The following is a 57,671-nucleotide window of genomic DNA, read 5'->3' as shown; positions in this document are numbered from 1 at the left end:
CGGGCATACGACGGCCCGGGCAGGATGACCCGGGTCGCCTCAACGCCGACAGGTTGCTCCGACACCTTGAACCAGAGCAACCTCTCCGCACTCTTGCGAACGCCCGACAGTCTGGATTAACCTGTTTCGGCGTGGCTGCGCAAGAAAGCGGAGATGCCGACCTGTCCCGGATTTCGAGTGCATGAAATTCCACCAGAATCGGGGGCGTTCTGACCGGACGGCCCCTTGCTTTTGAACCCGGTTAAGGGCAGTGTCTTCCACCCCGCTCCCGACCGGAGCCCAATTGTCCAGTTTTTGCCAGGCAGACCTGCCCGGCGTTTCATGAGTACGGAACGAGTGTATGAAAGCGACCCTCGAGCGGACCGACCTCCTCAAGTCCTTGACCCATGTTCACCGGGTGGTCGAGCGCCGGAATACCATCCCCATCCTGTCCAACGTGCTGTTGCGCGCAGATGGCGGTGCGATAAACCTCAAGGCGACGGATCTTGACCTGGAAATCGTCGAATCCGTTCCCGCGATGATCGAAATGCCGGGAGCGACCACGGTCCCGGCGCATATGTTCTACGAGATCGTGCGCAAACTGCCCGATGGCTCCCAGGTCGTTCTGGAAACGACAAGCGACAACGCCACGCTGGAGATCCGGGCGGGACGCTCGAGGTTCACCTTGCAGATCCTGCCGGAGACGGATTTCCCGGACCTGACCGCGGGCGACTTCAGCCATGGCTTCTCGCTGACCGCTGCAGACATCCGCAAGCTGATCGATACGACGCAGTTTGCCATCTCGACGGAAGAGACCCGCTACTATCTGAACGGGATCTACCTGCACACGGTGGACACGCCGGGCGGCCCGCGGTTCCGCGCTGTGGCAACCGACGGTCACCGTCTGGCCCAGGCCGAAGTGCCGGCGCCCTCCGGATCCGCCGGCATGCCGGGCATCATCGTTCCTCGCAAGACCGTCGGCGAAATGCAGAAACTTCTGGAAGACCCGGAAGCCAATGTGCAGATCGAACTGTCAGACACCAAGATCCGCATCACCACCGGCTCCGTGGTTCTGACGTCAAAGCTGATCGACGGCACCTTCCCGGACTACGGCCGGGTGATCCCGCAGGGCAACGACAAGGAAATGCGCGTCGACCGTGACGAGTTCAAGGAAGCCGTAGACCGTGTCTCGACGATTTCCTCCGAACGCGGCCGCGCCGTGAAGCTTGCGCTGAGTGAAGGCCGGCTGGTGCTGACCGTCAACAATCCGGACTCCGGCAGCGCGACGGAAGAACTGGCCGTCGAATTTGACGCCGAGCCGCTGGAAATCGGCTTCAACTCCCGTTACCTGCTCGACATCGCCAATCAGCTCGGCAGCGATACCGCGCTGTTCCGGCTGGCGGATTCCGGATCTCCGACGCTCATTCAGGACAGCACGGTCGAAGACTGCCTGTTCGTCCTGATGCCGATGCGGGTCTGACGACCGGAGCCCTGGAGACGGAAGGCTCAAAAGCGGAAGTGGGTTCATGACAGAGTTCCGGACGGCGCAGCTGACCCGTCTGTCCCTGACCGGCTTCCGCAATTACGCCGCCCTGACGCTGTCGCTCGGTGCCAAACTGGCGGCCCTGGTGGGGCCCAATGGCGCCGGCAAGACCAACATTCTTGAAGCAATCTCGTTTCTGACCGCCGGCCGCGGCCTGCGCCGTGCTGCGCTGGCCGACATTGCCCGCATGGGCGGCGACGGAAGCTGGAGCGTTGCGGCCAGCGTGCTCCTCGACGGCATGGAAACCCGGATCGGCACCGGGCTCGTCGCCGGCACCGCCGGACGCAAGGTGCGCATCGACGGGGCGGAAGTGCGCGGTTCGGAAAGTCTCCTCGACTACATGCGGGTGTTGTGGCTGGTGCCGGCCATGGACGGCCTGTTCACCGGGCCGGGGTCCGACCGGCGCCGCTTTCTCGACAGGCTGACCCTGGCGATCGATCCCTCGCACGGGCGAAGGGTCGGCGACTTCGAAAACGCCTTGCGTCAGCGCAACCGACTTCTGGATCAGGGCGGTTCGGATTCCTTTCTCGGCGCCCTGGAACAGCAGGTTGCCGAACTCGGCACGGCAGTCTCCATCGCCAGGGGAGAAACCGTCGGCCTGCTCGGCCGGATGATCTCGGACCAGGCAGGCGAGGCCCTGCCCTTTCCGCATGCCTCCGTCGCGCTTGAAGGGGCATTCGAGGCCGAAACGATCGGTCTCAGCGCTGCCGACCGCGAGGATGTCTACCGGCGCATGCTGCGCGACGGGCGCCCGCGCGACCGCGCCGCGGGGCGCACATTGAACGGACCGCATCTGAGCGACCTGAAAGTTCTGCACGCAGCCAAGAACATGCCGGCCTCCCAATCCTCCACCGGCGAGCAGAAGGCGCTCCTGATCGGGCTCATTCTGGCGCATGCGGAACTGACGGCGAAACTCTCCGGCATGACGCCCGTGCTGCTGCTGGATGAAGTGGCCGCCCACCTGGATCCGGACCGCCGGGAAGCCCTGTTCGTGAAGCTCGATTCACTCGGTGTTCAGGTGTTCATGACAGGTACGGACGAGGCGCTTTTCGAGGCTTTGCCGCAGGCGGCGGAAATATTCGAAATCCGGGAGGGTGCCGGCAGTTTGATCCGCGCGGGAAAGACCCCTTAAATCCGCCTGATTCTTGTGGTTTTCCACCATAATCCCTTTGCTGGCTTGCCTGAGCAACGCGCGCGGTTGAACCCCCGCCGGAACCCCGTATAACGGGGGTATAAAGATAAACCGATTGGTGATTGATTCGCATGAGCGACACGTCCACGTCCGAGCCCATTCCAACCCCGGAAACCGAAAACGGCGCCGACTACGGCGCGGACAGCATCAAGGTTCTGAAAGGCCTGGATGCCGTGCGCAAACGGCCCGGCATGTATATCGGCGACACAGATGACGGCTCGGGGCTGCATCACATGGTCTATGAGGTGGTGGACAACGCCATCGACGAAGCGCTTGCCGGCCATGCGGACCATGTGACGGTGGCCCTCAATCCGGACGGCTCGGTGACCGTCTCCGACAACGGACGCGGCATTCCCACGGACATCCACACGGAAGAAGGCGTCTCCGCGGCCGAGGTCATCATGACCCAGCTGCACGCCGGCGGTAAGTTCGACCAGAATTCCTACAAGGTGTCCGGCGGCCTGCACGGCGTCGGCGTCTCCGTGGTGAACGCACTCTCCACCCGGCTCGACCTGCGCATCTGGCGCGACAACAAGGAACACTTCATGACCTTCGCCCATGGCGAAGTTCAGGCTCCCCTGAAGGTGGTCGGCCCCGCCGATGGCAAGAAGGGCACGGAAGTCACATTCCTGCCGTCGCCGGAAACCTTCACCAAAATCGAATTCGATTTCGGTACGCTGGAGCACCGATTGCGCGAACTCGCCTTCCTCAACTCGGGCGTCCGCATCATTCTGACCGACAATCGCGGCGTGGAGACCCAGGTCGAGGAACTTTACTACGAGGGTGGCCTCGAAGCCTTCGTGCGCTACCTGGACCGGGCCAAGCATCCCCTGATCGAAACGCCGATCAACATGAAGGCCGAGCGCGACGGCATCACCGTGGAAGCCGCCATGTGGTGGAACGACAGCTACCACGAGCATGTCCTGTGCTTCACCAACAACATTCCGCAGCGCGACGGCGGCACGCATCTCGCCGGCTTCCGGGGCGCCCTGACGCGCCAGATCACCGGTTATGCCGAGGCGACGGGCCTGATGAAACGCGAAAAGGTGTCCCTGACCGGTGACGATTGCCGCGAAGGCCTCACCTGCGTCCTGTCCGTCAAGGTGCCGGATCCGAAGTTCTCCTCGCAGACCAAGGAAAAACTCGTCTCCTCCGAGGTTCGCCCGGTCGTGGAAAACCTCGTCGCGCAGATGCTCAGCGAATGGCTGGAGGAAAACCCGGCCCCCGCCAAGATACTCGTTTCCAAGGTGGTCGAGGCCGCCTCCGCCCGCGAGGCAGCCCGCAAGGCCCGCGAACTCACACGGCGCAAGGGCGCGCTCGATATCGCTTCGCTTCCCGGCAAACTGGCCGACTGCCAGGAACGGGACGCCTCGAAAGCCGAACTCTTCCTGGTGGAGGGCGATTCCGCAGGCGGGTCCGCAAAGCAGGGCCGCCACAGGGAAAACCAGGCGGTTCTTCCGCTGCGCGGCAAGATCCTCAACGTGGAGAGGGCGCGCTTCGACAAGATGCTGTCTTCCAACGAGATCGGCACCCTGATCACCGCGCTCGGCACCGGGATCGGCAAGGAAGAATTCAACATCGAGAAGCTGCGCTACCACAAGATCATCATCATGACCGATGCTGACGTCGATGGCGCCCACATCCGGACACTGCTTCTGACCTTCTTCTTCCGCCAGATGCCGGACCTGATCGAAAACGGCTACATCTATATCGCCCAGCCGCCGCTCTACAAGGTCAAGCGTGGCCAGTCCGAGCAGTATCTGAAAGACCAGTTGGCGCTGGAGAATTATCTGATTGCCCAGGGTCTGGACGAGGCTTCGCTGACCCTTGCCGAAGGTGAAGTGCGCACCGGTCACGACCTGCTTTCCGTGCTGGAGACCGCGCGCAAGATCTCCGATATCTTCGACGGCCTGCATTCACGCTACAATCGCGATGTCGTGGAACAGGCGGCAATCGCCGGCGCGCTCACCCCCGAAATCCTGGAAGACGACGCCAAGGCCAAGGAAGCGGCGGCCTATATCGCCCGCCGTCTGGACATTCTCGCCGACGAATTCGAACGCGGCTGGGCCGGAGAAGCGCAGGACGACGGCAGCCTTGTCTTCAAACGCACCGTTCGCGGCGTGGAGGAGACGGCGACCATCGACGCGGCACTGCTTGGTTCGACCGACGCCCGACGCCTGGCGGCGCATGCGAGCCACCTGAGCGAGATTTACGGCAAGGCAGCGGTTCTGCGCCGCAAGGACAGCTCAAGCGAAATCCGCGGCCCCAGAGCCCTGCTGCAGCAGATCTATGCCTTCGGCCAGAAGGGGATTTCCCTGCAGCGCTACAAGGGTCTCGGCGAGATGAACCCGGAGCAGCTCTGGGAAACCACGCTCGATCCGAATGTCCGCTCCCTGCTGCAGGTGAAAGTGCGCGAGGCAGACGATGCCGACGACATCTTCACCAAGCTGATGGGCGACGAAGTGGAGCCGCGCCGCGAGTTCATCCAGGACAACGCTCTCTCGGTCGCCAACCTCGATATCTGACCGGCTGTAGGGAAGCACATAAAGTTTCGCCGCGCGCATAAAATTTCGCAAGCAGATTAATGCCCTTATGATTTATTGATTTTTTTTCAATAAGTTATAAGAGCTCGCATTTTTGCGTTGAGGGTCAAGACATAAACCGTGCAACGAGCTAAAGCCCTAACCTGGATGCTTAAGAAATAGGGTCGCAAATCAAATTAGACTCATTGCCCATCATAGTGGTCCATACGGTGAGGAGAAATCCAACAATAGTGTCGACATAGCCGCTCTTTAGGCGCCGTTTCATTCCTGGCTAGCACAAAAAAGTGGCAGTGTGATCGTCCACCGCTCAAAGTCGTGACGAATATCGTCAAATCATCTCGGTTCATTACAAAGCCACTCAAAGCCTTTCTATACAGGCTGAGAACGAGGATCTTGGGCGCTTCAGTGTTCAATTGGCTAAAAGAGACCTGTAGCTGCAACTTCTTCAGTTCAAATTGCTCGGACCTTCTAATGACCAAGTCTACACAATTTAGACAATTCTAACCGAAAAGTGGTACTCCTCCAGTCTAATCGTCATACTGGAATTCAGTCCCTTGAATCGCCAAAAGGTCTCATCGGTCAGCTTAGGACAATTCAATAACCCGCTGCTATGTACATTACCCTCCTTGGATTATTTCTGAGGCCCAACAATTGTCATTCTCAGCAAGCAGGCTTCGTCCGACATACTTCAGCGATTGCGTCCGAAAATTCCGCTTGACTTAAAAGCGCTCAACACAACATAAAGGTTGTCATGCCGTTGAAGTTCGGTTCGGTAACGAAAAGGCTCCCGAAGGGCATACACCCACTCTCATGGGACGAAGCGTATGCACTTCTCGCTTACAACGATAGGCGGAAGGAGTTGATGAACGGGCTTTTGGCTGCGTGCCAGTCCCTTAAGTCTGCTGGTGTCAAGCGTGTGTTTGTCGACGGAAGTTTTGCCACAAAAAAGGCCAATCCGGGCGACTGGGATGCTTGTTTCGAATTCAAGGGCATCAATTCCAAAGACCTGGATCCCGTGTTTCGAGACTTCTCAAACGAAAGAGCGGCTCAGAAGAAGAAATTCCTTGGTGAGATGTTCTTTGCAGAGAGTGCGGCGACAATGCTGGGGGAGCCTTACTTGAGCTTTTTTCAGCACACAAAGGACGGAAAGCCGAAAGGCATAGTTGTCATAGATTTGGGAACACTGCCATGATCAAAAACGAGCGTCAGTTTGGAGTTACACAGAACCAGGCTCGCAATTTCGAAGCAGCAATTGCTGAGGCCAAAGGCAAAAAAGTTCCCCAAGACACCGATCCTCTCCTTTGGAAGGCCTATATCGAAGGCATGGAGAGCCAGCTCACCACAATGCAACGTGAGATCGCTGAATACAAACAACTCAAATCAGGAACCGTAAACCAGATCGAAGTAGGATCGCTTGAAGAGTTTCCGCTCGGGATCATCAAAGCTCGCATCGTCCGAGGGTTTACTCACAAGGAGTTAGCCGATCGAATAGGAGTTAAACCGCAGCAAGTTCAGCGCTGGGAAGACTCTGATTATGAGACAATCGGATTCAATAAACTTATCAAGATTGGCAATGCGCTCGGCATAAGCGTACACGAGAGTATTTCGTTCCGGCATGAGGCCAAAAATACGGCTGACAAGTTAAATGAACTTGGAATCGATCTGAAGTTCTTGCGAAAGCGTTTAGCACCTGGCGCAGGAAAGGACCTCCATGACGTACTCAAAGCGGCATCTGGATATCTTAAAAGGATTTGGAACCTAACGGTTTTGGGTGACGGGACAATCGACACCCGCACATTTGATTGCACTGCGGCCAATATCGCTCGATACAAACTTCCCAAAGACGCTAACCCTGTGCGCATCCGTGCGTACACGCAATACGCCTACTATGTTGCCGAACGCGTCGCATCATCCATGTCCAGCGACAGTCAACCGATACCCCGTGATTGGAAAGAAGCGCGAGAGGCTCTATCAGAAGATGGGCGTCTCTCCCTACAGTCAGCACTCCATACAGTGTGGGCAATGGGCATCCCAGTCGTTCCCCTCAGCGACACAATCCGTTTTCACGGGTGTTGCTGGCGCTTTAATGGCCGAAACGTAATCATTCTCAAGCAATCCGTTAGAGCCGAATCTCGATGGCTCTTTGACCTATTGCATGAGTTGTATCATGCAGGAGAAAATGAAAGTCACGGCTTCGACCCAACCGCTATCGATGGTACAGCATCAGAGAGAAGAGATTCGGAAGATGAGCGCGCGGCGAACGAATTTGCGGGTAACATCCTTTTGTGCGGTAGTGCCGACGACCTCTACAAAGAGGCTTTATCAAAGGCCAAAGGACAGTTACCACAACTGAAAAAGGCCGTGCGGCAAGTGGCGAAATCGCATCAAGTAGACGTCGGCGTCCTTGCAAATTATGTGGCCTACGCTTTGAAGTCAGAACAGGATGCCGATTGGTGGGGTGCGGCGGTGAACCTCCAGCCGGAGAGCGCCGACGCGTACAGCACCACTTTGTCGGCGTTCAATGCACACTTTGACGGTTCCAGCCTGCCGGAAGAAGATCTAAAGTTGGTCATGCTGGCCACGACAGAACCCTCTGGTCTGTGCTGATTGGATTAGTCGAAGGTGCACACCTCGACGCTCCTACACATACCGCGTCAAGTCAAAGTTGTTCGCCTATTAAGCATTTGCAACAGGAAGCATTGCAACAGTGTCGGCGAAAGCCTGTGTATCAAGCGCATAGGTCAAAAATGCCAACTTGCGACTACCTACAGTGTAAGTTCGCTCGAATTCTACCATACTTTCAAAGAGCATTCTGGTTAATTTGTCCTCATTGAGATATTCTCTCAAGAATTCAGGTGTAAATTTTTCATCATTCCATAATTTTCTTTCAACTAATTCGCTCGTTTCAATAGTTTGATTAGTATCGCCAACCTCCATAGACGCAATCATCGTTCGGATGACCCCTGTTTGGACCATATTGGACAATTCCTGCAATCGTCGCACGGGGTGACCTTCTATTCTTAGACCAGAAAACATTCCGTTTCCGGACACTATGCACGTAACGATCTCGTTCGACGGGCCGACCTCCCAGCCTAGGCGACGGTAAAGTTCTTTTTCTACATCTGGAGCTTTCAGAAGATTCTTTAGGCGACCAAGCTGTTGTGCGCCCTTAAGCATGTGCTTGTATGAGGTTCTGAGTTCATGAACGTTGCAGGGAAGAGTCGGATGCTTGCACTCAAATAGAAAGAGATAGCCTCCAAAACGGCAGATGACGTCTATCTCAATTCGCTGCCCCTCAAGCACCGTTTCAAACCCCTGTGCTACAAATTCGCACCGAGCCCCCTGTAAATCACTTGCAACAGAGCGCTCAGCAGCGTCTGTGTCGAGCATTTTGATGAGCCTCTGGTTCTCGTTCCGGGCCATGTTCCGGTACCAATTTGTCATCCCGGTGATATGTAACGGGACGAGACAGTACTCGTTGCAGTGTAGAATGGGCTTATATTGCAGATCAAAAAAGTCTGAATGACCAGGAACCCAAGAAAGAAAATCCAATACGGCATCGACGTGTTCTTTTTGAACGCACCATCCAAGTAACTGTTTTAGAGTTTTTATTTTAAAGACTGGGACCAAAGACCTGTAGGCAAGTTCCGCATCACTTTCTAGAAGCGGAGTTAACTGCCGCATTGCCAAACGTGAAATAAACAAGAAAAGTCGATGGACCCTAGAGAAATCTAATAGGGTCAATCCTGGGCGATATTCGAATTCCTTTAGTTCTTTCCACGTCACACGCTCAGTATCAATCAACTCTTGAAGGTATAACGCTTCCTCTATTGTAAACGAATTGTTCTGAAATAAATCATGAATCGGAGGAACATCTGGAATATTAAACGTGAATCGGCTCACTGGCACTTCGATACGTTGCACGACTTGCCCATGGAAGTTTTCAAAAAAGTCATCGGCAATCGCGAACACTGAATGAGCTCCATCTTCGATGGCTTGCACTCGTTCAAGGTGGCCTTTCATACTAGCTAACTCATTCTGAACATAGCCAAGGCGGATGCTCTTCTCGAGAACAGGGTCTTTTGCAGAGATCGAGATTTTTCCACCAGTTACCGTACACCGATAGTTAAAGGCCTCGACAAGCATCTCAGCTTCGAATACTTGACGTATCTTGCAAGCCTTAAGGATCATCTTGTCGATAAGGCCTCTTGCAATTTTCCGCTCCAACATCATGCCGAAGTGTGCGTCTGAAATACCAATCTCTTCGTTGATGCAGTGAATGATGTATGATGCCCCCTCGGCCAACTCCTCCTTACTGTATGAGTTTAGTGCATTCTTATTCTTAGCTTGGTCGACGTCATGCGAAATCATAAAAAGCGCGTCTACCCGCGCAATAACAGACTTCAAAGCTGTATCGGCATTTCGCCTAAGGAACCGTCGGAGGCTCTGATCCAGGTCTTCCACTTCTGGAGCAAACTCAGCCAACAGTTTCATAGAGTTTAAGTAGCGCAAATCGTCAGTATTAAGTGAAAGTTCTGTGGCCACCACTTCCAGAGCGGCAAATACGTCTAAGAGTTGATTTGTCCGAAATTTGTATTTAGAAGCGCGCAGTGTCCCCGATGAAGTTAACGCTTCTCGTGCCATGGACTGATTACAAAAAAAGCCAAGCGTGATCCAATTCACTGCCAATTGCACATTTCCAAGAGTGATCTCTTGTACTGCCAAATCGCCAACCTGGGGTAAGTCCCGCCGCAGGCTTTCGAATAGCCAATTTTTGTCCATCGCAACTAGCGTTGGTAACCATATTTCAGCTTCCAGTAATTCAGGCGCGATGAGTTGAAGGCAACTACGGAGATCCTTTTGTTTCGCCATTTTTTAGCAACCACTCCCCCTAGACATCCAAAGACTTTGATCCCTACCCGTGTCATGTGAGATCGTTGATACCGTGAATGTTTTGCAAGAGACTCATAGTGCTTCTGAAAAATCCACGTGAAGCCGTCAACATACTGAATGGAGAAGATCCAACTCGGACAAAATGGCGAAGCCAGTGGTACCGAGGCCCTCGACCCACAATACAGCGAACACTACTCTTTTTCTGTTGACTCTCGGCGGTCCTGCAACCGCTTGGCGGACCTTTCCGTCTGCTCTTTCTGTCGGGGATGGCTCTGCTGTTGCCCAGCCCGCCGAGCATGGTCGAGAGCAATTGCATGACCCTGCATCATGTCAACATCGAAGCATTTGTTGGGCCAGTCGACAAGAAGCCATATGCCTGATGGATGTATCTTGCTGTGTAACTAACGCGATATCGTCCGCAATAGTGACTTTAACGAGCTTGGGAACCTCATGGGTTAAAGACGTAACACCTTCCCCAAACATTGAGAACAGACCCCTCGTTACCGAATACCCTCGCTCCCAGAGCCCATTCCTTATTAGGTCCGCCAGCTCCAAAACCTGCGTAATCGGTAGGCCCATCCAGCTTTCCCTTGAAACCCTCTGTGAAGCAGTAGGCCTGTGAAAGGGTCAAAGGTTTTCCTAGGTAATACAGAGGCCTAATAGTCTCCGTTGAGGGCCCAACAACTGAAACACTGAGTTCTTGAGTGATAAATCCATTTCCCAATTCCTTCAGTCCAGTATCTATTTCAATTCCCCCGGAACTGCTGGCAAAGGATCCAAATGTTTCTTGCGCTGAAACGTCCTCAAAGGAAAAAACGAACATGATGCCTACCAGCGTTGCATGATATTTGTTCATGGGAAAACCTCAATATGTCAGATTCTTGAGAATACAATCATAGATTATAAATATTATTATTTCATCATTTATGCGAGAAAGTCCAACCCATTTCTACAATTAACATCAGCCTGATCTTAACGTGAAAGGCGCAACAAATAAGTTCAAGGGCTTTCATCCGAATGGTTTCGTCGGCACAAGTGAGAAGTCCCCCTGGATCAATCTCGCCATCACGGGCGTAGCGCTTGTTCAGGTGTAAGAAGAAGATGTTTCGGACGTCGCGCCCTGCCCTTGTGGCTGCGATCGTTTCGCAGACGAGGCGGCGGTCGTCGACCCCGTCCGAGACTGAAGTCTCCTGACGTGCTCCCCTGAAAATTTCGCGTTTTGAGGTTAGTCTGGTCCCAACATGAAGTGCTCTCCGTCTTTGGATCGCCCCGGGCCGGAATTTCCGGGAAGCACGTCAGCATTTAAACTTGCAACATGCCCTCCGGTTGGGGTCAGCGCGCTTACGCGAAACATTCCAGCTATTCCGAGAAAATCGACTTCCTTACAATGGCGTGGACACCCCAGTTTCCGTCCACGACCTGAGTGACGCCAAAATCAACTGCTGCACTCATGAGCGTGATGGCATCGTCTTCGTTCAAACCATATGCCCCCATGAGAAACCGGCGAGTTTTGCGGAACGCGTCCTTCATTGCCAGGTCCAGGGAAGATTGCATGTAAACCTCTCCCTGCCCCTTGGGACCGAATTCCGCGAGGTAGTTGGGATGGCTGAACCCGGTCAGGATCCATTCCTCCGGCGTTTCGATCAACGGATAGGTGAGGTCGGAAAATCGCCCGCCCTTCTTGTGTACGGTCACGGTGATGCGCCCGGTCATGGAGCACTCGATGGCGGTTCCGGAAACCTCGCCATCGCCTTGCGCTGCATGGGGGTCGCCGATCGACAGGAGCGCGCCCGGCACCGACACGGGCAGGTAGACCGATGCCCCCTTGCCCAGGCGCCAATTGTCAATGTTGCCGCCGAAATAGGCCGGCGGCACCGAATCCACCGGGTCTGCCTCGCGCGGCGCGACCGCGATCACACCGAAATGGGGACGCAGGGGAATGCGCAGGTCGTGCATGGCCGGAAGCAGCGGCTGAATTTTTGCCGGATCAACAGGCACGCCCGGGTAATCGTAGGTCTTGTGTTCGACGCCAAAAGGATCTGTCTGGGTTTGCCAGCGGAACGAATAATGCGCCTTTGCGTATCCGAAGCCGTCATCATCGGGAAAAATCTCGAAGATCACGACATTTTCCCGCGGCTTCGGTTCCTGCAGCAGTTCGCCGTATTGATAGCCCCACCATGCAGAGACCGAGCTACCGAAATACCTTCCGTCGTATTCCGGATTGCGACTTGAACGCGGTATCATGTCGTCGATGCGCACTTCAAGAACATCGCCCGGTTCCGCACCGTTGACGAATATCGGCCCGGTGCAGACATGGACGCCAAAGCCTTCACCAGCGCCGCGACCAAAGATCGAGGCATCGATCGGGCCGGCGCCGCGGCGATCAACATGCTTCGTTTCGCCATCCCAGTAAAAAATATCTTCGGCAGCCGAATCTCCCTTGATCATGAGATCCGGCGCATCTGAAGCGTGTTGGGTCAGTGTTTCGATTTCAACGGTATCCCCGGAGGAAATTTCCAGGACAGGCGGCAACGACCGGCTGAAATAACCCCAGTGAACCGTCTTTGCACTTGCGGACAGGTGGTGATGAGTGCCATCGGCCTCACGGCTGTCTTTCAGCTGGGAGACTTCCGAAGCGGCGCCGTCAATCGCGCTGCGCTTTTTCGCCTTTCGGTTGTTGAGGGCTTTGAGCGGCCAGCCGCGCTGTTCTGCGCTGGCCGTTTCCGTAAGGTTCTTTACGTGATGCGTGCGAAAGGCGCCGGGTGGCAACCCAAACCGTTCCTTGAACAGGCGGTTGAAATTAGCGGCATCCGAAAAGCCGCAACTATAGGCAACTTCAGCCACCGGCATCCGCAACTCATCCGGCGCAACAAGCGCCATCCTGGCCCTTTGGAGGCGGCGTTCGCGCAGGTAATGGGTAAAGCTCTCGCCATTCTGCTCAAACAGCTTTTGAAGGTAGCGTTCGGAGATCCCTTCTTGCCGTGCGACGCGACCGGCGGACAGGTCAGGATCGGAGAGGTGGTGTTCGATTGACAGGGCGAGCCGGCTGAACAGGGCGGCCTGAGTTGAGTTGACGCCGGTCTCGGACGGCACGGCGGAGACAATCATGGTCAGATAGAGGTCCGCTATGACCTGTTCCACGGATTGCCACTCCAAAGAGGTCAGGGTGTCAAGCTCATCTGCCGCACTGGCCACGGAGCGGATGAAGACACTGGCCAATCCCCTGGCCGGAAACAGCAGCGGTGTCACGACTGGCGACAAACCGAAACGTTGGGCCTGAAGGGCCGTTTCCGACATGCAGACGACAACGAGGCGCGTGCTTCTCGGCAAGCAGGTTTCCCAGGACTTGTCCGTGGGTAAAATGGCGAGTTCGTTCGGGGCTATCGTCAAGTTGACGTTTTCTGCCGTGATCTCGATCTCTTCATCAAGAGAGATCAGGGCAATCAGCGTACGGTCCCTCTGTGAAATCGGGGTCAGGGTTTGAGCGTCTGCAACCAGATGGCCGATGAGGATGCCGTCTGCTTGCCCCCGAACTGCGGCGACGGCGAACGAAGCGAAGTTTTCGTTTTGCGAATTCGAACGCAAATGCAATCCCGCAAGCAATTCGCTCCAGGCATCTCCTCGCGCATCCTGCGGATAGGATTCACTGATAAACTGCTTGATGTTCATTCCTTGTTCCACGGCGCCGGTCGGCATCGAGAAGGCGCCGACCGTTTGATATTGCACCTGCGAAGAGAGGAATGCCATCCCTGTCCTCAATAACATTTGAAGATGTTCTTCCGGATCGAGCCATGCACTCCCCAGTTGGCGTCAACGACTTGAGTGACGCCGAAATCCGCGGCAACGGACATCAGCGCAATTGCTTCGTCTTCACTCATGTTGTGGGCGGTCATCAGGAACCGGCGCATCTTGCGGAAAGCATCGCGCATTGCCTTGTCGACGCTGGAATGATGGGCAATGGTCGTTTGAGCGTCCTTGCCCAGGGCTTCAAGGTAGTTGGGGTAGGTAAAACCGTAAACGGACCATTGCTCGTCGGTTTCCAGCATCGGGTGATCGAGCCCCTCAAGCACGGTTCCGCCCAGATCATTCTTCTTGTGAAGGATGAATTCGAAATCCCCAGTCAATGAGGTTTCAATCGCGGTCCCGCCAAGTTCGCTGTCGCCCTGAGCGGCATGGGGATCGCCGACCGAGAAGTAAGCGCCATCCACGGCGACCGGATAGTACATTCGCGCGCCACGGCCGATGCGCCAGTCGTCAATGTTGCCACCGCTGTAGGATGGGGGAATGGAACTGACGAAGTCTTCTTCGGACGGGGCAAGACCCATGGTGCCGAAATGAAGGCGCGCTGGCACCCTTATATCCTGAAGGATGTTTTCCCGCTTGGTGACCAGATTGTGATCGACCCTTACACCCGGATAATCAATCGTTGAGTGGATGACGCCGTCCGGATCCGTTTGCGGGGTCCATACGTAGTTGTAGACCGCCTTTGCATAAGGCTCGCCTGCCGTATCGAGTTCAAAGATCGTCACGACTTCGCGGGGTTTGGGCTCTTCGATCAGGTCATGATAGTGAAAGCCCCAGGAAGCGGCGGCATTGGAGCCGAAACAGCGTCCGCAATAGCAGGCGCTCTGGCTCGGACGGGGGCGTACGTCAAGGATCCGAACCTCGAGCACATCTCCAGGTTCCGCGCCTTCCACGGCCACCGGTCCTGTCATCAGGTGAACGCCAATTCCCTCTCCGGCACCGAGTTTGAACGGGCCTTCCGTTGGACCGGATCCACGGCGGGATATCGTTTTCTGTTCCTTCGTCCAATGGAAGATGGCTTCGGCCGCAGGATCGCCCTGAATCATGCGCTCATAATCGTCGTTTGCGTGGTGGGTCAGTGTTTCTATGGTTGCCCGGTCTCCCGATCTGACCGTGATGGCCGGCTGCACCGCTTTGCTGAAATAACCCCAGTGGACGGTTTCAGGCGATACGGGGAGGTTGTGGTGTTTCATCAGTTTCTCCAAAAAATCGGGCCACGACTGGCTGGCGTGCAAAGAAGCGGAAGCGGCCGGCGCTGGCTGGTCTGGTGTCTGGCTGGTTCGGTGTCTGGCTGGTTCGGTTTCTGGCAGCTTGAAGTGAAGAGGTCAGACGAGCTGAGTGGAATCGTCCTTCATGACCTGCAGGAACTGGCGCGTTCGTGGATTACCGGGTCGGGTCAACATTTCCTGCGCCGGGCCTTCTTCAACAATCGATCCGTCCGCCAGGAAGATGGCCCGGTCGGCGACGTCTTTCGCAAAGCTGATCTGGTGCGTCGAAATCAGCATGGTCAGACCGTCCTCAACGGCGAGACGTCGGATGACTTCCAGCACTTCATTGACCAGTTCCGGATCCAGGGCGGAGGTTGGCTCGTCAAGCAGCAGGACCGCGGGGTTGGGCGCGAGTGCACGGGCGATCGCGACCCGTTGCTGCTGGCCGCCGGACATGTGGCGGGGGAGCGCATCGGCCCGGTGAGCAAGCCCCACGCGTTCCAGCAGTTCATCCGCCTGCCGGCCGGCTTCCTTGGCGGAAACGCGTTGAACCCAGCGCAAGGGGCCGGCAATATTCTCCCGTGCGGTCATGTGAGCGAAGAGATTGAAGTTCTGAAAGACCATGCCGACACCGACCGCAGCACGCGCATTGGCGATTGAACGGGGAGACAGGGCACGGCCGTATTCGTCTACACCGAGTTGGCGGCCGATCACGCGGATGGTGCCGCTGTCCCACGGTTCAAGACGGTTGATACAGCGCAGCAACGTGCTTTTTCCGGATCCGCTGGGGCCGAGCAGAGCCACGACTTCGCCGAGGCGAACGGTGAGATCGAGCCCGTCGAGCACAGTGCGGCCATCGTAGCTCTTCTTGAGATTTTCGATTTCCACGGCCGGGCGGCTGGCGGCGATGGCCTGCGCGCGCTTTTGGCGGTTGATCGGGTGGGCGGCTTTTGGCGTTTCAGGGGGAAGCGGCGTCCAGACGGGCGCTTCTTCTTTTTCTTCCACCCCGGCCACGGGTATCGGCCTGCGATACCATGGCAACAGCCGGGCGAAGCGGGCGCCTGGCTCCGGGTGGTCCAGATCCAGCATGATCTCGACGATGATCTGAATGATCGCGATTGCGCCGGCCAGCACGAGATACATCAGGCCCGAGGCAAAGAAGATTGAGAAAAAATCGAATGTTGCCGAGGCAAGCTGGGTACTGCGCAGCGTGAGTTCCTGAACCGAGACCACCGAGGCGAGAGACGAATTCTTCAGCGCGCTGACGGCTTCGTTACCAAGGGCCGGAACCATCGAACGAAAGGCCTGGGGGATGACAACGCGGATCATGGTGACAATCGGTGTCATGCCGAGCGCCTGTCCTGCGCTGGTCTGACCGCGGTCCACGCCGATAATATTGCCCCGGATGATTTCGGCGATGAACGGGGCTTCGTTGAGAGCGAGCGCCAGGCAGGCAGCTTCGACGGCCGTCAACTTGATGCCGATCATCGGCAGCGCATTGTAGCAGAAAATCATCTGCAATATCAGCGGCGTCCCACGGAAGATGACCGCGTAGATGCGTGCGAAAACAGCCAGTGAGCGGAACCGGCTGAGCTGCATTGCGGCAAGCACGATCCCCATCACCGCTCCGCCGGCCAGTCCGAACACGGTGATGAGTACGGTGTAAAGAATGCCGGTCAACAGATATGGCTGGCTGACATAATGTAAAAAGAGATCCATGGAATCCTGCGCTCTTTGCGGAAGGGTGAGGTGATCCGCCCGTTCAGCCGGATCACCAGACTTGATTACTCGGCCAGCACCAGTTTCGGCGCTTCGAGCTGCTCTGCGGGCAGGTTCCATTTCGCCATCAGCTCAAGCTGCAGGCCGGATTTCTGGATTTCTGTCAGCGCGGCCATGATGGCATCGCGGAATTCCAGGTTGTCGCGGGGGACCGCTATGCCAACTGAGTAAGGCAGGGTGACTGCGGTCGCCTTTTCCAGTTGGTCAGGGTAGGCTTTTACAGCGCCGTCGACGGTGTTGACGTCATTGACATAGGTGTCAGCGCGGCCAGACAGGATCGCCTGAATGCAGTTGGCATTGTTGTCGTAAAGTTGGATTTCCGGCGCAGGCTTGCCGAGGGCTTCACATTCTGCGGCCAGTGCCTCAATCAGTGGAACTTCAACATAACCGGTGTTTTCTGCAGCGACCGTTCCGCACATGCTCGTGTTGATGCCGGTAATGCCTTTGGGGTTGCCCTTGGCGACAAGAACGCCATCGAATACCTTCAGATAGGTGATAAAGTCGGCAGCCTTTGCACGGTCGACGGTTGCGTAAATATCTGAAATCACGATGTCGGCCTGACCGGCCTGCAGTGTGGTCAGAAGAGCTGCGAAGGTGACGGACTTGTATGTAAGGTCGAAACCAAGGCAATCACCGAGCGCTTCGCCGAGATCAATGTCGAAACCGATGATTTTGGTCGGATCGTTTGGGTCGAGCGACTCATAACCGGGTGTATGCGGGTTCACCGCGTTGACCAGTGTCTTGCCCTTGAGGAAAGGGTATTTGGCCTGCAGGTCCGCACAGGCTGCCGGCATGGCCGTTTCGGCTTCCGCCTGATTGGTGTCGACGAAAAGAGAGCCGCTGAATGCAGCGACAAAAAGCTGCGCGGCAAAGAGAGTGCCGACTGCTGATCTTCCCAAACTGGATGACTTGGCAAATCCTGGGGTTTTCATTTCCTGCTCCGTATACTGGCTGAAAGACTGCTGTCTAAATTCGACAGTTGGAGCGTAGGTTCAATTTTCGGAAAAGATGTTGTCTGTGGCCGCACTTCTTATTGTAATTTTATTGTCAAATCTCGTAGTTGCACAATAAATATTCAAACTAAGCCCAATATTAAGCCACTCTGATACTATTATAAACTTTCTTTCAGCGCCCGAAGATATGCAGTGAAGAGCCCACTGCTGTCTGTTCTAATTATTCCTGAAGTTTAGCATTCAAGTTGTCTTATGCAGGGTGGTGGTACCCTGGGTTAGTGAAGGTCGATAATGGGCGTCTGTGCAGGACAATCTGAAATGGTCCCGGCAATGAAGAGGGCGATGATCCCCCGTGGCTATCCGGACCTGAGCGCAAGCCGTTGACCCGATCTTGACGCAGTTTCTGTGCGCCAATCATGTCTTGAAATTTTACAGTTTGAATGGGGGGCTGTCGGGCGCGGCCGGGATGCCGTCGTTTATGTCCGGATCAACCTTCCGGCCAAGGCTCCGGCTTTCCAAAATAGTAGCCTTGCGCGGCTTCGATATCGAGCGTGCGGAGCAGATCGGCCTCCTCGGCCGTTTCGACGTGCTTGGCGACAACCTTGATGCCGAGTTCATGCGCCGCCCTGACAAGCCCGGCCAGGATCGCCGCTTTTGCAGGCGACCCGGTCACCTGCCGCGTCAGTCCGGACTCCAGTTTCAGCCACACGACGCGCAGCCCGGTGAGCCGGGACAGAACCGGCCAATGGCCGGCAAAGTCATCGATTGCGGTCTGGCAGCCCAGATCCGTCACGTCGCGGAAGAAGGATTCAACGGTCGACGGTTCACGCAGGAAGTCCCTCTCCGAGATCTCCAGACACAGCTTCGACGCCAGCAGCGGGTTGGCCGACAGGCGCTGGTGCAGGCCTTCGCGGAAATTCGGATCACGTGCGGATTCCGCCGAGATGTTCATCGTCAGGGTCATCCGGGCCGAATGACGATCCGCCGCGTTGAGCACCTTGTCGAGCGTCCAGGCATCGACCTGAGCGATGAAACCGGATCTCTCGGCAGCATTGATCCAGGCACGCGAGGAGAGTTCACCTGCCCGCTCGCCCTGCAACCGCAACAGCACCTCCTGCCCGAAAATCCTGCCCTTTTTCAGATGCATGATCGGCATGGCGCAAAGCGTGAGTTCGCTGGTGCGGAAGCTTCCCGGTTCCGGCAGCGCGGTCAGTTCCGTGGCCTGGGCCTCATCCTCGGCCAATTGCACATTGTGGATCTGGACGGACTGGCCACCGAACCGTTTGCCGCGCAGGCAGGCCCTGTCGGCCAGGCCCAGGAGCACGGAGGCGTCGATATCCCGCAAGGGCGTTCCACCCTCGAGAAATGCAACGCCGATGGAGCCGCCGATGGTAAAAATCCGCTCGTTCACTTCCAGCCGAATCCTGTCGAAGCCTTCGAGAATCTCTTCGGCGACCTGGAGCGCCTCCTCCTTGTGCGCCACCGGCAGCATGCCGGCAAATTCGTCGCCGCCGATCCGTGCCGCCGAGCCGAACTTTCCGAGGGTCAGCGTCAGACAGGCCGCCACACGTAACAGCATGTCGTCGCCGACGTCATGACCGCCGTGATCGTTGACCTTCTTGAACTCGTCCAGATCGATATAGAAAACGGCAAGGCCGGTTTCCGGCTCTGCGTCCAGACGCTTCAGTTCCCGCTTGAGCACCTTGGTAAAGGCTCTGCGGTTCTCCAGGCCCGTGAGCGGGTCCAGATAAGCCAGACGCCTGTTTTCCGCAGCCTCGTGAGGGCAATCGACATTCCGGCGGATGATCGCCATCGTCTTGCCGGCACCGCTGCCGCCGTCTTGTCCGGGCAGTGGAACCAGGCGGATCTCGCACATCTTGCGATCGGTCTCGTAAACCGCCGGTTCACTGCCGGGCGCCTCCGGAATATAGAGTGTTTGTGGCGGTTGGCCCTTGAGGTCTCCCAGAGCCTCGGCCAGAAAACCTGCCTCGTGGTCGCCGCCGATGACGTCAAGCAACAGGATGGCCTTTTCCTCCAGGCTCTCCTGGCCATTGAAAATCACGACGTCGTCGGGGAAATGGTCCAGCAAGGACCTGTTCAGCCCCGCGCTGCCGGAAACGCCCGAAGCGCCGCCACGTTCTGCCGGTGCCTTCTCCGGCACGTCCGATGCGCTTTCCCGATATCCTTTCAGGGATATTCCCCGGATGTCTTCAGGGTAGGTCTCTTCCGGGTGGGCTTCACTCATGTCGAACTGGACAAGCACCGCACGCCGGTCCTTTGAAAGGGACAGGAAGGACGTGCAGATCACGTTCCGGCAGAAGGCGGCGCCGGACTTCACCGACATCCGGCCGCTTGCTTCAGCCGGAACACCGTTGAAGGCGGCGGCCAGAACTGTCTCGCAACGCTTCCAGCTGTCGGCGGACAACAGATCGCTCAAACGGGCGGAAGTGTCCTCGACACCAAGGGCGGCACAGACGGTCTTCAGCCTGCCATTACGGGCAAGAATGCTTCCGTCCTGCGCAACATAGGCGGCAGCATGCGGCAACACCTCCAGTAGGGAGGCATGGAAACCTGCGGGAGTATGAAACTCCGGATGAACGGAATCCTCCCGCCGGTCACCTGTAAACCGTTGGCTGACTTGCACAGACCGCCCTTTCAAAAATGTCCGAAGGCGCGAACTCGATACCGGCGCCACTCACTGTTCCCGATTATTATCACAGTTTATTTGGGAATTGAGAGCGTCACAAAATACCCACAAATCTAAGGAAACCTATACTTAACGAATTCTCTATTTTACTGCCGAAAAATTGAGTAAAATTTTAATCAATTACTTCCGAACTGGCCCTGCGGCTCTGAAAACACGCCACATTTTCATCACGCTCCCGTCTTAAAGGCGCCCGCGCCCGATGTTAGCCAAGAGCCTGAAAATTCCGGCTGCACAGCTGCACAGGGTGTCTTTCCTGCTCGAAGGGACGAAAATGCGTTCAATAATCCGTTCACGCCGCCGCCGCGGCACTGTTCTTTGGGCTCTCGCACTGCTCTGCCTGAACTCCAGCGCCCCGGCTTCGGCAGGCGTCTTTCAGCAATGCGGCAAGGCCTCCTGGTACAAGCTGGGCGGCGTAACGGCGAGCGGCGAACGGGCGGACCCTTCCGGTCTGACCGCGGCGCACCGGACGTTGCCCTTCGGCACATTGGTCAAGGTAACCAATCTGGCCAACGGCAAGGTTGTGACCGTGCGCATCAACGACCGGGGTCCGTACTCGAAGGGACGGGTGATCGATGTGACCCGGGCAGCCGCGAAGGAACTGGGTTTCATCCGCAAGGGCGTGACGCGTGTACAGGTCGCCGGAACAACCCTTCCAAGCAGAAAACATCATGGACAAAACTGCCAATAATTGTTCCTCATCGAGCGACAGGTGAACCATGTCGGTGCGGATCATTTTGTTTCACCAGTGCATATAAAGCTTTGGTTTTCGCCATTTATCGCAAATTTCACTAGTTTCACAGTCAACTCAGTATGAATAACGATCAGTCGCATTACGGTGAATCAAAAAATAAAATATTTTACGGTAATGACATTCCGGAAAGATGCCGGTAGAGTTGCCGCCGTGGTCGATGGGGCCACGTGCACAGTAACTTTATTCGCGCAGTCTTATTGGCTGCGCGTTTTTTTTCGGTTTCCTAAATAACATTCCGGATCTTGCCCGCGGATGCTGGCCGTTCGCGCATCAGGGCGGCATCAAATCAGATCTCCGGAATCAAGCCGGGCAAGAACTTCTGCCGCGCTCCTTGTATACTCCTCCTGTTTTGCCGCTCCCATTCTCGCCCATGTCGCGTAAGCCTGCCCCAGACGCGGGTTGCCTTTCAGCACCGCGGCATTGCGATCGAGAAAATCCCAGTAGAGCGCATTGAAGGGACAGGCCTTCGGGCCGGTCCGCTGACGGACGTCATAGGCGCAGTCGCCGCAATAGTCCGACATCCGGTTGATGTAATTTCCACCGGACATGTAAGGCTTGGAGGCGAGCAGACCGCCGTCGGCGAACTGGCTCATGCCGAGCGTGTTCGGCATTTCCACCCACTCGTAGGCGTCGGCATAGACCGCCAGGTACCACTCATGAACCTCCTGCGGCCGCACGCCTGCCAGCAGAGCAAAATTGCCGGTGACCATCAGCCGCTGGATGTGATGGGCATAAGCCTCGTCCAGTGTCTGCGACACGGCTTCGGCGAGGCAGCGCATCCGCGTTTCGCCCGTCCAGTAGAACCCGGGCAGCGCCCGCTCCGCCGCAAGCGCGTTTTGCGAGGCGTAGGACGGCATCTTCAGCCAATAGATACCGCGCACATATTCCCGCCAGCCGAGGATCTGCCGGATATAGCCTTCCGCCGCATTCAGCGGCGCCCGCCCCTCCCGGAAGGCCGCTTCCACCTTGCGGCAGAGCTGCAACGGGTCAAGCAGGCCGGCATTGAGACAGGTGGACAGAACGGAATGGAAGAGAAATTTCTCACCGCTCAGCATGGCGTCCTGATAGGTACCGAATTCGGCTAGGGCGGTCTCCAGGAAATGATCGAAGGCCTCTTCCGCCTGGTGCCGCGTCACCGGGAACCAGAAAGGCTCCAGCGCGCCGATATGATCGTCGAAGCGCTCCGCGACCAGATCCAGCACCTCGCGGGTGATCCGGTCCGGTGTGAAGCCTTGCGGCGCGGGCATGAACAGGTCCGGTTTTGCCGGCTTGCGGTTGTCGGCATCGTAGTTCCAGCGGCCTCCGGCCGGTTTGTCCGCCTCCATGAGCAGGCCGGTCTTGCGGCGCATGTCCCGGTAGAAATACTCCATCCTGAGCTGCTTGCGGCCGGTGGCCCAGCCGCGGAATTCGGCGAGCGAACAGATGAAACGCGTATCTGTCAGGATATCGACGGGCAGGCGAAGATCGGCCGCCCAGCCCTTCATGTCTTCCAGCACGCGCCATTCGCCCGGCTCGGTGACCAGCAGCCGCTGCGGCGCGAGACGCTGGCAGGCACGGGCGACTTCACCGCTGAAGCTGCCGGTATTTCCGTCCGCGTCGAGCGTCACGTAATCGACCGTCCACCCGTCCGCGCGCAGCTCTTCGGCAAAATGGCGCATGGCGGAAAACAGGAAGGCGATCTTCTTCTTGTGATGGCGCACGTAGGTCGCTTCCGCCATCACCTCGACCATCAGCACACGGTCTACGGCGGCATCCGCCCGTTTCAGGCTGGAAAGCGCAGGCGACAGCTGATCCCCAAGAACGAGGACAAGATTTCGGCAGTGATCGGGTTCGGTCATATGGCGCGCGTTTTTTTCTGTTTGTTTGTTCCTGTACGCACCCCGGCCGCTTTCGTATCATCGCGATCTGAAAATTTCCGCTGAGGCCACCGCCCCGACAGCTTGCCGGGTATTCCGGACCACACACATTTACCGGACCGTGCCGGGCTCAGGTAAGCGGCAGGGACAGAACTTTGCGACCGCGCCCCGAACTCATCCTCGCCGCCGCCCCCTGGGCAGAACCTGGCTCGCGGACCGCGCCCTCGAACCAGCCCATCGGCACCACCACCGGGCATCTGCCGCAGCCAGGGGCGACCGGCCGGATATCATGTCCAAATTCTCACAAAGCCATTGCCTGCAACCGCGCGATCTAGTATCAGGTCGCTCTATCCGCCGCGTGGCCCCGCCGCGCCGCCTACGCACCCGTAGCTCAGCTGGATAGAGCGCTGCCCTCCGAAGGCAGAGGTCACAGGTTCGAATCCTGTCGGGTGCGCCATATTTTTTCGGCGCGGACAAATCACCACGGCTCTTCCAGACCGCTCTTTCCGTAGCTTGTGATCGTGTCTTCTTGGCCCGGGTTCTTGCTCCAGCCTCACACTCCACGATCATGAGCCGCCTTGCGTATATCTCTGAAAAGATCATGCGCCGAAAGCCATGCAATGGGAATTCCGGCAGCCCGGTGCGTTTGATTGCACGCACCTCTCCTTCTCACACCGGTGAAATCTTCGCGCTGAGGAAGTCGGCGAGCATGGAGGTGGTTTTTTGCATGAATTTGGTGGCCGAGATGCTTGGCGGGGTGTCGTCGATCATGGCGAAGGCGAAGGCGTGGGGGAAGGATTCGGCCAGAGGGAGGAGCGTGATGGGCAGGTGTTTCTGGTCGATGGCCATCAGCTCGTTCACAAGGGTGACGCCGAGGCCGGCGGCGACGAGTGCGCAGGCGGAGCAGACCGAGTGGGCCTCGACGCGGATATCGGGGCGCAGGCCCGAGCGGCGGAAGAGGTCCTCGAACTCCTGACGCACGGAGCGGGCGCGGCCGAGCAGGATCAGCGGCAGGCCGCGCAGATCTCGGATGCTGACCGTGCCGTGTGCCTCCAGCGGATGACCGCGCGGCACCACGCAGACCGTGCGCGAGGTGACCAGCGGCGCGGTCTTCAGGCCGGACCGTTGCACCGGATGGCGCAGGAAGCCGATTTCCGCCCGCTCGTCCAGCAGCATGCGCTCGATGGTGTCATAGGGACCACTGTGCAATTCGAGCTTCACCTGATCGTTTTCCGCCAGAAACTCCGCGACGATACGCGGCACGATGGACAGGGTCAGGCTTGAAGGAAAGGCCACCCGGAGCGTAATGGAAGAGGAATTGCCGTTGCGCAATTCCTGCGCCCGGGCGCTCAGGCGGTGGCTGCGATCCAGCAGCCCCTGTATCTGGCCCTGGATCATCCTGTTCTCGCGGGTCGGGATCAGCCGGGTCTTGTCGCGGATAAACAGCGTGAGACCGAGCGTTTCCTCCAGTTGCGCGAGGCGGCGGCTGACCGCCGATTGCGAGACCCCCAGTTCCAGGGCCGCGCCCTGCGTGGTGCCGATGGCCAGTATGGCGCGGTAGGTTTCCAGAAGATCGATGCGCATGGCTTACCTTATGCGTTTTGCGCATAGGATGCGCATGTTTGTTCATAATCTTGCATCGCCCTCGCAAGTTGGTCAAGGTGGCCTCACCAGACGCTGGAGGGAGCATGTTACCGAAACCGAATACAGGGCGCGGCGCGCCATGACGACTTTCGTCATCCGCCGCCTGATGCAGGCCGTCATGGTGCTGTTCGCCACGTCGCTGATCGTGTTCGTCGCGGTCTATGCCATCGGCGATCCGCTGGAGATCCTGCTGCCCTCCGACGCCTCGGAGACGGAAAAGGCCCAGGTCGCGCGCTCGCTCGGGCTCGACCTGCCGCTTCCCGTCCAGTACGGCCGGTTCCTGTGGGCCGCGCTGCACGGGGATTTCGGCAATTCCTTTGTCTATAACCAGCCGGCGATGACCGTCATCTTCGAGCGTCTGCCGGCGACGCTGGAGCTGACGATCACGGCGTTGCTGATGTCGCTGCTGATCGGGTTGCCAATGGGTCTGTGGGCCGGAAACCGCCCCGGAACAATGGTCGACGAAAGCATCATGACCGGGTCCATCCTGGGCTTTTCCCTGCCGAATTTCTGGCAGGGCATGATGCTGATCATGATCTTCGCCGTCTGGCTCGGCTGGCTGCCCTCCACCGGACGCGGCGAGCCGGGGACGATCTTTGGCATCACCACGAGTTTCGCCTCCTGGGACGGCATCCGCCACCTGATCCTGCCGGCGATCAACCTTTCGCTCGGCAACATGGCGGTGATCATCCGGCTGACGCGGACGGGCGTTCAGGAAACGCTGCCGCTCGACTTCGTGAAATACGCCCGCGCCCGCGGCCTCAGCGAACGCCGCATCCTGATGGTTCACGTGATGAAGATCATCCTGATCCCGATCGTCACCGTCATCGGCATCGAGTTCGGCACGCTGGTGGCCTTCGCGGTGGTCACCGAGACCATCTTCGCCTGGCCGGGCGTCGGCAAGCTGATCATCGATTCCATCTCCGCCTTGGACCGGCCCGTCGTCGTCGCCTACATCCTGGTGATGGTGACGCTGTTCATCGCGATCAATCTGGCGGTCGACGTTGCCTACTCCCTTCTCGACCCCCGCATCCGGAGCCGCGCCACATGACCCTTCTCCGGCTCCCGGGCGAAAGCCTGATCGCACGCGCAGGCCGGGGCATCGCCGCCAGCCCGAAGGCCGCGATCGCCCTGGTCATCTGCGTGCTCCTGGTTCTGGCGGCGATCTTCGCGCCCGTGCTCGCGCCGCAAAACCCTTATGACCTGAAGGAAATCGACATTTTCGATGCAAAACTGCCGCCGGGCACGGTCGGCTATAACGGCATGACCTATCTGTTGGGGACGGACACCCAGGGCCGCGACATGCTGTCGGCCATGCTCTACGGCCTGCGCACGTCTCTGGCCGTCGGGCTCACGGCAGGCGTTATCGCCCTGGCGATCGGCACCACGCTCGGTCTTGCCGCCGCCTATTTCGGCAAGTGGCTCGACACGCTGATCATGCGTCTCGTCGACCTGATGCTGGGCTTTCCCAAGATCCTCGTCGCGCTGATGATCATGGTCGCCTTCGGCCAGGGCACCTGGAAGGTGATCCTCGCCCTCGTCTTCGTTCAGTGGGCGTTCTTCGCCCGGACCGTGCGGGCCGCCGCCATGGTGGAGACCGGCAAGGATTATGTGGAGGCGGCCCGCTGCCTCGGGCTTTCCTCGCCGCGCATCCTCTTTCATCACCTGCTGCCGAACTGTCTGCCGCCGCTGATCATCGTCGGCACGATCCAGGTGGCGCATGCCATCGCCGCGGAAGCGACGCTTTCCTTTCTCGGTATCGGCCTGCCGATCACCGAGCCGTCTCTCGGGCTTCTCATTGCAAACGGCTATCACGTCCTTCTGGCCGGACTTTACTGGATGAGCGTCTTTCCCGGCCTGCTGCTGCTGACGCTGATCTTCTCGATCAATGTCGTCGGCGACAGATTGCGGGCCGTCCTGAACCCGAGGCTTGCGGCATGACCCTTCTGGAAGTGAGCGAACTCAAGACCTGGTTCGAAACCCCGGCCGGTACGGTGAAGGCGGTGGACGGCGTGAGCTTCTCTCTCGCCAAGGGCGAGATCATTGGTCTCGTCGGCGAAAGCGGCTCGGGCAAATCGATCACCGGATTTTCGATCCTCGGTCTTGTCGACCCGCCCGGCAAGGTGGTCGGCGGCAGCATCCGCTTCAACGGCGAAGACCTGCGCGCCGCCTCCGAAGAGCGGCTGCGCGCGCTGCGCGGCGACCGGATCGCGATGATTTTCCAGGATCCGATGATGACCCTCAACCCGGTGCTTTCCATCGGCACCCAGATGGTCGAGACCGTCCAGGCTCACCGGCGCATGTCGCGCGCGGATGCCCGGGCGAAGGCGCGCGATGCTCTCGGCCGGGTCGGCATTCCGCGTCCGGAGGAACGGCTCGACGCCTATCCGCATGAATTTTCCGGCGGCATGCGCCAGCGCGTCGCCATCGCCACCGCCCTGCTGCACGAGCCGGACCTGATCATCGCCGACGAGCCGACCACTGCGCTCGACGTGACCATCCAGTCGCAAATCCTCTCCGAGGTTCAGGGGCTGGCCGCCGAAATGGGCATGGGCCTCATCTGGATCAGCCACGATCTGGGCGTCGTCGCCGGCCTCGCAGACCGGATCGCCGTCATGTACGCCGGCCGGATCGTCGAGGAAGGACCGAGGGACGACGTGCTCGACGCGCCGCGCCATCCCTATACCAGCGGGCTGGTCGCCTCGGCGCCCATCGCCAACGAACGCGGCAAACCCCTGCGGCAGATCCGCGGCAGTGCGCCGTCCGCCCTCCACCGGCCCGAAGGATGCGCCTTCCGGCCGCGCTGCGACCATGCGGGCGATCTCTGCCTGAACGACGTTCCGGAAACCTGCGCGACGCCAAGGCGCTGGCGTTGCTTTTATCCGATGGGGAGCTCGTGATGACCGATATTCTCGCCGCCGCCGAGGGCGTCTCCAAACGCTTCCGTCACACGCCCGACTTTGCCGAGCGGCTTGCCATCCGGCTGGGCGCCGCCGCCGAACCGGCGACCGTTCACGCCCTCGACGGGGTCGACCTGCACATTCATCGCGGAGAAGTGGTCGGCCTCGTCGGCGAATCCGGTTGCGGAAAATCGACCCTGGGCCGGGTCATCGCAGGCATGCTGCAGCCGTCGGAGGGTCGTATCACCCGCCAGGGACAGGATATCCGCGCGCTCAGGGGCGCGGACGCCCGCAAGATGCGGCTTGCCACGCAGATCATCTTTCAGGACCCCATGTCGTCGCTGAACCCGCGCAAGCGGGTGTCGGAGATCATCGGCGAGGCACCGCGCGTGCACGGGCTGATACCGCGCAGGGAGGTTCGCGCAGAGGTCGGAAAACTGCTGGCGACGGTCGGGCTGGATCCCACCATGGCAGACCGTTACCCGCATCAGTTTTCCGGTGGCCAGCGCCAGCGCATCGGCATTGCCCGTGCGCTGGCGGTCAATCCCGATTTCCTCATTTGCGATGAAAGCATCGCGGCGCTCGATGTTTCGATCCAGGCTCAGGTCATCAACCTGTTCATGGACCTGCGCCGGCAGTTCAACCTGACGCTGCTGTTCATCAGCCACGATCTTTCGGTGGTGCGCCACATCTCGGACCGCGTCGTCATCATGTATCTCGGCCGGGTGGTGGAAATATCGCCCGCCGACACCGTGTTCGACGCGCCGCGCCATCCCTATACAGCGGCGCTTCTGGAAGAAATTCCGCGGCTCGACCGCCGCGGCCGGCGGTTCACGGCCATCAAGGGTGAAATCCCCTCGCCCGTGAACCCGCCTTCGGGCTGCCACTTCCATCCCCGTTGCCCGCACGCCTTCGACCGTTGCCGCCTCGAACGGCCGGCCTTGAAGCAGGTCGGCGCCGGGCAGGACGTGGCCTGCCACCTCAATGACGGAAACGGACTTATCGACACCCCATCCAGACAGGGAGAGTGAACATGAAATTTCTGAGACGTACAGCCCTTGCGGCGCTTCTGGCGGCAGCGGCCCTGCCCGCCCACGCGGCGGATCTGACCATCGGACGCGCCAGCGAACAGAGTTCGATCGACCCGCAGTTCTCGCGGACCGGCAACAACCAGATGACCGCGACGATGATCTTCGGGCGGCTGGCCGATTTCGACGAGAACCTGCAGATGCAGCCGGGCCTTGCCGAAAGCTGGAAGAACATCGATCCGCTGACATGGGAGATCAATCTCCGGACCGGCGTTACCTTTCATGACGGCTCGCCCTTCACGGCGGACGATGTGATCTTCTCGCTGGAGCGCACGGATGAAGTGCCCAACAGCCCGGCTCCGTTCACCGACATGGTGTCGGCGATCGGCGCGATGGAAAAGCTTGACGACCACACGATCAGGATCACCACCAACGTCCCGGCGCCGACACTGATGGAGGATATCGGCCGCGTCTTCATCGTCTCCAAAGCGGCGACGGACGGCATGACCTCGGACGATTTCAACTCCGGCAAGGCGGCGATCGGTACCGGTCCCTACAAGTTTCTCAGCTGGTCGCCGAACGAGTCGCTCAAGCTGGAAGGCTATGACGGCTATTGGGGCGACAAGCCTGACTTCAAGGATGTCGAAATCCGCTTCATCTCCAACGACGCCGCCCGCGTCTCCGCGCTGCTGTCGGGCGCCGTCGACCTGATCGACGCGGTTCCGCCGGAAGATATCGGCTGGTTCGCCAAGACGGAAGGCATGAATGTCGTCTCCACAGCGAGCGGGCGTGTCATCTATCTGGGCCTGTCCATGCGCGAGGACCAGGCGCCGGGCGTCACGGACCTTGAGGGCAATCCGTTGCCGGAAAACCCGTTCAGGGATGCCCGGGTGCGCAAGGCGATTTCGCTGATGATCGACCGCGAGCTTATCGTCGACCGCATTCTCGGCGGGTCCGGCATTCCGGCGGGCCAGATCGGCGCTCCGGGGCTTGGCGGCCATGCCGACGTTCTCGGGCCTGACGGGCGCGACGTGGAAAAGGCGGCGGAACTGCTGGCGGAGGCCGGATATCCGGACGGCTTCGGCATCACTCTCTCCTCGTCGAACAACCGTTTTCCGGGCGACGCGGATCTGGTTCAGGCGCTCGGACAGATGTTGGCGCGGGGCGGCCTGAAGGTGAACGGCGTCGAGGCGTTGCCCTACAACGTCTATTCCAAGGCTGCGACCAACGGCGACTACGGTGCTTTCGTCTTCTCGCTGGGGGCTTCGACCCCGACCACCGCGCCGCTTCTGTTGAGCCTGCTGCATACCTACGACAAGGACGCCAAGAAGGGATCCTTCAACCGGGTACGGTTCTCCGATCCCGAGTTCGACGCCGCTCTTGACGTTGCCATGCAGGAATTCGATCCGGCCAAGCGCAACGCGTTGCTGGCTGACGCCACTGTCAATGTCTTCGCCGGAGAGCCCGTTGTACCGCTCTACTGGCAGAAGGTGCATTGGGCGATGAAGGCCGGCCTTTCCATCAAGGGCGGGCTGGCTGAAGCCACCCTGCCGCAAGCCGTGGAAAAGGCCGAGTGAGCCAAATGCCGGAAGCAGACGCCGGTCTCGGGCCGGCGGTTCTCCTCGCTGACGATGTCGTCGTGCATCGCAACGTCATGGTGACGATGCGCGACGGCGTCCGGCTGGCGACGGATATCTACCGCCCGGCGTCAAGCGGACGGGCGGCGGAGGCCCCCCGCCCGGTGATCCTGGAGCGCACGCCCTACAACAAGAGCGGCACGCCGAGGACCGAGTTCTCCGTGGCGGACCCCACACCTATGACACGGGAAGCGCTTGCGGCCCGGCTGGTGCGCGAAGGCTATGTGGCGGTCTTTCAGGATTGCCGCGGCCGCCATGGTTCGGAAGGCACGTTCACCAAATATGTGCATGAGGGCGAGGACGGCTATGACACCATGGCGTGGATCACCGCACAGCCCTTCTGCTCCGGCCGGATAGGCACCATGGGCCTCAGCTATGCCGCCCATACCCAGATGGCGCTGGCCTGTCTCAACCCGCCTGGCCTTGCCTGCATGATCCTGGATTCCGGCGGCTTTTCCAACGCGTTCACCTGCGGCATCCGCCAGGGTGGCGCGCTGGAACTGAAGCAGGCGATCTGGGCCTATAACCACGCGATGGAAAGCCCGGCCGCCCTGCGCGACCCGACCATCCGCGACGCCCTTTCCCGGGAGGACCTTGAAGGCTGGATGGGGCGGATGCCATGGACCGCCGGACGTTCGCCGCTTAAGTGGGATCCCGATTACGAGCAGTATCTGCTCGATCAGTGGCAGAATGGAACCTTCGACGGCTTCTGGAAGAAGATCGGCCTGTGGGCCGCCGGCCACTATCACTCCATCCCGAAGATCCCGGTCGTCTTCATGTCGAGCTGGTATGACACCTATGTCCAGACTGCCCTGGAAAATCATGCCGGCCTGAAGGCCGAGCGGCCGACGGCCCTGATCATGGGACCGTGGACCCACGGCAATCGCTCGCGCAGCATATTCGGCGATGTCGATTTCGGCCCCGCCGCCCTCTTCGACGGGCAGATCGATGCCGACTGGCTGACCTATCGTCTGCGCTGGTTCGCACACTGGCTGAAGGAAGAGGCCGGGACGGGTCAGGAGAGACGGGTCCACTATTTCCTCATGGGCGGCGGCTCCGGCCGGAAGACGGCCGAAGGTCATCTCGATCACGGCGGCATGTGGTGCGAGGCACCGGACTGGCCGGTACCGGGAGCGGTGCCGCTCGACCTTCATCTGCACCCGGACATGCGGCTCGACGAACAGCCGCCTGCCGTGGACGAAAGGCTGTCCTACGATTTCGATCCCCGCGATCCGGTACCCACTATCGGTGGCGCGCTCACATCAGGCGAGCCGATCTTTACCGGAGGCGGCTTCGATCAGGTCGAGGCGCCGGAGTTTTTCGGATGCCAGAATCCGGGCCGGCCTCTGAAGGCGCGGCGCGACGTTCTGTGCTTCGAAACAGCCCCCCTGGAAGAGGATCTGATCGTCGTCGGCCCCGTGAGCGTACGCCTTCTGGTCTCCACCGATGCGCCGGATACTGACTTCACCGCCAAGCTGATCGATGTCTACCCGCCTTCACGCGACTATCCGAACGGCTATGCGCTCAACATCACCGACGGTATTTTCCGCGTCCGCTACCGCGATGGCTTCGAACAGCCGAAGCCGGTCGGCGCGACAACCGGGGCATTCAGCATCGAGATCACGCCGTTCGCGACGGCAAACCGTTTCGCCAGGGGACATCGCCTGCGGCTCGATATTTCTTCTTCGAACTTCCCGAAATATGACGTCAATCCCAACACGGGCGAACCGGAAGGCCGGTCCCGGCAGATGCACACCGCGACCAACACCATCCATCTCGGCCCGGAAGGATCCGTCCTGACACTTCATGTGCTTTGAAGCCGCCGGCGCGTCCTTTTCAGCCGGCCGGGCACCAGAGGTCACTCGATGGCAAATCGATCGGTTCCGCCGGTTTCCCTCACGACCTTTTTGGCGCATTCGAACAGAGCCCGCTGGTCCTCCGGCTTGAGCATCAGCCCGAGATTGGTGACGGTCGTCATGACACAGGCGATTTCCTGCTGGGCATCGAAAACCGGAACCGCCTGCCCCGTGATGCCCGGCAGAAGGTGATCGGTCAGCTCGGACCAGCAGGTCTTGCGCACCTCATCCACCTGGTCTCGCGGCGCGCGCTTGCCACGGAAATGCACAGGCTGCAGTTTTCTCGCCATGTCGATCTGGCTCTCCGGAAGAAAGGCCTGGAAGACCAGCCCGCAAGCCGAATTGTCGACCGGCAGGACATCGCCGAGACCGACGGAACTGATTGAAAACAGGGAGCTGCGATACCAGCGCACGACGGTCGGCCCGCGCTCGGTCCAGATCGCAACCCCCGCGCTCGCGGCAAATCCGCTCGCAAGTTCCTTCATGTATCTGGCGGCAATTTCGACCGGATGAATCCTTTTCAAGGCACCTATACCGATGCTGAGTGCGGTCGGACCCAGGTCGTAGAAACCGGTTTGCGGATCCTGCATGGCAAGGCCTTCCTTCACCAGGCTTTGCAGGTAGCGATGGGCGGTGGGACTGCCGGTTCCCGCCTTGCGGGCGATCACCCCGAGAGCCGTGGGTTCGGCTGCATTGGCGAGGATGTTCAGAAAGCGGGTTGCGATCGAGACCGACTGGATGTTGCCCGACCGCTTCGGGGTGTCTTCGCCACCGTCCTTGTCGTTGTCTTCACTCATGAAACCGGTGCCCGCGCATGATCCTGGCAGCCTTTGCCGGTAGATCCCGATCCTGAACAGTCCTGCAAAGCGATCTCCCCCGTTTGCCCGTCAGCCTATTGGGCATTCGCCTCCAGTTCAATCGGGAAACTGACAAAATTCCCGTTCAGATTCAGATCGTTGCCGGGTCATGTTGCTGCAATGCAACTTTTATTCATGAGTTTTTAACTCATGTTGAAATGTGTAATCTATTCTGTATAGTGGAACTCGATTGATCCATACGTCCGGGGCCGGGGGCAAGTTCGGACCACTGACGGCAATGGGTTTCTCTCTCCGAAATCTGTCGCGGCAAGATTTATCCAGCTGGCGCAGAAACATCACTATCAGGGTAAAAAAGATGAAACCGACTCGGATTGCGACGTTGCTTGGCAGTACGGCTGTGTTCACAGTTTCACAGCTCGTATCGGGTATTGCGTGGGCTCAGGACAATGGAACAAACACCGGATCGGGGACGACGCTGCTCGACACGATCTACGTCAGTGGCGAGAACATCACCCGGACCCTGCAGGAAACGGCCAGTTCGGTGGAAATCATCACCGCAGCCGACTTGGAGACACGTCCGGACGAACAGAACATCCAGAGCGCCATCGGGGATGTCCCGAACGTCTATTATCCGGGAACGGTCGGTGTCGCTCCGGTGATCCGGGGACAGGACACCCAGGGACCGAACACCGGCGCCGTCGCCTTTTATTCCGGCACGGTGCCGCGTGCCTCGATCAATATCGACGGACATTACCAGAGCTATTTCGAAACCGTGTTCGGAGCGACGTCCATCTGGGATGTGGACCAGATCGAAGTGTTCCGCGGCCCGCAGACGACCTCGCAAGGCGCCAACAGCATCGCCGGTGCGATCATCGCCAAGACCAAGGATCCAACCTTCACCCCGGAAGGCGCGCTGCAGGCCGAATACGGCAACTACAACACGCACCGGGTGTCCGGAATGCTGAGCGGACCGTTGAGCAGCCAGCTCGCCGCCCGCGTCGCGCTTGACTATTACGGCCGCGACACCTTCATCGACTTCATCAATTCGGGCTTCACCGAGGAGGCTACCGACCTCGATATCATGTCGTTCACCGGACGTGCGAAGCTTCTCTATACACCAGACGCCATTCCCGGCCTGACGGCCAAGCTCACCTATGCGACGTCGCAGAACAACCAGCCGACCTATGAAGCGGCCACCGTTCAACCCTTCGACAAGCTTGAAAACGATCAGGCCAGTGTGCCGAGCTTCTATTCGCGCACACATACCGGAATTGCCGATCTGTCCTACGAGTTCGACAACGGCGTTATCGTCAGCAATCAGGCGCAATATACCGATCTCTATGTGGACCGCAGCCTGGATCCCGTCGGCAATGGCGACGCAAAGATCGACCAGCAGAACTGGTCGAACGAGACACTGGTGAATTTCGGCAGCGCGGACAGCACGATCAGCGGTGTCGCCGGTCTCTATGGCTCTTATACCCACTCGGATGAAAGCCTGCTGCTGCCCTACAACGGGTCGCCGGACTTCGAAGATTCCAAAACCAACCTGGGTGTCTTCACCGAGCTCGACTACCGCATCAATGAGGCCTGGACGCTGACGGGCGGACTGCGCTTCGAGAGCGACCGGATCAAGCGCGAAGGTCAGTCGACGACGGCGGGCGCCGTGCCGGTGAGTTTCGATTATGACGAGACTTTCAACGCGCTTCTGCCAAAGATCGCGCTTGCCTACAACATCACGCCCGACGTGACCGTTGGCGGCCTGGTGAACCGCGGTTTCAACCCCGGCGGGGTCGGCTTCGATTTCTTCAGCGGCACGGCGCGTCCGTTCAAGGAGGAAACGTCCTGGAACTATGAGATCTTCGGCCGCGCCAACCTGCTGGACGACGCGCTGCTTGTCTCGGCTAACGTGTTCTACACGGACTACCAGGACTCCCAGCGGTATTTCCAGACCACCCTTCCGGGCAGCAGCGTGACCCAGTTGCTGACGCTGAACGCGGAGGAGGCGCATGCCTACGGTCTTGAACTTGCGATGAGCTACCAGATCCTGGACAACCTGCGCGTCAACGCGAACGCCGGCGTGATGCAGAGCGAAATCACGCAATTCGATACGCTTCCCAACGTGGAAGGCAACGAATTCAGCAAGGCCCCGGGATATACGATCGGTGCCGGAGTGGACTGGACCGTCATGGAAAGGCTGACGCTCTCGGCGAATGTCGAACATTTCGATGGCTATTATTCCGACGATCTCAACACACCGGCGCTTCAGGTGGATCCCTATACGATCGCCAATGCCCGTGCGACTTTCCAGGTCCACGACCACTTCCAGATCTATGGCTACGTGAACAACATTTTCGACGAGCGTGTTCCGACCTACATGGAAAACCGGCCAGGTGTTGCCAACTTCGCGATCATGACGGAACCGCGCATGTTCGGCATCGGTGCGAAGGCTACTTTCTAGAACAGGCGGAACCTGAAACACAAAAGCGCCTGCATACCAAGGGTATGCAGGCGCTTTTTATTGAGGGCCCTCAGCCTGGGCCGGAACAGGTGACCAGGAAATCAGAATTCGATCGCCCGGTCGCCGTCGGCGTCCCTGATTCGGGTCGGCAGGCCGATCCGGTTGAGGATGGCGAGGAAGGGATGCGGCGGCAGTTCTTCCACGTTGGCCATCTTCTTCACGTCCCATTCGCCGGTGGCGATCAGCATTGCTGCCGCAACCGGCGGCACGCCGGCCGTATAGGAGATGCCCTGGCTGCCGACTTCCTCATAAGCTTCCTTGTGATCGGCAACGTTGTAGATGAACACCTCGTGTTCCTTGCCGTCCTTGATGCCCTTGACGAAGTCGCCGATGCAGGTCTTGCCAGTGTATTCGGGCGCCAGCGACGACGGATCCGGCAGGCAGGCCTTGACCACTTTCAGCGGCACCACTTCCAGCCCTTCCGCGGTGGTGACCGGCTTTTCCGACAGCAGGCCGATGTTCTTCAGGACGGTGAAGACGTTGATATAGTGTTCGCCGAACCCCATCCAGAAGCGCACATCCGCGCCGTCCATGTTCTTCGACAGGGAATGCACCTCGTCATGGCCGCAGAGATAGGCCTTGCTCTTGCCGACGACCGGCAGGTCATATTCCTTGCCGATCTCGAACATGCTGTTCTCCTGCCATTTTCCCTTCTGCCAGGAGTAGACCGTGCCGGTGAATTCGCGGAAGTTGATCTCCGGATCGAAATTGGTGGCGAAATACTGCTGGTGGCTGCCCGCATTGATGTCGACAATGTCGACCTCGGTGACCTTGTCGAGATAATCGTCCTTGGCAAGACGCGCATAGGCGTTGACCACACCGGGGTCGAACCCGGCTCCGAGAATGGCGGTCACGCCTGCCTTTTCGCACTCCTCGGCGCGCTTCCATTCATAGTTCGCGTACCAGGGCGGAGTCTCGCAGATCTTGCCCGGCTCTTCGTGAATGGCCGTGTCGATATAGGCCGCACCGGTCTTGAGGCAGGCGCTGAGCACCGACATGTTCAGAAAAGCGGTGCCCACATTGATGACGATCTGGGACCCGGTCTTGCGGATCAGCTCTGCAGTGGCGTCAATGTCGAGGGCGTTCAACTCATGCCCTTCGAGGACACCGGGCTGTTTCAGCGCGTTCTTCTCATGAACTGACTTGATGATGTCATCGCACTTGGACCCGGTGCGCGAGGCGATGTGAATATCGCCGAGAACATCGTTGTTCTGTGCGCATTTGTGCGCCACCACCTGTGCGACACCTCCGGCGCCGATAATGAGAACATTTTTTCTCATGTGATCCTATACCTTCCTTGGAACTTGAGGGGGTGTGGGTTCAGGTCTCAGGACAGACTTTGTTCGTAATCCCGGTAGGTGAATTCGCGGACGGACGTCATGGACCCGTCCAGTTCCTTCACCGCGATGGCCGGCATTTTCACGCCGTTGAACCAGTTCTTCTTTACCATCGTGTAACCGGCCGCATCCTGAATGGACACACGGTCACCGGTCTTGAGGTCTTCGGGGAAGCTGAACTCCCCGAAAATGTCGCCGGCAAGGCAGGACTTGCCGCAAATCATGTAGGGGTGGTCGCCCGTGTTCGGCGCGACCTTTGCGCTTTCGCGGTAGATCAGAAGATCAAGCATATGCGCTTCGATGGACGCATCGACGATCGCGAGGTTCTTGCCGTTGAACAGCGTGTCCAGCACGGTTGTCTCCAGCGTCGTGGAGTTGGTGATCGCAGCTTCGCCCGGCTCCAGGTAAACCTGGACGCCATATTTCTCCGAAAACGCTTTCAGCCGGTCAGCGAACAGGTCCAGCGGATAGTTCTCGCCGGTAAAATGAATGCCTCCGCCGAGGCTGACCCATTCGGCCTGTTCCAGCAGCGCGCCGAATTTCGCCTCTATGTCCGTGAGCATTCTGTCGAACAGCGCGAAGTCGGAATTCTCGCAGTTGTTGTGGATCATGAAGCCGCTGATCCGGTCCATGACCTTGGCCACCTTCGCCGCATCCCACTCGCCAAGGCGCGAGAACGGGCGGGCGGGATCGGCCAGATCGAAGCTGGATGAGCTCACCTGAGGATTGAGACGCAGCCCGCGCACGATGCCCGCGGACTTTCCGGCGAACCGCTCCAGCTGGCTGATCGAATTGAAGATGATCTTGTCCGCATGGGAAATCACCTCGTCGATCTCATAGTCGGCATAGGCGACCGAATAGGCATGTGTCTCCTTGCCGAAACGCTCATGGCCGAGCCGGACCTCGTTCAGAGAAGACGAGGTGGTTCCGTCCATATAGTCGCGCATGAAGTCGAACACGCACCACGTTGCAAAGCACTTCAACGCCAGAAGCGCCCTGGCGCCCGAGCGTTCGCGCACGTAGGCGATCTTCTCCAGATTGCGGAGCAGGCCTGCCTTGTCGATCAGGTAATAGGGGGTCTCGATCATGTGTCCATGTCCAAATTGCATGTGGCCGAACCATCGGCCACATCTTCAGGCGAAGAAGCGCATGCCCCGGTTTCCAGACGTCGCGTGACAGACCAGCACCCCGGTGTCAAACCGCCGGGCGAAACTCCAAGATGCTGACCGGGCTTGCCGTTGGTGTGACGGATAGCGTCTCGAACCCGGATTTGGCAAGAAGACCGGAAAATTCTTCTGCCGTCCGCTCCCGCCCGCCGAGCTGCGTGAGCATGAAGATGTCCTGCGAGGACCCGCGTGCTCCGGCCTGCGCATCATTGGCCATCATGTCGATCAGCAGCAGGCGCTCGCCTCCGGCGAGGGCGCGTCTGGTGTTCTTCAGGATCAGCGTCGCCGCCTCATCGTTGAAGTCGTGAAAGACACGGCTGAACAGGTAAACATCCGCGCCGCCGGGAACGCTTTCGAAAAACGATCCGTTGGTAACGGTTGCCCGGCCCTGCCGCTGCATCTCCTCGAACAACGGGTCGAAGTCTTCGGAAGATCGCGGCAGTTCGAACAGGATGCCCTCGGTTCCCGGATTTTTTTCCAGCGTCTGGGCCAGGAACGAGCCGTTGCCTCCGCCGACATCCGTCAGCCTCGTGCCCGGTTCGAACTGCAGGGTCTGGACGACAACGGCGCCTATGCCGCGCGAAGCGCCATTCATCTGGTCGTCGAAACGCTTCTGGGCCTCGCTGTCCTGTGCGTGCCATTCGAAAAAAGCAGACCCGTGGGCCAGGTCGAAAGCCGTTGTTCCGGACCGCAGCTGTTCGGTGAGGTTCTCCCAGGAGCGCCACAGGAGCGGATCGAGTTCACAGGCGACCCAGTTGCTCAGGCTCCGCGGGTGTCCGGGCACCAGGTGGACGGTGACAGGCAGCGCTATGTAACGGCCCTCGTCATCCTTGCCGATGACCTCCTCGTTGACGAGGTGGTTCAGCAGCCGGTCGAGCAGACCGGGCTGCGTCCCGGTTGCCTGCGCGAGGTCTTCCACCGACCTTGCGTCCTGCTCCAGAAGTGCGGGAATGCCGAGTTCGACCAGGGCCCGGATACATTGGGACGTGCGATAGGCCGTGATCTGCGCCATCAGCTTGAACGGCGGCATAGCGGCCGACTGATCTTGTGAAACTGCTTGGGGTGCGGACATTTACGCAATCCTTTTTGGCTGATGAATTTCTGAAATTCCGGAATGCGCCCGGGTGAATTCCACAGGGCTTTTTTCATGCGGGCCAGGGGCCCTAGGCTCCGAGGGTTGCCCCTCCATCCACCACGATGTCCTGAAGGGTGATGTGGCCGGCCAGATCGGAAGCAAGGAACAGGGCCGTTTCGGCGATATCGTCGCTGGTCGCTATCTTGGCGAGGGGTATGCCGAGCTTGAACTGGTCGGGCAGGCCCGAAACCAGCCGCTGATATCCGGCACTGCCGCCGACCATGTTGCTGAGCATCGGCGTATCCGTCGACCCCGGCGAGACGACATTGCAACGGACGCCATAAGGCGCCAGTTCGAGGCCGATACAGTGACTGAGGCTGGCCATGGCCGCCTTCGAGGCGCAGTAGGCGGTCATGCCGGTGCGCGGCACATGTGCCGCGTTCGACGCGATGTTGACGATGGCGCCCGCGCGTTGTGCCTTGAACACCGGGATCCACTGCCGGAGCAGATAAAACGGACCGCTTGCGTTGACGGCAAAACAGGCCTGCCAGTCTTCCGGCGTCAGGTCTTCGGCCGCACCGGTTCTCAGAACGCCCGCCGCATTGACCAGGATATCCAGGCGATCAATGTCGGTCTTGAGCGCGTTGCAGACATCGGCCACCTGCTCCGCATCGGTGACATCGAGCTGAACGAGCCGGAACGGCAGGCCCGGTTCTCCTGGCTGCCGGTCCAGTCCGACGACCTCCGCACCGGCCTCGCAAAAGCGCTCGGCGATGCGGCGGCCGATCCCGCTGGCGGCCCCGGTCACCAGCACACGTTTACCGCCGAACTGACGCTGCCACATGGCGGGCTCTCCCTTGTCCTCAGGCTGCAAGACGTCTGCTTTCGATCAGAGACCACCAGCCGTTCAGGGTCGGAACCTTGGCGAGCTCGTCGAAGCCGACCACAACACCGCGCTCTTTCAGCTCACTGGCGAGTTTCATCACCTGGATGGAATCGAGACCGTAGAAAATCAGGTTTTCCTCCGGATCGAGGTCCGCGTCGTCCTCGATCAGTTCCTGGACCCGGGCCTGCAGCCACTCCCGCGTCGGATCCGATGCGGCCGCCTCTCCCGTCAGAGCGGCGGTGTCCGTAACCGCACCGCAGCGGGTGGCGACGTATTTGAGGGCCATGCAATGATCGGCTTCGGAGAAATCGGCAACCGCGTCGGCAATCAGGAAGGCCTGAATGTCATTCATGAAGGCATCGGCGATGGTCATCAGGCAACCGATATGCGCATAGATGCCGCCGACGATGAGCTGATCCCGGCCGAGGTCCTGCATCCGCTGCTTGAGGTCCGAGCGCTGAAACGCGCTGTAGCGCCACTTGGTCAGGACCACGTCGTCCTTGCCCGGCTCCAGACCTTCGACCACCTGCTGCAGGGCCGGATCGGCCACGGTCAGTCCGGGACCCCACATGTCGTTGAGGAGCGCCCGGTCCTCCGGCGCCTGATTGTGCGGCTGGGCCGTGTAGATCACCGGAACGCCGTTGTCATATGCCCAGGCACGAACGCGCTGCAGATTTGCGATCAGTTTGCGGCGGAGATCGCCCTCCTCACCGTAGAAACGCAGAAAATAGTTCTGCATGTCGTGGATCAGCAGAACGGCCCGCGCGGCATCCGGCTTCCAGGAAGTCTTGTTCGCGGGAACATCCTGCGGCATCGGGTAATCGGAAATTGTCGGAATGGTCATGACACACCTTTATGCGGTTAGTGCGGGAGCGAATTTCTGCGCGAGGTCCGCGCGCAGCTTTTTCTTGTCGGGCTTGCCGAAGGCAGTGAGGGGGATGGCTTCGGCGAAACTGAAGCGGTCGGGCAGCTTGTAATCGGCGATGCCGAGCGACATCAGATGACGCCGGAGTGCCAGCGGCTTGATGCAGGAATTGTCGGAGACGATCACCGCGCAGCTTTTTTCGCCGAGAGTCGGATCGTGTATCGCCACCAGGGCCGCCTCGCGCACATCCGGGTGCAGCAGAAGCAGGCTTTCGACCTCTTCGGCGGCGATCTTCTCCCCGCCCCGGTTGATCTGGTCCTTCACCCGCCCGACCACGCTCAGGTAACCGCCTTCCGTGCGGCAGACCAGGTCGCCGGAATAGTAGAAGCCCTCGTCGTCGAAGACCTCGCGGTTATGGTCCGGGCTCCGGTAGTAGCCCTGGAAGGTGTAGGGGCCACGCGTCGCGAGCCGGCCTTCTTCACCATCGGCAACCGGCTGTCCATCCTCGTCCACGACCTTGATCTCGTCATCAGGGCTGATCGGGCGTCCCTGTGTGGTGAAGATGCGTTCTTCCGGATCGTCGAGGCGTGTGTAGTTCACCAGCCCCTCGGCCATGCCGAAGACCTGCTGCAGCCTGCACCCCAGCACCTGAGGGACAAGCCGGGCATGAGACTCGGGAAAATGCGCCCCTCCCACCTGCAGCAGATCCAGGCTTTCAAGGGCGCTGCGGTGATCGGGCGCCGCCTGAAGCCAGAGGTTCACGGCCGACGGTACCAGGCCCGCCATGGTCACGCTGTGCTTCCGCACAAGCGCGAAACAGGAAAGCGGTTCCGGGCTCGGCGCCAGCACCACGCAGCCACCCGCATGGAAAACGCCAAGCGCGCCTGGAGAACTGAGAGGAAAGTTATGCGCCGCCGGTAACGCACACAGATACCGCGTCTCAGGCGTCAATCCGCAGATCTCGGCGCTGGCCCGGACGCTGTAGTCGTAGTCGTTATGCGTCCGCGGGATGAGCTTGGGCGTGCCCGTGCTGCCGCCGGAAAGCTGGAAAAAGGCCACCTCGCCGGGGTCCGTCGGGCCAAACTCCGGTTGCACACCGTCCGGTTCGCTCTGCAGCCACTGCGACAGACTGGAGCCGGGAGCATCCTCTCCCAACAGAAGCACCGCCAGGGGATCATCGTGCAGGACGCGCAGCTCCTTGATGAAATCATCGGTCCTGAACAATTCGTGCAGACGGCTCGCCACCAGAAGCCTCGGTCTGATCTGCCGTGCGTAGGCCGTCATCTCGTGCTTGCGGTGGCTGTAAAGCGCGTTGACCGGTGCCACGCCGACTTTCAGCAGCGCAAAGAAAACGATGTAGAATTCGGCAACGTTCGGCAGTTGCACGAGCGCCGTATCGCCCGGCCCGATGCCCTTGGAGGCCAGTCTGGCGGCAAGGTTGGAGGACAGGCGGTCAAGCTGCTCGTAACTGAACGTCCGCTCGCCGCAGATCACCGCCGGCGCGAACGGTTTTCCCTCCAGATGCTGTTCCAGAATTTGCGTTAGCGGCCGGTCGATCCAGTAGCCACGCGCCCGGTAGCGCCCGGCCAGCTCGGCAGGCCAATGATGAAAGTCGATAGTCATTGTTGAGACCTGATTTTTTGGAGAATTCAGAAATTCAGGCGGCGATGCCGCAGGCGTTGAGCATGGTGCCCAGCTTGGTCTGGACCTCGGCCCATTCGCTGTCCGGCTGGGATGCCTCGACGATGCCGGCACCGGCGAAAAGCCGTATTGTCTCGTGCTCGACGATGCCGCAGCGGATGGTGATCACCCATTCGCCGTTGCCTTGCGCGTCGCACCAGCCGACCATTCCGGTAAACAGTCCGCGTTCGAAAGGTTCGACAAAACGGATGAGCCTGTGCGCCAGTTCGGTCGGATAGCCGCAAACGGCAGGAGTCGGGTGGAGCATGCAGGCAAGCTGCAGTGCCGTCACCGACGGGTCGTCAAGCACGCCCCCGATCCGGGTCGAAAGATGCCAGAGGGTTGCCGTACTGAGGAGCGAGGGATGGTCCGGCACCTCGAGCCCGGCACAGTGGGGTTCGAGAATGCGCTGGATGTCCTCGACGACCAGCCTGTGCTCGTACCGGTCCTTCTCGGAGATCAGCAACCTCTCACCGGCATCCTTGTCCGCAGCGGGATCAATCAGCCGTTTCGTGGAGCCGGCAAGCGGATTGGAGACAAACCGGTTCCCGGTTTTGCGCAACAGCAGTTCCGGGCTGACACCAATCAGCTCGCCGCCTTCAGGCAGAGGCACCTGAAACTGGTAGCCGTCCTTGTTCTGCGCCCGCAGACTTCGCAGCAGTCCATCGACATCGATCGGCCCTGCAAACTGCAGTTCCCGCACGACGGAGAGCACAGCCTTGCGGACATCGCTGTGCTGGAAATTGACGATTGCGTGCCGCACCGCGCGTTTGAACCCTGATTCGTCAGGAAGGCTTCGCTGCTCGAGCAGGGCCGGCATGCCGAATTGACTGACCGGCAGACTTTCACCTGCGTCACGAACCCGCCATGCATGGTTTTCCGGCACATAGAGGCAGGAAACCTCTCCCAGATCGAACGGAATGGCGCCGACCACGATCGGGTTTTCCTGTCCGGCCGATTTCGCTCTTTCCAGGGCTTCGTCAACCGCCTTCTTGAAGAAGTTTCCAGCCGCTCCTCCGTTTCGGACCGGCACGGTGATTCGCTCGCGAATCCCGTCCGCATGCAGCTCATTTTCGCCTGAGGTGAACAGAAATTTTGTCTTGGTATCAGGCAGGATGGCCATGTCTTCATGGCACATAACTCGCGCTCCGATTGTCATGGAGCATCTCCTGTATAAAAGGTTGACCTGTCCGAATACCTGAGTATAAGACTCATGTTTTGTCAACACCAAAAGTCGCAATGAAAAATCTCACACCCATGCAAGCAGCCTACTGGACGGGCCGGCAAGCCAACGGCTTCCTCGGAAACGTCTCGGCCCATCTTTATGTGGAATTCGATTGTGGATCGATCGACCCGCAGAGGCTCGGCGAAGCCATCCCGAAGCTCTACGAAACCCATGGCATGATGCGCATGCGCGTCACCCCAGATGGGAGGCAAGATATTGGAAAAGCAGAAGAAAGCCTTTCCTACGAGGTCGAGGACCTGAGGGAGCTGGAGGCGGGTTCGCTCGAGCGGCACCTGGAACGCAAGCGGCAGGAATGGACCTGCCGGACACTCGACCTCGAGGCCGGGCAAACCTCCGCCTTCGGGCTCAGTCTGCTGCCCGGCGGCACCTGCCGGCTGCATGTCGACATGGACATGACGGCCATCGACCCGCCGAGTTTTTGCCTTCTGATGGAAGACCTCGCGCGGTTTTACAACACGCCCGAAATCGATGCCGAAGAGGCCGAAACGGGCTTTTTCGACTGGCTTGAGCGAAAAAATTCCGACGCGGAACTCGCCCGAAAGCAGCAGGAGGACAAAGGCTGGTGGCAGAGCCGTCTGGCTGACCTGCCCCCGGAACCGAAATTGCCGGCGATTGCCACTTCCGGAGAGGTTCGAAGCGGCCGGCTGGCAGCGATGCTGACGTCCGTGGAGCGTCGGTCTCTCGAACTGGCCGCACGCGACCTGCGCGTCACACCGTCCGCCCTGATGCTCGGACTGTTTGCCTCGGTCATCGCGAAGGCAACGGGCGACGAGCGATTTCGCCTCAACGTGCCAATGTTCTGGCGTGCGCCCTACACACCGGATGTCGAGCGGACGGTTGGAGACTTTTCCAACATCCTCATTCTTGCGGTCGCCCCGCCCCCCGATGAAAGCCTCCGGTCGCTTTGCAAAAGCCTGGCGGAACAGATGGTCGATCTGCTGGCGCATTCCGCCTATCCGGGCGTGAACGTGATGCGGGATCTGTCGCGGACACGGCGATCCCTGCAGACAGCTCCGATCGTGTTCACCTCAGGTCTCGATCTGCCGGGAGGCGATCTGTTTTCGCAGCGGGTAACCCGTGTCTTCGGGCCGATGACCTGGGCAGTATCCCAGGGGCCCCAGGTCGCTCTTGATGCCCAGGTCGCGCACATGGACGGCGGTATCCTCATAAACTGGGACATCCGCTACGACGCCCTTCCCGAAACCTGGATCAAGGCCGCCTTCGACAGCTACGTGGCGCTGGTCAGGGAGATTGCCGCCGATCCCACGGCACTTGAGCGGCCGGCGTTTTCCAGCCGGACGCCGGCGTATGCTGCCGAAAATCACAAAAGCCCGACCGAAGGCATGTTGAAGGAATTGCTGGGACGGCTGGCGCCCGGCATGGCCACACACGCGACCGGAAAAATCCGCGACCTCGGCCTGTCGGAGGATGACCTGTCGAGCTTCATCGCGTTCATCAACCGCTACATCCCGGCTGCCGCCTTGAGCCTCGACGACATGGGCCCGGCAAGCACAGCCGGTTCGATTGCGGGCCTCCTCAAGGCGCGATCCGGCGGCGCGTCCGAGAAAGTTGGCCGCGCCTATCTGGAAGCTGTCAACGCACGCAAACGGGCCTCTCTGGACGCCCAACCCGCCGAATAACCCCACCGGAGACACCATGGAAACCGACCTGACGTCCCTGCAGCGCGCCTATCTCCTGGGCAGGAGCGAATATGTACCGCTTGGCGGCGTGGCCATGCAGGAATTCCGCGAATATCGCGGCCGTTTCGACCTGTCGCTTCTGGAGCGGCGACTGACATTGCTGGCGGAACGGCACGAGAGCCTGCGCACCGTTATCGACCGCAAGACCTATTCAAGACATGTCCTGCAAACCCCGTCCGTCGATTTCGTCAGCATCGATCTGTCAGGCCTGTCCCTGGAGGAGGCCGACCGCAAGATCAGCGAGTTGAAACAGGAATTCACTCATCAGCTGTTCGACCTGACCGGCCCTCCCTGGCGCGCCGTTGCCTTCACGCTGCCCGACCCGGCCGAAAAGACCGGTGACACCTGTGCGGTGTTCTTCCGCTTCGATGCCCTGATCCTGGACGGATTTTCCATCGCAGCCCTGATGGTCGAACTGTTCGAGGACACACGACCTGAAACCAGTGCCCCCACCGAGCCCGCGAAGGCACCGGATCGCAGCATGGTCGCGCGGGATGCTGCCTACTGGAAGACAAAGCTTTCGGACTACGAAGGGGCTCCGCATCTGCCCTGGAAACGACCGCTGGAAAGCATCCGGACATCCCGGTATGACCGGGAGAAACTGGTTATCGACAGAGACCGTTTCCGGAAATTCTCCCGCCTGGGTGCGAAGAACGGTCTTTTCCAGAACACGACCTTGGCCGCAGTGATCCTCGAAGTCCTGTCACACTGGCTCAGCGAGGGATCGCTTCATGTCGGCATCCCGGCGGCACCTCAAGCCGGTAGCGCCACCGCGAACAAATCGACCTTTTTCGCGGTGGCATGGGACGGGCCTCCAACGGGCGATCTGCCGGCTCGCGCGCAGACACTGCAGAAGGACGTTCTGGAAGGCTTGGAGCACCTTTCGTTTTCCGGGGTCGACATCAACCGCTTTCTGCTGGACAGGAGCGGTGCGGACAGCGGCGTCGCCTTGCCGGTCGTCCTTACCAACGGCCTTTCGTGGCCGACGCTTTCCGCCGATCATGCCGTGCGAATGCAGGACAGCCTGACCCAGACCCCGCAGGTCGCGATCGACATTCGCCTGTCTGCCGGCAGCGGCGGCGCGCTTCTGATCGATTTTGATTATGCCGTGGAGGCGGTCGACGGGGCCGTCATACGGGACATGCTGACGGCAATCGACAAGGCCGTGACCACCATCTGCGAGACCGGAGAGTTCCGGTTTTCCAGCAGCGACATTCTGGATTTCGGCCACTACCGGTTCAATGCGCAGGAAGAGGACTATGTCGCCTGCGGCTACCTGAGCCGCATCGCGGACCACCTGTTCAAACAGCCCCCCGCGAACCCTGCCCTCATCTATGGCGACCGCCGTCTTTCCTATGCGGACCTCGGCGAAGGCGTGCACAAGGCCATGACCTTTCTGGAAGAGCGAAAGCTGGGCAAGGGCAACATCGTCGTTCTGTCGCTGCTGCGCTCACCGGAACAGACAATGCTGGCCCTGGCCTGTGCGCTGAGGGGCATCATCTGGGTGCCCGTCGATGCCTGTGCGCCCCGGGACCGGCTGAAATACCTCTATGACAACTGCAAGCCGGATCTGGTCATCGGGTCCACACCCGTGGAAGGCCACGAGGTCATCAGCGCCGAAACCGTGCTGGGCGCAGAGGCCACCCAAGACCCGCTTGCCCTGACCCAGCCGCTTGAGGACCTCTCGGCCAGCACGCAAGCGGCCTATTATCTCTACACCTCCGGCACGACGGGAAAGCCGAAATGCGTCGTCCTGTCCAACAGGTCTACGGACAACGTCGTCGGCAGCACAAATGCGGAATGGAACATCACATCCGACGACGTCTTCATCTCCGTCAGTCCGCTCTATCACGACATGTCGGTCTACGAGGTCTTCGGCTGTCTTACCGCCGGAGCCACGCTGGTTCAGCCGGTTCAGGGTGAGGAGAAGGACGCCTTGCGCTGGAACCAGCTTGTCGCCGAACACGGCGTGACCATCTGGTCCTCCGTACCGACGATCTTCGAAATGCTGCTCTCCTGCCGGCAAGGGGACGAACTCAAAACCTTGCGGCTGATCAATCAGGGCGGTGACTATCTGAAGCCTGCGGTGATCGCGGAGTTGCGCAAAACCAATCCCGGAACGCGGCTGAGCTCGATCGGTGGACCGACCGAAACCACAATCTGGAGCATCTGGCACCGGATCGGCCCGGAGGATACCGGCAACATCCCCTATGGCCGCCCCCTGCCGGCCAACAGCTACTTCATCCTCAACGAACACGGTGAACACTGCCCGCCCGGCGTGGTCGGCCGTATCCATTCCAGTGGCGTGAGCACAGCACTCGGATACCTGGAGGACGGCGTGCTGCATCAGCATGACTTCGTCACCATAGAGGATCAACACGGCCGGAGTGTTCGCGCTTTCCGGTCGGGAGATCGGGGCAAGTACGGCCGCGACGGCATCATTCTGTTCGACAGCCGTGTCCAGGGCTACATCAAGGTGCGCGGCGTCCGGATTTCGATCCCTGACGTCGAGAACGAACTGGTGAAACATCCTGAGATCTCGCGGATCCTGCTGACGGATCTGGGCAATGAGCGAAGCGGCGAGACCGAACTGGGGGCGCTCTACGAACCGGTGGCCGGGAGCAGCCTTACGGATGCGGACCTGCGCAACTTTGCACGGCAGCATCTGCAGGAATCGCATGTTCCTTCGCGGCTCCTGAGGGTGGACAGCATTCCGCTCTCAGCCAACGGCAAGCCGGACCGACGAAAGGCGCGGAGCTTCTTTGCCGAGACCCCGGCCGCCAGGCGGCCATCGCAGCAGCAACCACAATCGGAGCCGGAAAGCCGCCGTGTCCTCGATATCTATCTGGGCGTTGTCGGCAACAGGCAATGCGGCCCCGTGGACGGTTCCACCGACTTCCTGTCGATAGGTCTTCTGCCGTCGCATCTCAAATCGATCTCGACCCGGATAAACGCGGAATTCGGTGTCGAGATTCTCCCCAGACAGCTTCTGCAATGCCGCAACGCCGACCAGGTGCAAAAGCTTGTGGCCACACTTTGAGCCGGGCCGCGACGAGACGCTGAGTGTTCAAGAAGGACGGACAGGCGCTGTCCGTATCCGCACTGATTTCAAGGAGGATTGTTCATGCCGGACATCAACCCCGACGGCGACTGGATGCCGCTGACCCTGCCGCAACTCGATTTCTGGGAGGAATTCACTTTCCAGCCCGACCAGCCCGTTTCAACGGTGGCACATTATGTTGAAATCGAAGGAGACGTGGATGAAGCCGCGCTGAAACGCGCGATAGACCAAACCATCAGGGAAGCCGAAATCCTGTCCGCGAGATTCCGCACCGAAAAACAAGGCGAAGCGCCGATGCAGATCTGCGATCCGGATCTCGTGCCGGAGCTGCAGGTCATCGATTTGAGAGGCGAGGATGGTCCGCCGACCGCCGCAATCGAGCTGATGGAACAGGACCTGAATGCAAAACTCGACCTCAGGAGCGACAAGCTGTCGGCCCATGCGCTCTACCGGATCGGCGATGCGCGCTATTTCTGGTACATCCGCGCTCATCATATCATTGTCGACGGCTATGGCCTTGCCCTGATCGAGCGGCGCTGCGCCCAGCTCTACAATCATTTTTGCGGGACGGGTGACGCCGGCCTTCCGTTTCACTCCCTCGCGAGTTTTCTGGACGAAGAAAACCGGTATCAGGACAGTGCCCAGTGGCGAACCGACCGGGCCTACTGGGCGGATTATTTCGGCAAGGCCGAAGGTATCGAAGTGCTGGAGCGGGGAGACGAGGACTACGGCGAGCCCGGTTTCCATAGCAGGATACCCTTGCCGTCCGAATTCAGCGCAAAACTTCAGGCCGCCGCGGCAGCAGTCGACCTCGGCTGGCCCGATCTGCTCACGCTGATGTCCGGTCTTTACCTGTTCGCAACGGCGCCCGAGACACAAGAACGGTCTTCGGATTCACTGACCCTTTGGCTGCCGTTCATGAGCCGCTGGGGCAGCGTGGGGGCGCATATGCCGGCCCTTCTGGTCAACATCCTGCCGTTCCGCATGCAGGTGAACAGGTCCGAACCTTTGGCGGATTTTCTCAAACGGTCCGCCAAGGAGCTGAGGCAACAGAGGCGGCACAGCCGGTTCAGGATCGAGCAGATTTCGAAGGATCAGGGACTTTCGGAAGGAAGCCGGTATTTCTTCTCACCGCTGATTAACGTGCTGCCGTTCAATTCGCCGGTCTTCAACGGCTGCCGGGCACAGCGGCATATTCTCGGCAGCGGACCGGCCGACGGTTTCAATCTCACATTCCGGGGAGAAGGCGATGGCAGGGAACTTGTCCTCAGCCTGGATGCGGATCCGGACCTGACAGGCAGGAAGGAATTCGAACGGCATGGAAGAGATCTACCGTCGTTTCTGTCGCGAAGCCTTCAGCCAGAGATGCTCGGCCGCCCGGTTGGTGACCTTGTCGAAGAAACCCCTTCTGCCACACACCTTCGAGCGGTGGCGCAGCATTTCCCGATGTAGCCGCTTTGTCCTTGCGGAGCATCGCGCGCGTTCAACTGAACCCGCGATGCTCCGGTAGACCGGTTCAAGCCTGCTTCAACTCACTCAGCGGTCTTGCGGACACGCCGGGCTGCGAGAACCGGCTGAACGTATCCATGACCGCCGCCTGGATTGCATCCACCTGTTGCGGGCTGTAACGCCTTGACTGGTAGCTCATCAACACCCGGATAGCCCTGTCGTCGTCGATCACCTCCTCCATCACCTCGAACTGCAGCCCCAGGTGGGATTCGTGCTTGTCGGGATCGACCTGTCGGAACGCGATCCGGCCGCCATCGGGCTTCGGCAGATTGCCGTTCAGCTTGTTCTGGGCGTGGATCTGAATGAACACGTCGAAAAGATGATCCCGTTCGGATGTCATGCCGAGCGCCGATTCCACAAGGTCGATGGGAATGTCGGTATAGGGCATCGATCCGTTGATCATGTCCTTGACGTTGCCGATCAGGGTTCCGACCGTCGGTTCGCCTGCGAACCGCACACGATGGGCTACCACCGTGGTGAAATATCCGATCGTGTCGAAATAGTCCGGATCCGTCCGGCCTGACGCTGAGGTGCCGATCACCAGGTCTGTCAGGTTGCCGAGCCTTTGCAGGGCTGCGGAAATTGCGGCGTAGACGACGTTGAACAAGGAAGCGCTGTTTTCCCGGGCGATTGCGTAAAGGCCTTCGGAAATCTCCTTCTCCAGCCGCATCTCGACCCAGCCGCCGGCAACGCCTTCGCCGTCCGGCTGCTCCGCCGGTGCGGGGCCTTCGGTAAACAGGACCAGCTCTCTGGGCGCATCGGCGAGCATGTCGGTCCAGTAGGCGAGATGCCTGGTGTTGACACCCGCCTGAACCTGCTTGCGCGCAAAGTCGTGGAAAGGTGCCGGCTGCCCGGACCAGACCGGCTCGGAGCCGGCCGCCCTGGCTGCATAGGCCTCAACGAGTTCGTCCATCAACAAGTTGACCGACCATTCGTCGAGCGCAAGGTGCTGGAACAGGAATGACAGCACCTGCCGGCCCGTATCGGGATCCTTGAGGAACCGCAACCTGACCGGCAGCTCCTTCGACAGGTCGAAGCAATAGCCGGCTTCGGTGCGCCGGTCGGTCTCCGTGCTCTCGTCGCTTGTCCAGAACCACTTGTGGTTCTCCAGTTCCGAAACGGGAACGACCTTCTGCAGCACCTCCCCCTCTTCATCTTCGAAGAACCGGGTTCTGAGGCCGGCATGGCGCTTCATGAGATCCAGAAACGCCTCACCGAAAACCGTTTCGTCGACGGTGTCGAGAAAATCCAGGGCGAAAGGCAGGTTGAAAATCTCGTTGTAGCCGAGGGCCGAATAGATCTTCCACAAGGACATCTGCGCCAGGGCCAACGGCGCGGTCGCAGCGTCGGTGTTGCCGGTGGAGATCTCGCCAGGCCCGTTGCCGACCGGCTCTTTGGCGCTTTCGACACGTCTGGCGTGGCGGGCAAGCGCGGCGGCCGTCGGATTGCCGAACAGATCGTTGAAGCGGAGCTCGATGCCATGATTGTGCAGAAGCCTGCCGATGATCCGGGTTGCGACCAGGGAATGGCCGCCGAAATCGAAGAAGTCGTCGTCGGCCTTCAGGTCGGGCGCGGCGAGCGCTTCGCGGAACTCCAGCAGAATGGCTGCCTGGATAGCGGCAGTATCAGCGCGTTGCTCTTCTTCGGGAGTTCCGGCACGGTCTGCAAGGGGCGTGCCACCGACGATGGACGCCGGAAGGTTGACCTGTCGCTCCCCCTCAGCGTCTTTTCCGTTCTCTGCATTCAATTGCTGTGTAAACAGATCCAGCATCAGGTTGCCCGCATGCGGGCTGATCTTCTGGCCGGTGACCAGTTCCAGGATTATGCGGCCTTCCGCATCCCGGCCGATGGCAAGTTCAAAGTCCGGGCGCGGTTCAAAGGTCGGAAGCGGCACGCGCTCCAGAGTGACGGTCTGCGCCTCGAAAAAGAGATGCGGGTCGGTCAACCATTTGACCGACACCTTCGGCAGGTCGCCCTCCGGGTCCCCTTCATTTGCCTGCATGTTTTCGGTCGCGTGGGACAGGATCGAGATCACCCGGGCTTCATCTTCCTGCAACGCAGCCTCACGAGAGACCAGAACCTTGAGACTTTCCCCGGAGGCGAACGCCACGGAATGGTCCCCCAGCCGGTCTTCCGGCTTTGCCGGAAAGCTGACTTCGATCCGCTCATGGCCGCCCAACCTGCAGAGCAACCTGGCAAAGCGGGTTCCGAAAAACGCGAGCGCGCCCGAAATGTCAGAGGCAAGGTCTGAGGGAAGCGGCAAGGTCCCGGTTTCGATCACGGTGCCATAACGGTGTGCATACCGTCCGCTCGCCACGGGGAGCTGGGAGGATGCGCCGAATTCGGCAATCGCCACACCCGGCTCCTCCCGGCGCAGCCAGACGACCGGGGCAACATCGCGAGACGCCAGATCAAGTTCCTCCGCGTGGGTCGTAGCCGGCGGGAGGAAGGGCTTGCGGTCATAGGCACGGGCAAGATTTTTCAAGACATCTTCCGGCGTGCAGATTTCCTCGACAATGCGATGCATGAGAAGACTCAAGATCACCTCGTCGAGGCAGAAAATCACCAGAACCTTGAAGGGTGGTTCGGACTGCGACACCCAGGGAGCCTGTTGACGTGCCATGATCAAGGCAATGGCTTCCTGCCGGCTGTCGACATTGACGATTTCCAGAGTATCGCCGCGCTCACCGGACTGATGTTTCACCAGCTCGCCGTCATCGCTGAAGCGGTAGCGCATCGAAAGCTCCGGCAAGGCTTCGACCACATTGTCCACGGCCCGCGTGAGGCGTGCGATCTCCGGAATGCCGCCCAGCCTGTAGGCCAGCGCATGGCGCAATGTCAGCGCAGGGTCCTGTTGCTGGGCCAGCCAGATCCGCTCCTGATGCTGCGTAACACCGAGCGGATCTGCAAGAGACCAATTGTCCGAAGTCCCGACAGCTGCCCCGGCACCCTGGTTGTGATCTTCCTGGGATTTGAGCATCTCGTCGAAGTGCTCAAGCTCGCTTTCCGTCAACAGGCGGTCGAAACCTCCGGTCATTGCAGTCTCCTGATACTCATTTTGGGGCTAGTTGCGCGTCATCGAGAGCCCTGAGGCCGCGAGAACTTCCGACAGTTCATCTTTGCGGCGCACGGGATCGCTCGAAACGGATCAATGGCAGTTGCAATTATTAGCAGGCGCACCCATCAGGAGCAATTAAACTTGTATCAAAAACTCATGTTTTTACAATGTCTGTTCAATGCCTGTTGGCATCCTTCGTTTTGGGGTGTGGTTCGGGCAAGTCCGCGTAAGACACACAGGACCACTCGAACCTCGGCGACCCGGTTCAAGTGGTCTGTTTGCGCGGCGTTCTAACGTCCGGTGAGCTGGCGGCTACTGTGCCTGCCCGCTCCAGTGCTCGATGGCGTCCAGCATGTGTTCCGCACTCGCCACCGTCGGCGTGATGACCGTTGCGGGATCGACAAAGAGAATGCGATTTTCCAGGGCGGGTTTCATAAAACGGTCCCAGCCGGGGACGATCCTGTCGAGCTTTTCACGCGTGCCCGCCTCGTCGCGGCTGCTGTCCATATAGCTGTTCAACAGGACAAGGATATCCGGGTTCAAGCTGCCGAACACCTCGGCGCTGAGCGGCATCAGCATCATGGAGCCACCGCTCGCCGAGGTGGTGCTCGCCTCGGCGACCTCGAGCCGAGTGTAACCAAGATCCTCCAGCGCCTGCACCATGCCGGAAGAATCGCCGACAACGTTGATCTGATCCGTCAGGAAGACCGGCAGATAGGTCTGGCCGGCCGCATCTCCCGGCAGGGCGGCGCGCAACTCGGCGACACGCTCCATATAGCCAGCCTTGCGAGCTTCAAACAGATCCTCCCGGCCGAGCAGCGCCGCAAGGTTCTCCTGAATGTCAAAGCCGTGCACCTTGTCGCCGCTGATATTCTGCAGATAAACGGGAGCGACGGTCGAGAGCTGATCGACCTTTCCTGCATCGAGTTCGCTCGCCAGGATCAGGTCGGGCTCCAGCGCCCGCAACTTTTCCAGGTCCGGCTGGCCGACCGGCCCGAACCCCTTCGGTTTGGCCTTGCCCTCGCCGAGCACGGTGTCGATGAAATCCACCGCGATCACGAAGCCGCCGTCGTCCGCGCGGCCGTAGCTGCCGGCAAGCTCCAGACCAAGGTCCATCAGCGGAACGCCGAGCAGGGGTTCGTGCATGACAACGATCCGTTCCGGAGTGTCCGGGATAGTTATCTCCCGGCCGGTATCGTCGGTGAGAAGACGGTCGGCCGCAAAAACGGGGCTTGCCGTCAGAACGGCCGCGACTGCGCAGGAAACGAGAAACCGCATGAGAAACCTTTCAATGAGACTGGAGTTTTCGCAACGCCTGAAGACGCAGCGCGATGATGAAAAGCGGAACACCGACCATCGTCAGACTGAGACCGAGCGGCAGGGGGAGGCCACCGGCAATGCCGCGGGTGAGTGCGTCGGCGGCAACGACAAGCATGCCCCCCACCAACCCGGAGAGTAACAAGCGGGCCCGGCCGACGGCCGGCGAGAGAAAGCCGGCAATATGCGGCGCGAGCACTCCCAGAAAGACCAGAGGTCCGACAGCCGTCACCGCGGCAGCACTCAGGACGACCGCGAACAGAAGGATCAACGGCCGCGATCTGGCGACAGGTTCGCCAAGCGCCTGCGCCATCTCCGTGCCAAGGTCGTAGGCGGAAGTCGCGCCCCCGGCGAGAAGACTGCCGACAAGGCCAAGCACGAACAGCGGCGTAAAGGCCGCGATCACGCTCCAGTTGGCCTGGAACAGAGACCCCGCAAGCCATTCGGACAGGGCAATCGAGGTTTCCGTCGGCAGGTAGAGGATCAGCAGCGAGCCGAACGAGGACAGAACCGTCTCGACGGCGATCCCCAACAGCACGATCGAAAGGCCGCTTGACCGCTCGCCGCCGACCAGCCAGAGCAGCAGGCCGGCAACGCACAGCCCGCCTGTCACGGCTGCCAGCGCAACCAGGCTTTTCGGCGCGACCGGTGCAATCACCAGAAGCAGCATGATCATGATCATCGAGCCCTGGCTAAAACCGAAAAGGCCAGGATCGGCGAGTGGATTGCGCGCAATCGACTGGAGCAGCGCACCGGAGAGCGCCACCGCCCAGCCGACCATGAAGCCCAGCAGGATCCGCGGCAGCCGGACCGTCAGGAGCGCATATGTTTCGGCATCGGACAGAGAGCCGCCCGTGAGCGCCCGTAGCAGATCGGCAAGTCCGGCATCCGTCAGGCCGAGCCCTGTGGACCAGGCGGCCAGGATCAGCGCCGCTGCGGCAAGCCCGCAGCCTGCCAGGAGATTTCCGGTCCGCATCTGAAGACCGTTCGCCAGTCGCAGGACCCGTTTGCCGTCCGTCGCGGTGCCGCGCCTGATCATGCCGCTTCCCGATTGGCAGGAGAGAGATAGAAACGCTTGACGATGATGACAAAGACGACGCCGCCGATCAGATCCGTCACCAGGCCCGTGCTCAGCACATAGGGGTAAAGAGCCTCGCGCGCGAAGACATCCGCCAGCAGGCAGACCACGGCGCCCGTCGCAAGCGAGGCAGGCAGCGCGAAGACCAGATTGTTGCCCACAAAGGGGCGCACCATATGCGGCACGATCAGTCCCACGAAGCCGATCGGGCCGCATACGGCGACGACGGAACCGGAGCCAAGCACGGCAGCCAGGATCGCGATGCGGGAGACGAGGGGCACATTGACACCGGTCGAGGCCGCCTTTTCCGCGCCAAACAGGATCAGCGTGAGGGGCCGCGCGAGCAGGAGGAAGGCGACGATGGCGCCCGCCCCGACCCACCAGAACATGGCGAGCCTGTCGATATAGGCATGATTGATTGTGCCGACCACCCAGCTCAGAAACTCCGAACGCCGTGCGGGGTCGGACAGCAAAAAGGCGTTGGTTATGCCGGTAAACAGCATGGAGACCAGCGCTCCGGAAAGGATAAGCGACAATCCGCGCGGATCGTTGCGGCGGCCGGCAAAGCGGGCAATGGCAATGCAGCAAACGAAGCCGGCCAGAGCCCCGGCAAGGGCGGCCACACCCTGCAGCGCCGGTCCGATATCAAGCACAAGCGCGCCGGCCACGAGAAACAGGGCGGCACCCGCATTGACACCCATTGTTGCCGGAGACGCCAGAGGATTGCGCACAAGGCTCTGCAGCACGAAGCCGCTGGCAGCGGCGATGCTGCCGACATAGATCGCGATCAGGCTGCGCGGCAGACGCTGGAACAGGAGCACGGCCTCGTCGTAGCTTTGGGCTTCGAAGCGAAGCACCGCGCCGATGAGGCCCGGAATATCCGCTGGCCGGTAGCCCACCAGCAAATGCAGGGCGAGCGCGACCAGCAACAGGGGAAGAACCGCAAGCAGGAAGACTGTGCGCCTTTCCATCAGGAGACCGCTGCGTGTCCCGCGCGCTCCGGAAAGCAGACGAGGCGTCCATCCCTTGGAAAAATCTGGGTCCGGAGATCGAAAACCCGTTCGATGTTGCCGGTGGTCACCGTCTCGGCAACCGGCCCGGACGTCACGCATCTGCCCGAGCGCATCAGGACAACGTCGTCGGCGAAGGTGGTGGTCAGGTTGAGGTCGTGCAGCACCGCGACGACGGTCTTTCCGTGGATCTCGGTCAGTTCCCTGATCAGTTCAAGAACGGCGAATTGATACTTCATGTCGAGATGGTTCACCGGTTCATCCAGAAGGACGATATCCGTGTCCTGGGCCAGCACCATGGCAATCCAGGCGCGCTGGCGCTGACCGCCTGAAAGCTTGTTGACGGGAAATCCCGCCCTGTCGCTCAATCCGACCGTTTCGAGCACCTCCCGGTAAAGCGCGCGGTCTCGCTCGGAAGGCCCACCGGCCAGCCCGTAGCGGGAATAGCCTGCCAGCTCGATCAATTCGCCAAGGGTCATATAGTCCGGGCAGAAACAGTCCTGCGGCAGATAGGCGATGCGGCGGGCAAGCTTTTTCCGGCCGATCCGCGCCACCTGTTCGCCTTCCAGGACGATCTCGCCACCACTGACAGGCAGAAACCCCATGATGGCTTTCAGCAGGCTGGACTTGCCGCAGCCATTCGGCCCGGCGACCGCCGTCAGCCGGCCCTTCCGGAAGAGCACGGACACATCGCTCAGCACTTCCAGTTTTCCATAAGCTGCGGTTACGTGCCGTGTCTCGAGCAAAATCGACCTCTTGACCTTCTGCATTGCAGAAGTCTTTATACTATCCGAAACGAGCCAGCAAACCCAAAGCAAGCTCCCAACTCGTTTTTCAATCCAGTCATGAGCGGATGAGATGACCCTCTCGAAAAAATTGCATATTGGCATGTCGCTCGCCCCGACATGGCTCAGCGGCGACGCCTGGCGGCGTCCGGACAGCGGCGTGGAAGGCCTTTACGGCAGTGACTTTTATCTCGACATCGCACAACGCGCCGAGCGGGCGAAACTCGACTTTGCCTTCTTGCCGGATTCGCTTTTTCTGAACACGGACCTGCTGGCGTCGGGGACGGGG

The 57,671-nt window shown here is 59.7% G+C and carries 39 protein-coding genes, 1 tRNA gene and 2 pseudogenes (1 of these 42 cut by a window edge); 19 read left to right on the top strand and 23 right to left on the bottom strand.

The window, feature by feature from the left end; translation table 11 throughout:
* The first annotated feature begins 340 nt into the window (after positions 1-340).
* From dnaN to Q1B40_RS01510, 5 genes are all read left to right on the top strand, one after another.
* Positions 341-1,459, top strand: a complete 1,119-nt coding sequence (dnaN, locus tag Q1B40_RS01530) for a DNA polymerase III subunit beta (protein ID WP_299808972.1) — start codon at positions 341-343, stop codon at positions 1,457-1,459.
* Between the two features lie 46 nt (positions 1,460-1,505).
* Positions 1,506-2,654 carry a DNA replication/repair protein RecF gene (gene recF, locus Q1B40_RS01525; protein ID WP_299808969.1) on the top strand — a complete coding sequence of 383 codons (1,149 nt, stop codon included), beginning with the start codon at positions 1,506-1,508 and terminating at the stop codon, positions 2,652-2,654.
* 131 nt (positions 2,655-2,785) lie between these two features.
* Positions 2,786-5,239 carry a DNA topoisomerase (ATP-hydrolyzing) subunit B gene (gene gyrB / locus Q1B40_RS01520; RefSeq protein ID WP_299808966.1) on the top strand — a complete coding sequence of 818 codons (2,454 nt, stop codon included), beginning with the start codon at positions 2,786-2,788 and terminating at the stop codon, positions 5,237-5,239.
* Between the two features lie 880 nt (positions 5,240-6,119).
* Complete coding sequence (locus Q1B40_RS01515) at positions 6,120-6,449, top strand: hypothetical protein (protein ID WP_299808963.1); 330 nt, start codon at positions 6,120-6,122, stop codon at positions 6,447-6,449.
* Complete coding sequence (locus Q1B40_RS01510) at positions 6,446-7,864, top strand: XRE family transcriptional regulator (protein ID WP_299808960.1); 1,419 nt, start codon at positions 6,446-6,448, stop codon at positions 7,862-7,864. Before Q1B40_RS01515 ends, Q1B40_RS01510 begins: the two co-directional genes overlap by 4 nt.
* 69 nt (positions 7,865-7,933) lie before the next feature.
* Here Q1B40_RS01510 and Q1B40_RS01505 read toward each other — a convergent pair whose 3' ends face one another.
* From Q1B40_RS01505 to Q1B40_RS01475, 7 genes are all read right to left on the bottom strand, one after another.
* On the bottom strand, positions 7,934-10,129 hold the full coding sequence (locus Q1B40_RS01505; protein WP_299808957.1) for a hypothetical protein: 2,196 nt from the start codon (positions 10,127-10,129) through the stop codon (positions 7,934-7,936).
* 469 nt (positions 10,130-10,598) lie between these two features.
* Entirely contained in the window at positions 10,599-11,006 is a 408-nt protein-coding gene (locus Q1B40_RS01500) for a hypothetical protein (RefSeq protein ID WP_299808954.1), read from the bottom strand.
* A 503-nt stretch (positions 11,007-11,509) separates the two neighbouring features.
* On the bottom strand, positions 11,510-13,897 hold the full coding sequence (locus Q1B40_RS01495) for an acetamidase/formamidase family protein (protein ID WP_299808951.1): 2,388 nt from the start codon (positions 13,895-13,897) through the stop codon (positions 11,510-11,512).
* An 8-nt stretch (positions 13,898-13,905) separates the two neighbouring features.
* Positions 13,906-15,147 (bottom strand): acetamidase/formamidase family protein, encoded by a 1,242-nt coding sequence (locus Q1B40_RS01490; RefSeq protein WP_299808948.1) that lies wholly within the window; start codon positions 15,145-15,147, stop codon positions 13,906-13,908.
* Positions 15,148-15,279: 132 nt separating this feature from the next.
* Entirely contained in the window at positions 15,280-16,881 is a 1,602-nt protein-coding gene (locus tag Q1B40_RS01485) for an amino acid ABC transporter permease/ATP-binding protein (RefSeq protein ID WP_299808945.1), read from the bottom strand.
* Between the two features lie 65 nt (positions 16,882-16,946).
* Positions 16,947-17,873: an ABC transporter substrate-binding protein gene (locus tag Q1B40_RS01480; RefSeq protein ID WP_299808943.1), complete on the bottom strand. Its 927-nt coding sequence runs from the start codon at positions 17,871-17,873 to the stop codon at positions 16,947-16,949.
* A gap of 508 nt (positions 17,874-18,381) precedes the next feature.
* Complete coding sequence (locus Q1B40_RS01475) at positions 18,382-20,442, bottom strand: bifunctional diguanylate cyclase/phosphodiesterase (protein WP_299812477.1); 2,061 nt, start codon at positions 20,440-20,442, stop codon at positions 18,382-18,384.
* A 430-nt stretch (positions 20,443-20,872) separates the two neighbouring features.
* On the opposite strand from Q1B40_RS01475, the gene Q1B40_RS01470 reads away from it, so the two are divergent.
* Entirely contained in the window at positions 20,873-21,289 is a 417-nt protein-coding gene (locus Q1B40_RS01470) for a septal ring lytic transglycosylase RlpA family protein (protein WP_299808940.1), read from the top strand.
* 344 nt (positions 21,290-21,633) lie between these two features.
* Here Q1B40_RS01470 and Q1B40_RS01465 read toward each other — a convergent pair whose 3' ends face one another.
* Positions 21,634-23,190 (bottom strand): cryptochrome/photolyase family protein, encoded by a 1,557-nt coding sequence (locus Q1B40_RS01465; RefSeq protein WP_299808937.1) that lies wholly within the window; start codon positions 23,188-23,190, stop codon positions 21,634-21,636.
* Between the two features lie 398 nt (positions 23,191-23,588).
* Between Q1B40_RS01465 and Q1B40_RS01460 the strand changes: the two genes are divergently transcribed.
* Positions 23,589-23,665 (top strand) — tRNA-Arg (locus Q1B40_RS01460).
* A gap of 212 nt (positions 23,666-23,877) precedes the next feature.
* Here Q1B40_RS01460 and Q1B40_RS01455 read toward each other — a convergent pair.
* The gene (locus Q1B40_RS01455; protein ID WP_299808934.1) at positions 23,878-24,792 is read right to left on the bottom strand and encodes a LysR family transcriptional regulator; all 915 of its coding nucleotides are present in this window, start codon (positions 24,790-24,792) and stop codon (positions 23,878-23,880) included.
* Between Q1B40_RS01455 and Q1B40_RS24690 the strand changes: the two are divergent.
* Positions 24,785-25,222 (top strand): annotated as a pseudogene (locus Q1B40_RS24690) (hypothetical protein); the annotation flags it as partial. The gene Q1B40_RS01455 and the pseudogene Q1B40_RS24690 overlap by 8 nt on opposite strands.
* 13 nt (positions 25,223-25,235) lie before the next feature.
* Here the strand turns inward: Q1B40_RS24690 and Q1B40_RS24685 are convergent.
* Positions 25,236-25,292: pseudogene (locus tag Q1B40_RS24685) on the bottom strand (hypothetical protein); the annotation flags it as partial.
* Here Q1B40_RS24685 and Q1B40_RS24680 point away from each other — a divergent pair.
* Genes Q1B40_RS24680 through Q1B40_RS01425 form a run of 6 tightly spaced genes read left to right on the top strand, consistent with a single transcriptional unit; the run spans position 25,274 to position 32,234 of the window.
* The gene (locus tag Q1B40_RS24680; RefSeq protein ID WP_367279113.1) at positions 25,274-25,903 is read left to right on the top strand and encodes an ABC transporter permease; all 630 of its coding nucleotides are present in this window, start codon (positions 25,274-25,276) and stop codon (positions 25,901-25,903) included. The pseudogene Q1B40_RS24685 and the gene Q1B40_RS24680 sit on opposite strands and share 19 nt — an antisense overlap.
* Entirely contained in the window at positions 25,900-26,793 is an 894-nt protein-coding gene (locus tag Q1B40_RS01445) for an ABC transporter permease (protein WP_299808928.1), read from the top strand. The genes Q1B40_RS24680 and Q1B40_RS01445 overlap by 4 nt, the downstream gene beginning before the upstream one ends.
* On the top strand, positions 26,790-27,752 hold the full coding sequence (locus Q1B40_RS01440; protein WP_299808925.1) for an ABC transporter ATP-binding protein: 963 nt from the start codon (positions 26,790-26,792) through the stop codon (positions 27,750-27,752). Before Q1B40_RS01445 ends, Q1B40_RS01440 begins: the two co-directional genes overlap by 4 nt.
* Positions 27,752-28,783: an ABC transporter ATP-binding protein gene (locus Q1B40_RS01435; RefSeq protein WP_299808922.1), complete on the top strand. Its 1,032-nt coding sequence runs from the start codon at positions 27,752-27,754 to the stop codon at positions 28,781-28,783. The genes Q1B40_RS01440 and Q1B40_RS01435 overlap by 1 nt, the downstream gene beginning before the upstream one ends.
* 2 nt (positions 28,784-28,785) lie before the next feature.
* Positions 28,786-30,357 (top strand): ABC transporter substrate-binding protein, encoded by a 1,572-nt coding sequence (locus tag Q1B40_RS01430; RefSeq protein ID WP_299808919.1) that lies wholly within the window; start codon positions 28,786-28,788, stop codon positions 30,355-30,357.
* A 5-nt stretch (positions 30,358-30,362) separates the two neighbouring features.
* Positions 30,363-32,234, top strand: coding sequence for a CocE/NonD family hydrolase (locus Q1B40_RS01425; protein ID WP_299808916.1), 1,872 nt, complete (start codon positions 30,363-30,365; stop codon positions 32,232-32,234).
* Positions 32,235-32,275: 41 nt separating this feature from the next.
* Here Q1B40_RS01425 and Q1B40_RS01420 read toward each other — a convergent pair whose 3' ends face one another.
* A complete protein-coding gene (locus Q1B40_RS01420) occupies positions 32,276-33,070 on the bottom strand; it encodes an IclR family transcriptional regulator (protein WP_299808913.1) in 795 nt (264 codons plus the stop codon).
* A 376-nt stretch (positions 33,071-33,446) separates the two neighbouring features.
* Here Q1B40_RS01420 and Q1B40_RS01415 point away from each other — a divergent pair, with 376 nt between their 5' ends.
* Complete coding sequence (locus Q1B40_RS01415; protein ID WP_299808911.1) at positions 33,447-35,549, top strand: TonB-dependent receptor; 2,103 nt, start codon at positions 33,447-33,449, stop codon at positions 35,547-35,549.
* A 101-nt stretch (positions 35,550-35,650) separates the two neighbouring features.
* Here Q1B40_RS01415 and Q1B40_RS01410 read toward each other — a convergent pair whose 3' ends face one another.
* The 7 genes from Q1B40_RS01410 to Q1B40_RS01380 form a co-directional block, all read right to left on the bottom strand.
* Positions 35,651-36,889: a saccharopine dehydrogenase family protein gene (locus Q1B40_RS01410; RefSeq protein WP_299808907.1), complete on the bottom strand. Its 1,239-nt coding sequence runs from the start codon at positions 36,887-36,889 to the stop codon at positions 35,651-35,653.
* Positions 36,890-36,936: 47 nt separating this feature from the next.
* Positions 36,937-38,034 carry a carboxynorspermidine decarboxylase gene (locus Q1B40_RS01405; protein ID WP_299808904.1) on the bottom strand — a complete coding sequence of 366 codons (1,098 nt, stop codon included), beginning with the start codon at positions 38,032-38,034 and terminating at the stop codon, positions 36,937-36,939.
* Positions 38,035-38,140: 106 nt separating this feature from the next.
* Positions 38,141-39,184, bottom strand: a complete 1,044-nt coding sequence (locus Q1B40_RS01400) for a methyltransferase (protein WP_299808901.1) — start codon at positions 39,182-39,184, stop codon at positions 38,141-38,143.
* Between the two features lie 91 nt (positions 39,185-39,275).
* Positions 39,276-40,031 carry a 2,3-dihydro-2,3-dihydroxybenzoate dehydrogenase gene (gene dhbA / locus Q1B40_RS01395; protein WP_299808898.1) on the bottom strand — a complete coding sequence of 252 codons (756 nt, stop codon included), beginning with the start codon at positions 40,029-40,031 and terminating at the stop codon, positions 39,276-39,278.
* A 19-nt stretch (positions 40,032-40,050) separates the two neighbouring features.
* Entirely contained in the window at positions 40,051-40,917 is an 867-nt protein-coding gene (locus Q1B40_RS01390) for an isochorismatase family protein (protein WP_299808895.1), read from the bottom strand.
* 9 nt (positions 40,918-40,926) lie between these two features.
* Positions 40,927-42,561 (bottom strand): (2,3-dihydroxybenzoyl)adenylate synthase, encoded by a 1,635-nt coding sequence (locus Q1B40_RS01385; RefSeq protein ID WP_299808892.1) that lies wholly within the window; start codon positions 42,559-42,561, stop codon positions 40,927-40,929.
* 34 nt (positions 42,562-42,595) lie between these two features.
* Positions 42,596-43,756 carry an isochorismate synthase MenF gene (locus Q1B40_RS01380; protein WP_299812475.1) on the bottom strand — a complete coding sequence of 387 codons (1,161 nt, stop codon included), beginning with the start codon at positions 43,754-43,756 and terminating at the stop codon, positions 42,596-42,598.
* 101 nt (positions 43,757-43,857) lie between these two features.
* On the opposite strand from Q1B40_RS01380, the gene Q1B40_RS01375 reads away from it, so the two are divergent.
* From Q1B40_RS01375 to Q1B40_RS01365, 3 genes are all read left to right on the top strand, one after another.
* Positions 43,858-45,504 carry a condensation domain-containing protein gene (locus tag Q1B40_RS01375; RefSeq protein WP_299808889.1) on the top strand — a complete coding sequence of 549 codons (1,647 nt, stop codon included), beginning with the start codon at positions 43,858-43,860 and terminating at the stop codon, positions 45,502-45,504.
* A 16-nt stretch (positions 45,505-45,520) separates the two neighbouring features.
* The gene (locus Q1B40_RS01370; protein WP_299808887.1) at positions 45,521-48,604 is read left to right on the top strand and encodes an AMP-binding protein; all 3,084 of its coding nucleotides are present in this window, start codon (positions 45,521-45,523) and stop codon (positions 48,602-48,604) included.
* Between the two features lie 84 nt (positions 48,605-48,688).
* Positions 48,689-50,077 carry a condensation domain-containing protein gene (locus Q1B40_RS01365; RefSeq protein ID WP_299808885.1) on the top strand — a complete coding sequence of 463 codons (1,389 nt, stop codon included), beginning with the start codon at positions 48,689-48,691 and terminating at the stop codon, positions 50,075-50,077.
* Positions 50,078-50,141: 64 nt separating this feature from the next.
* Here the strand turns inward: Q1B40_RS01365 and Q1B40_RS01360 are convergent, their stop codons facing one another.
* The 5 genes from Q1B40_RS01360 to Q1B40_RS01340 form a co-directional block, all read right to left on the bottom strand.
* Positions 50,142-53,171 (bottom strand): condensation domain-containing protein, encoded by a 3,030-nt coding sequence (locus Q1B40_RS01360; RefSeq protein WP_299808883.1) that lies wholly within the window; start codon positions 53,169-53,171, stop codon positions 50,142-50,144.
* A gap of 333 nt (positions 53,172-53,504) precedes the next feature.
* Entirely contained in the window at positions 53,505-54,470 is a 966-nt protein-coding gene (locus Q1B40_RS01355) for an ABC transporter substrate-binding protein (protein ID WP_299808881.1), read from the bottom strand.
* A gap of 10 nt (positions 54,471-54,480) precedes the next feature.
* On the bottom strand, positions 54,481-55,545 hold the full coding sequence (locus Q1B40_RS01350; protein ID WP_299812473.1) for an iron ABC transporter permease: 1,065 nt from the start codon (positions 55,543-55,545) through the stop codon (positions 54,481-54,483).
* Positions 55,545-56,558, bottom strand: a complete 1,014-nt coding sequence (locus tag Q1B40_RS01345) for an iron ABC transporter permease (protein ID WP_299808878.1) — start codon at positions 56,556-56,558, stop codon at positions 55,545-55,547. Before Q1B40_RS01345 ends, Q1B40_RS01350 begins: the two co-directional genes overlap by 1 nt.
* On the bottom strand, positions 56,558-57,367 hold the full coding sequence (locus Q1B40_RS01340; RefSeq protein WP_299808875.1) for an ABC transporter ATP-binding protein: 810 nt from the start codon (positions 57,365-57,367) through the stop codon (positions 56,558-56,560). Before Q1B40_RS01340 ends, Q1B40_RS01345 begins: the two co-directional genes overlap by 1 nt.
* Positions 57,368-57,455: 88 nt before the next feature.
* Between Q1B40_RS01340 and Q1B40_RS01335 the strand changes: the two genes are divergently transcribed.
* A protein-coding gene (locus tag Q1B40_RS01335) for an NtaA/DmoA family FMN-dependent monooxygenase (RefSeq protein ID WP_299808872.1) crosses the window boundary here: on the top strand, positions 57,456-57,671 show its start. It continues 1,092 nt past the right edge of the window; 216 of the gene's 1,308 nt are visible here — the first part of the coding sequence; it begins with the start codon at positions 57,456-57,458; its stop codon lies off the right edge, out of view.

It is taken from the genome of uncultured Roseibium sp., assembly GCF_947496995.1.
Classification (GTDB): Bacteria; Pseudomonadota; Alphaproteobacteria; order Rhizobiales; family Stappiaceae; genus Roseibium.
This window is presented reverse-complemented; position numbering and strand designations above follow the sequence as displayed.

What these genes read in the sequence shown, in the direction of transcription:
- dnaN (WP_299808972.1), top strand. Translation starts at nt 341, where the DNA reads ATGAAAGCGACCCTCGAGCGGACCGACCTCCTCAAGTCCTTGACCCAT.
- Q1B40_RS01340 (WP_299808875.1), bottom strand. Translation starts at nt 57,367, where the DNA reads ATGCAGAAGGTCAAGAGGTCGATTTTGCTCGAGACACGGCACGTAACC.
- Q1B40_RS01390 (WP_299808895.1), bottom strand. Translation starts at nt 40,917, where the DNA reads ATGACCATTCCGACAATTTCCGATTACCCGATGCCGCAGGATGTTCCC.
- Q1B40_RS01470 (WP_299808940.1), top strand. Translation starts at nt 20,873, where the DNA reads ATGCGTTCAATAATCCGTTCACGCCGCCGCCGCGGCACTGTTCTTTGG.
- Q1B40_RS24680 (WP_367279113.1), top strand. Translation starts at nt 25,274, where the DNA reads ATGGGTCTGTGGGCCGGAAACCGCCCCGGAACAATGGTCGACGAAAGC.
- Q1B40_RS01385 (WP_299808892.1), bottom strand. Translation starts at nt 42,561, where the DNA reads ATGACTATCGACTTTCATCATTGGCCTGCCGAGCTGGCCGGGCGCTAC.
- Q1B40_RS01405 (WP_299808904.1), bottom strand. Translation starts at nt 38,034, where the DNA reads ATGATCGAGACCCCCTATTACCTGATCGACAAGGCAGGCCTGCTCCGC.
- Q1B40_RS01355 (WP_299808881.1), bottom strand. Translation starts at nt 54,470, where the DNA reads ATGCGGTTTCTCGTTTCCTGCGCAGTCGCGGCCGTTCTGACGGCAAGC.
- Q1B40_RS01435 (WP_299808922.1), top strand. Translation starts at nt 27,752, where the DNA reads ATGACCGATATTCTCGCCGCCGCCGAGGGCGTCTCCAAACGCTTCCGT.
- dhbA (WP_299808898.1), bottom strand. Translation starts at nt 40,031, where the DNA reads ATGTGGCAGCGTCAGTTCGGCGGTAAACGTGTGCTGGTGACCGGGGCC.
- Q1B40_RS01375 (WP_299808889.1), top strand. Translation starts at nt 43,858, where the DNA reads ATGAAAAATCTCACACCCATGCAAGCAGCCTACTGGACGGGCCGGCAA.
- recF (WP_299808969.1), top strand. Translation starts at nt 1,506, where the DNA reads ATGACAGAGTTCCGGACGGCGCAGCTGACCCGTCTGTCCCTGACCGGC.
- Q1B40_RS01510 (WP_299808960.1), top strand. Translation starts at nt 6,446, where the DNA reads ATGATCAAAAACGAGCGTCAGTTTGGAGTTACACAGAACCAGGCTCGC.
- gyrB (WP_299808966.1), top strand. Translation starts at nt 2,786, where the DNA reads ATGAGCGACACGTCCACGTCCGAGCCCATTCCAACCCCGGAAACCGAA.
- Q1B40_RS01455 (WP_299808934.1), bottom strand. Translation starts at nt 24,792, where the DNA reads ATGCGCATCGATCTTCTGGAAACCTACCGCGCCATACTGGCCATCGGC.
- Q1B40_RS01380 (WP_299812475.1), bottom strand. Translation starts at nt 43,756, where the DNA reads ATGTGCCATGAAGACATGGCCATCCTGCCTGATACCAAGACAAAATTT.
- Q1B40_RS01430 (WP_299808919.1), top strand. Translation starts at nt 28,786, where the DNA reads ATGAAATTTCTGAGACGTACAGCCCTTGCGGCGCTTCTGGCGGCAGCG.
- Q1B40_RS01400 (WP_299808901.1), bottom strand. Translation starts at nt 39,184, where the DNA reads ATGTCCGCACCCCAAGCAGTTTCACAAGATCAGTCGGCCGCTATGCCG.
- Q1B40_RS01480 (WP_299808943.1), bottom strand. Translation starts at nt 17,873, where the DNA reads ATGAAAACCCCAGGATTTGCCAAGTCATCCAGTTTGGGAAGATCAGCA.
- Q1B40_RS01345 (WP_299808878.1), bottom strand. Translation starts at nt 56,558, where the DNA reads ATGGAAAGGCGCACAGTCTTCCTGCTTGCGGTTCTTCCCCTGTTGCTG.
- Q1B40_RS01485 (WP_299808945.1), bottom strand. Translation starts at nt 16,881, where the DNA reads ATGGATCTCTTTTTACATTATGTCAGCCAGCCATATCTGTTGACCGGC.
- Q1B40_RS01505 (WP_299808957.1), bottom strand. Translation starts at nt 10,129, where the DNA reads ATGGCGAAACAAAAGGATCTCCGTAGTTGCCTTCAACTCATCGCGCCT.
- Q1B40_RS01500 (WP_299808954.1), bottom strand. Translation starts at nt 11,006, where the DNA reads ATGAACAAATATCATGCAACGCTGGTAGGCATCATGTTCGTTTTTTCC.
- Q1B40_RS01495 (WP_299808951.1), bottom strand. Translation starts at nt 13,897, where the DNA reads ATGGCATTCCTCTCTTCGCAGGTGCAATATCAAACGGTCGGCGCCTTC.
- Q1B40_RS01370 (WP_299808887.1), top strand. Translation starts at nt 45,521, where the DNA reads ATGGAAACCGACCTGACGTCCCTGCAGCGCGCCTATCTCCTGGGCAGG.
- Q1B40_RS01365 (WP_299808885.1), top strand. Translation starts at nt 48,689, where the DNA reads ATGCCGGACATCAACCCCGACGGCGACTGGATGCCGCTGACCCTGCCG.
- Q1B40_RS01515 (WP_299808963.1), top strand. Translation starts at nt 6,120, where the DNA reads ATGAACGGGCTTTTGGCTGCGTGCCAGTCCCTTAAGTCTGCTGGTGTC.
- Q1B40_RS01490 (WP_299808948.1), bottom strand. Translation starts at nt 15,147, where the DNA reads ATGAAACACCACAACCTCCCCGTATCGCCTGAAACCGTCCACTGGGGT.
- Q1B40_RS01360 (WP_299808883.1), bottom strand. Translation starts at nt 53,171, where the DNA reads ATGACCGGAGGTTTCGACCGCCTGTTGACGGAAAGCGAGCTTGAGCAC.
- Q1B40_RS01440 (WP_299808925.1), top strand. Translation starts at nt 26,790, where the DNA reads ATGACCCTTCTGGAAGTGAGCGAACTCAAGACCTGGTTCGAAACCCCG.
- Q1B40_RS01445 (WP_299808928.1), top strand. Translation starts at nt 25,900, where the DNA reads ATGACCCTTCTCCGGCTCCCGGGCGAAAGCCTGATCGCACGCGCAGGC.
- Q1B40_RS01425 (WP_299808916.1), top strand. Translation starts at nt 30,363, where the DNA reads ATGCCGGAAGCAGACGCCGGTCTCGGGCCGGCGGTTCTCCTCGCTGAC.
- Q1B40_RS01415 (WP_299808911.1), top strand. Translation starts at nt 33,447, where the DNA reads ATGAAACCGACTCGGATTGCGACGTTGCTTGGCAGTACGGCTGTGTTC.
- Q1B40_RS01410 (WP_299808907.1), bottom strand. Translation starts at nt 36,889, where the DNA reads ATGAGAAAAAATGTTCTCATTATCGGCGCCGGAGGTGTCGCACAGGTG.
- Q1B40_RS01465 (WP_299808937.1), bottom strand. Translation starts at nt 23,190, where the DNA reads ATGACCGAACCCGATCACTGCCGAAATCTTGTCCTCGTTCTTGGGGAT.
- Q1B40_RS01420 (WP_299808913.1), bottom strand. Translation starts at nt 33,070, where the DNA reads ATGAGTGAAGACAACGACAAGGACGGTGGCGAAGACACCCCGAAGCGG.